Annotated in this window: 38 protein-coding genes; 22 read left to right on the top strand and 16 right to left on the bottom strand. The window is 63.6% G+C overall.

Translation table 11 applies throughout. The features are described from left to right. A partial coding sequence (locus VNZ93_RS02925) for an ABC transporter ATP-binding protein (protein WP_325699831.1) occupies positions 1-427 on the top strand: 427 nt, incomplete at its 5' end. Between the two features lie 90 nt (positions 428-517). Here the strand turns inward: VNZ93_RS02925 and cysG are convergent. The 11 genes from cysG to VNZ93_RS02980 all read right to left on the bottom strand — a co-directional run bounded on the left by cysG (position 518) and on the right by VNZ93_RS02980 (position 15,060). Next, positions 518-1,999, bottom strand: coding sequence for a siroheme synthase CysG (gene cysG / locus VNZ93_RS02930; protein ID WP_325699834.1), 1,482 nt, complete (start codon positions 1,997-1,999; stop codon positions 518-520). Continuing rightward, positions 1,962-4,667, bottom strand: a complete 2,706-nt coding sequence (locus VNZ93_RS02935; RefSeq protein WP_325699837.1) for a molybdopterin-dependent oxidoreductase — start codon at positions 4,665-4,667, stop codon at positions 1,962-1,964. The genes cysG and VNZ93_RS02935 overlap by 38 nt, the downstream gene beginning before the upstream one ends. 123 nt (positions 4,668-4,790) lie before the next feature. Next, on the bottom strand, positions 4,791-6,398 hold the full coding sequence (locus VNZ93_RS02940; protein ID WP_325699840.1) for a sulfite reductase subunit alpha: 1,608 nt from the start codon (positions 6,396-6,398) through the stop codon (positions 4,791-4,793). After that, complete coding sequence (locus VNZ93_RS02945) at positions 6,395-8,167, bottom strand: NirA family protein (RefSeq protein WP_325699843.1); 1,773 nt, start codon at positions 8,165-8,167, stop codon at positions 6,395-6,397. The genes VNZ93_RS02940 and VNZ93_RS02945 overlap by 4 nt, the downstream gene beginning before the upstream one ends. Before the next feature lies 1 nt (position 8,168). After that, positions 8,169-9,377 (bottom strand): NAD(P)/FAD-dependent oxidoreductase, encoded by a 1,209-nt coding sequence (locus tag VNZ93_RS02950; protein ID WP_325699846.1) that lies wholly within the window; start codon positions 9,375-9,377, stop codon positions 8,169-8,171. 2 nt (positions 9,378-9,379) lie between these two features. Further along, positions 9,380-9,805, bottom strand: a complete 426-nt coding sequence (locus tag VNZ93_RS02955) for a globin family protein (protein WP_325699850.1) — start codon at positions 9,803-9,805, stop codon at positions 9,380-9,382. Between the two features lie 44 nt (positions 9,806-9,849). Further along, positions 9,850-10,644: an ABC transporter ATP-binding protein gene (locus VNZ93_RS02960; RefSeq protein WP_325699853.1), complete on the bottom strand. Its 795-nt coding sequence runs from the start codon at positions 10,642-10,644 to the stop codon at positions 9,850-9,852. Positions 10,645-10,657: 13 nt separating this feature from the next. Next, positions 10,658-11,557, bottom strand: a complete 900-nt coding sequence (gene ntrB / locus VNZ93_RS02965) for a nitrate ABC transporter permease (RefSeq protein WP_325699856.1) — start codon at positions 11,555-11,557, stop codon at positions 10,658-10,660. A gap of 65 nt (positions 11,558-11,622) precedes the next feature. Next, complete coding sequence (locus VNZ93_RS02970; RefSeq protein ID WP_325699859.1) at positions 11,623-12,945, bottom strand: CmpA/NrtA family ABC transporter substrate-binding protein; 1,323 nt, start codon at positions 12,943-12,945, stop codon at positions 11,623-11,625. Between the two features lie 343 nt (positions 12,946-13,288). Further along, positions 13,289-14,461 carry a CmpA/NrtA family ABC transporter substrate-binding protein gene (locus tag VNZ93_RS02975; protein ID WP_325699862.1) on the bottom strand — a complete coding sequence of 391 codons (1,173 nt, stop codon included), beginning with the start codon at positions 14,459-14,461 and terminating at the stop codon, positions 13,289-13,291. Then, positions 14,458-15,060, bottom strand: coding sequence for an ANTAR domain-containing response regulator (locus tag VNZ93_RS02980; protein ID WP_325699865.1), 603 nt, complete (start codon positions 15,058-15,060; stop codon positions 14,458-14,460). Before VNZ93_RS02980 ends, VNZ93_RS02975 begins: the two co-directional genes overlap by 4 nt. A gap of 221 nt (positions 15,061-15,281) precedes the next feature. On the opposite strand from VNZ93_RS02980, the gene VNZ93_RS02985 reads away from it, so the two are divergent. From VNZ93_RS02985 to VNZ93_RS02995, 3 genes are all read left to right on the top strand, one after another. After that, the gene (locus VNZ93_RS02985) at positions 15,282-15,821 is read left to right on the top strand and encodes a VOC family protein (RefSeq protein WP_325699868.1); all 540 of its coding nucleotides are present in this window, start codon (positions 15,282-15,284) and stop codon (positions 15,819-15,821) included. Between the two features lie 95 nt (positions 15,822-15,916). Next, entirely contained in the window at positions 15,917-16,834 is a 918-nt protein-coding gene (locus VNZ93_RS02990) for an alpha/beta hydrolase (RefSeq protein ID WP_325699871.1), read from the top strand. Between the two features lie 18 nt (positions 16,835-16,852). Continuing rightward, the gene (locus VNZ93_RS02995) at positions 16,853-18,070 is read left to right on the top strand and encodes a thiolase family protein (RefSeq protein ID WP_325699874.1); all 1,218 of its coding nucleotides are present in this window, start codon (positions 16,853-16,855) and stop codon (positions 18,068-18,070) included. Between the two features lie 4 nt (positions 18,071-18,074). Here VNZ93_RS02995 and VNZ93_RS03000 read toward each other — a convergent pair whose 3' ends face one another. The 3 genes from VNZ93_RS03000 to VNZ93_RS03010 form a co-directional block, all read right to left on the bottom strand. Next, positions 18,075-18,896 (bottom strand): N-acetylmuramoyl-L-alanine amidase, encoded by an 822-nt coding sequence (locus VNZ93_RS03000; protein ID WP_325699877.1) that lies wholly within the window; start codon positions 18,894-18,896, stop codon positions 18,075-18,077. Positions 18,897-19,072: 176 nt separating this feature from the next. Then, complete coding sequence (locus VNZ93_RS03005; RefSeq protein WP_325699880.1) at positions 19,073-19,690, bottom strand: TetR/AcrR family transcriptional regulator; 618 nt, start codon at positions 19,688-19,690, stop codon at positions 19,073-19,075. A gap of 8 nt (positions 19,691-19,698) precedes the next feature. Next, positions 19,699-20,652, bottom strand: coding sequence for a 3-hydroxyacyl-CoA dehydrogenase NAD-binding domain-containing protein (locus VNZ93_RS03010; RefSeq protein ID WP_325699883.1), 954 nt, complete (start codon positions 20,650-20,652; stop codon positions 19,699-19,701). Between the two features lie 116 nt (positions 20,653-20,768). Between VNZ93_RS03010 and VNZ93_RS03015 the strand changes: the two genes are divergently transcribed. From VNZ93_RS03015 to VNZ93_RS03035, 5 genes are all read left to right on the top strand, one after another. Then, complete coding sequence (locus VNZ93_RS03015; protein WP_325699886.1) at positions 20,769-21,914, top strand: ABC transporter substrate-binding protein; 1,146 nt, start codon at positions 20,769-20,771, stop codon at positions 21,912-21,914. A gap of 122 nt (positions 21,915-22,036) precedes the next feature. After that, positions 22,037-23,086, top strand: a complete 1,050-nt coding sequence (locus tag VNZ93_RS03020; protein ID WP_325699888.1) for a branched-chain amino acid ABC transporter permease — start codon at positions 22,037-22,039, stop codon at positions 23,084-23,086. A 2-nt stretch (positions 23,087-23,088) separates the two neighbouring features. Next, on the top strand, positions 23,089-24,864 hold the full coding sequence (locus tag VNZ93_RS03025; protein ID WP_325699891.1) for a branched-chain amino acid ABC transporter ATP-binding protein/permease: 1,776 nt from the start codon (positions 23,089-23,091) through the stop codon (positions 24,862-24,864). Further along, a complete protein-coding gene (locus VNZ93_RS03030) occupies positions 24,861-25,583 on the top strand; it encodes an ABC transporter ATP-binding protein (protein WP_325699894.1) in 723 nt (240 codons plus the stop codon). Before VNZ93_RS03025 ends, VNZ93_RS03030 begins: the two co-directional genes overlap by 4 nt. Positions 25,584-25,692: 109 nt before the next feature. After that, positions 25,693-26,844: an acyl-CoA dehydrogenase family protein gene (locus VNZ93_RS03035; RefSeq protein WP_325699897.1), complete on the top strand. Its 1,152-nt coding sequence runs from the start codon at positions 25,693-25,695 to the stop codon at positions 26,842-26,844. Between the two features lie 87 nt (positions 26,845-26,931). Here the strand turns inward: VNZ93_RS03035 and VNZ93_RS03040 are convergent, their stop codons facing one another. After that, a complete protein-coding gene (locus tag VNZ93_RS03040) occupies positions 26,932-28,077 on the bottom strand; it encodes an FAD-dependent monooxygenase (protein ID WP_325699900.1) in 1,146 nt (381 codons plus the stop codon). A 114-nt stretch (positions 28,078-28,191) separates the two neighbouring features. Between VNZ93_RS03040 and VNZ93_RS03045 the strand changes: the two genes are divergently transcribed. The 3 genes from VNZ93_RS03045 (at position 28,192) to VNZ93_RS03055 (ending at position 31,085) form a co-directional block, all read left to right on the top strand. Next, positions 28,192-29,751 (top strand): class I adenylate-forming enzyme family protein, encoded by a 1,560-nt coding sequence (locus VNZ93_RS03045; protein WP_325699903.1) that lies wholly within the window; start codon positions 28,192-28,194, stop codon positions 29,749-29,751. Between the two features lie 23 nt (positions 29,752-29,774). Next, entirely contained in the window at positions 29,775-30,683 is a 909-nt protein-coding gene (locus tag VNZ93_RS03050) for a 3-keto-5-aminohexanoate cleavage protein (RefSeq protein ID WP_325699906.1), read from the top strand. A 99-nt stretch (positions 30,684-30,782) separates the two neighbouring features. Further along, positions 30,783-31,085 (top strand): GIY-YIG nuclease family protein, encoded by a 303-nt coding sequence (locus VNZ93_RS03055; protein ID WP_325699908.1) that lies wholly within the window; start codon positions 30,783-30,785, stop codon positions 31,083-31,085. Here VNZ93_RS03055 and VNZ93_RS03060 read toward each other — a convergent pair. Then, on the bottom strand, positions 31,027-31,800 hold the full coding sequence (locus tag VNZ93_RS03060) for a FadR/GntR family transcriptional regulator (protein WP_325699911.1): 774 nt from the start codon (positions 31,798-31,800) through the stop codon (positions 31,027-31,029). The genes VNZ93_RS03055 and VNZ93_RS03060 overlap by 59 nt on opposite strands. A 149-nt stretch (positions 31,801-31,949) precedes the next feature. On the opposite strand from VNZ93_RS03060, the gene VNZ93_RS03065 reads away from it, so the two are divergent. The 10 genes from VNZ93_RS03065 to VNZ93_RS03110 all read left to right on the top strand — a co-directional run. Next, positions 31,950-33,104 (top strand): cupin domain-containing protein, encoded by a 1,155-nt coding sequence (locus tag VNZ93_RS03065; protein WP_325699914.1) that lies wholly within the window; start codon positions 31,950-31,952, stop codon positions 33,102-33,104. A gap of 66 nt (positions 33,105-33,170) precedes the next feature. Further along, positions 33,171-34,301, top strand: a complete 1,131-nt coding sequence (locus VNZ93_RS03070; RefSeq protein ID WP_325699917.1) for a hypothetical protein — start codon at positions 33,171-33,173, stop codon at positions 34,299-34,301. A 23-nt stretch (positions 34,302-34,324) separates the two neighbouring features. Further along, positions 34,325-34,729: a RidA family protein gene (locus VNZ93_RS03075; protein ID WP_325699920.1), complete on the top strand. Its 405-nt coding sequence runs from the start codon at positions 34,325-34,327 to the stop codon at positions 34,727-34,729. Positions 34,730-34,769: 40 nt separating this feature from the next. Further along, positions 34,770-35,399, top strand: coding sequence for a glutathione S-transferase family protein (locus VNZ93_RS03080; RefSeq protein ID WP_325699922.1), 630 nt, complete (start codon positions 34,770-34,772; stop codon positions 35,397-35,399). 4 nt (positions 35,400-35,403) lie between these two features. Then, on the top strand, positions 35,404-35,934 hold the full coding sequence (locus tag VNZ93_RS03085; RefSeq protein ID WP_325699925.1) for a TRAP transporter small permease: 531 nt from the start codon (positions 35,404-35,406) through the stop codon (positions 35,932-35,934). After that, positions 35,931-37,202: a TRAP transporter large permease gene (locus VNZ93_RS03090; RefSeq protein ID WP_325699928.1), complete on the top strand. Its 1,272-nt coding sequence runs from the start codon at positions 35,931-35,933 to the stop codon at positions 37,200-37,202. Before VNZ93_RS03085 ends, VNZ93_RS03090 begins: the two co-directional genes overlap by 4 nt. A 15-nt stretch (positions 37,203-37,217) precedes the next feature. Continuing rightward, positions 37,218-38,219, top strand: coding sequence for a TRAP transporter substrate-binding protein (locus VNZ93_RS03095; protein ID WP_325699931.1), 1,002 nt, complete (start codon positions 37,218-37,220; stop codon positions 38,217-38,219). Between the two features lie 91 nt (positions 38,220-38,310). Further along, positions 38,311-39,924, top strand: coding sequence for a GMC family oxidoreductase (locus VNZ93_RS03100; protein ID WP_325699935.1), 1,614 nt, complete (start codon positions 38,311-38,313; stop codon positions 39,922-39,924). Positions 39,925-40,208: 284 nt separating this feature from the next. Next, positions 40,209-41,465, top strand: a complete 1,257-nt coding sequence (locus VNZ93_RS03105; protein WP_325699939.1) for a GTP cyclohydrolase II — start codon at positions 40,209-40,211, stop codon at positions 41,463-41,465. A 147-nt stretch (positions 41,466-41,612) separates the two neighbouring features. Further along, on the top strand, positions 41,613-42,834 hold a 1,222-nt coding region (locus tag VNZ93_RS03110), incomplete at its 3' end, for a URC4/urg3 family protein (RefSeq protein ID WP_325699942.1).

A 42,834-nucleotide genomic window follows, 5' to 3' on the forward strand; every position in this document is an offset into this window, starting at 1 on the left:
GGTGTTCGAGAATCTGGTCGCGACATCGGCCAATCGCCTGAAGCGCAAGAATCCGTGGACGCTGGGCGAAGTGTTCAAGCTGTTTCCGCGGCTGGAAGAGCGTCGCAATCAATATGCGCGCACGCTGTCCGGCGGCGAGCAACAGATGCTCGCGGTCGGCCGCGCGCTGATGACCAACCCGCAGTTGCTGATTCTCGACGAGGCGACCGAAGGTCTTGCGCCGGTGATCCGCGCGGAGATCTGGAGCTGTATCTCGCTGCTCAAGTCGCGCGGCCAATCGATCCTGATTGTGGACAAGAACCTTCAGGTGCTGAAGCGGCTCGCCGACCGGCACTACGTGATCGAGAAGGGCCGCACTGTGTGGCGCGGCACCAGCGCCGATATGGATCGCGATGCGGATATCGTGCATCGTTACGTGACGGTGTAGCCTCGAGGAGCAGCGTTCGCCGCTTGCTCCGCTCATTCCCGCGCAGGCGGAAATCCAGAAGGGCCTGGGAATGGGTCCAAGCCGGAGCTGTCATCGAGCCGCGCCTTGCGCGGACCCGTCGGCGGGGACGAGCGGTTCGACGGTCACCCGGCCAGCCAACGCACACACACTCCCGATCATCACGATCGTCGGCCCGTCGGGCAGAGCCGCATCGGCGAGTTCGCCGATCGTCGCTGCAACTGTCTGCTCATTCGGCCGCGTGGCATTGACAATCGCGAGCGCCGGTGTCGCGGGATCAAGCCCCGCGGCGATGGCATTGTCGGCGAATGCGCGGAGCGTCTTCTTCGGCATGTAGACGACGGTGGTGGCTGCGGGATCGGCGACGCTTCGCCAGTCGATGCCGTCCGGCAATTGGCCGTGCGCGTCATGGCCGGTGAGATATTGCACGCGACGCGCGGTGCTGCGATGCGTCAACGAAACGCCGAGCCTGCCCGCGGCACCCTGTGCCGCGGTGACGCCGGGCACGACATCGATTGCAATGCCGGCTTTGCGGCACGCGTCGATCTCTTCGCCGGCGCGGCCGAAGATCATGGGATCGCCGCCTTTCAACCGCACCACGCGCCGGCCGGATTTTGCGAGGCCGACCATCAGGCTGTTGATCTCGGACTGCTTGCAGGACGGGCCATGGCCGGTCTTGCCGACCAGCATGCGCTTCGCCTCGCGGCGCGCGAAATCCAGAACCTCCTTCGAAACCAGATCGTCGTAGAGGATCACGTCGGCCGATTGCAGCGCACGGACCGCCCGTAGCGTCAGCAATTCCGGATCGCCGGGACCGGCGCCGACCAGAGTCACCGAACCCTGTTCTGCCGCCGCTTCCGTTTCGGTCAGCTCCAGCAGCGCATCGAAATCGGCGCGCGACGGCTCGCCGTTCGGATTTTGCAATGCCGCGCGCGTGAAGACTTGCCAGAACAGTCGGCGTCCGTTGAAGGAGAGGCCGGATTGCTTTACCGCGCCTCGCCAGCTGCGCGCGGCATCCGCCCAGCGCGCGAAGCCTGCGGGCAGCATTGCTTCGATGCGCGAGCGTATCGCCTGTGCGAAAACGGGCGCAGCGCCATCGGTCGAGATCGCGACCACGAGCGGCGAGCGGTTGACGATCGCGCCGAACGAGAAGTCGCAATAGTCCGGCTTGTCGATCACGTTGCAGGGCACGCCCGCGACTTGCGCCGCCGCCTGGAATTGCCGCGCCTCGGTGTTCGTCTCGCACGCGCCGATCGCCAGCACGCAGCCGTGCATGCAGGCCTGCTGCCAGTTCTCCCGATGCAGTGTCATACTGCCGGCCTGCGGCGTCGCAACCGCTGCCAGCAATTCCCCCGACGGGTCTGTCGCGTAGACATCGACATGCGCGCCGGCGGCGGCGAGCAATTCCACCTTCCACGCGGCCGCGGCGCTGCCGCCGGCGACAAGGACCCGCTTGCCATGCAGCGCGAAGAAGACCGGCAACCGGGCCAGCGCTTCCATGCGCGGCGAAGCGACCTCAGTCGGCGAGCGATGGCTGTCGTGCATGCTGGTCATGAGCCGCGATCCTTTTCAGTTCGGGCAGGCAGGAGCCGCAATTCGTTCCGGCGCGCAGCGCCTTGCCAATTTCGGCGACGTCTGTCGCGGCGCCGGAGGCGAGCGCTTCGCGGATGGTGTTGAGGCCGACACCGAAACACGCGCAGACGATCGGCCCCGCATCGGCGAGGCCGTCCGCCGACTGGCCGGAGAGAAGGATGCGGCGCTGACGCTCCTCCAGTGTTTCCGCTGCGAGCAAGGCCTTTGCGACATCCCATTGCGGACGCTGTGTGGCAGGCCCGATGAACAGACAGAAGGCGAGCCGGCCATCGATGAACCCTGCGGCGCGGTAGGTCCCGCGGGGTTCGTCGAGATATTCCGAGAGCGAATCGCCTTTTGGCGCGTGCCGATGAAGCCAGCCGCGCCAGCCTTCGAGCGTGTCATTGCTTGCGAGCAGGACGCCGTCGCCGCCATGCGTGGCCGACTTTGCCCACCATGTCCCGTTCGGCAAACTCATCGGGTCCTTGCTGAGGAGGAATCCGGCGAAGCGATAGTCGGCCAGTTCGATTGCTGCGGGTGTCGCCTTGGCCTCGGGCTGCCCGGAGAAGGGATCGGTTGCCGGGTTTACCAGTTCGCCGATGCGCGCCGAGGATGCATTCGCGTCGCTCCAGTGGATCGGAGCAAACAGCGAGCCGCGCTGCTGACCTTCAGTTACCCGGACCTTCAGCACGCAAGTGCCGAAAGGCGTGGTGACGCGCGCGAAACAGTCATTGGCGAGCGCAGCTCGCGCCGCATCGTCGGGATGCACTTCGACGAACGGCTCCGGCAGGTGCGATGCAAGCCGCGGGCTGAGGCCGGTGCGCGTCATGGTGTGCCACTGGTCGCGGATGCGGCCGGTATTGAGGAGAAGCGGGAAGTTCGCATCGGGCTTCGATTGGAGCGCCGGAAAATCCGGCGCAATGAAGCGACCCTTGCGGTCCGGCGTGAAGAAGCCGCCTTCGGCAAAGAACCGGGTTTCGCCGGCGCCGGCGATCGACGCGCGCGGCCATTGGACCGGGGGCAGCGCGTCGAATGCCGCATCGCTCACCTCTGCGAACGCGCCGATGTCGAAGTCGCGCGTGCCGTCATTCTCGAAGGAGGAGAGGGCGGCATGCTCGCGGAAAATGTCGGCCGCACTCGCATAGGCGAAAGCATCGCCAAAGCCCATGCGCTGCGCGACCTGCGTGACGATCCACCAGTCCGGCTTCGCTTCGCCGGGCAGCGGCAGGAACGATCGTTGTCGCGAGATGCGCCGCTCGGAATTGGTGACGGTGCCGCTCTTCTCGCCCCAGGCCGCTGCGGGCAGAAGGATGTGCGCGCCGCTCGTTACGGTGTCGTTCGAGACAACATTCTCGGACACGACAAGCAGTTCGAGCGTGTTCAGCGCGGCCCGCACCTTGCCTGCATCCGGCAGCGACACGGCGGGATTGGTCGCCATTACCCACAGCGCCTTGATCTCGCCGCGCGCGATCGCATCGAACATCTGCACGGCCTTCAGCCCTTCGCGCTGCGTCATGTTCGATGCACGCCAGAAGCGGCCGACGCGATCGATCTCGTCCGGCGAGAAGCCCATATGCGCTGCAAGCTGGTTCGCGAGTCCGCCGACCTCGCGCCCGCCCATCGCATTCGGCTGTCCGGTCAGCGAGAACGGACCCATGCCAGGCTTCCCGATGCGGCCGGTGGCGAGGTGACAATTGAGGATCGCGTTGACCTTGTCGGTGCCCTGCGCCGATTGGTTCACGCCCTGCGAATAGCATGTGACGACGCGTTCGGTGGTCCGGAACAGGTCGAAGAAATGAGCGATGTCGGCCGCGTCGAGGCCGCTCTTTGTTGCGACCGTATCGAGGCTCGGCGCAATCGTACGGCAGCGTTCCAGCGCGGTCTCGAAACCGGATGTGTGCGCATCGATATAGCCGAAGTCGAGCGCGTTTGTGTCGGCTAGGTGCGCGAGCAGGCCGGCAAACAGCACGCTATCCATGCCGGGAGCACTCGGCAGGAACAGGTCGGCTTCTTCCGCGGTGACAGTGCGGCGCGGATCGATGACGACGATTTTCGCGCCGCGCTCGCGCCTGTTCTGCACCATGCGTTGGAACAGCACCGGATGACACCATGCGGCGTTAGACCCGACCAGCACGATCAGGTCGGCCTGATCGAGATCGGCATAGCTGCCGGGCACGGTATCGGCGCCAAAGGCGCGGCGATGCCCCGCGACGGACGACGCCATGCAGAGCCGCGAATTGGTGTCGACATTGGCCGTGCCGATGAAGCCCTTCATCAGCTTGTTGGCGACGTAATAATCCTCGGTGAGCAACTGGCCGGACAGATAGAAGGCGACGGCGTTCGGGCCGTCACGCTCGACGATGCGGCGGAAGCCATCGGCGACCTGATCGAGCGCGGTGTCCCAGGAGGCGCGGGCATAGGCGCCGTCCGGCTGACGCAGCATCGGATGGAGCAGGCGAGTGTCGAGCGAAAGCGTCTCGCCGAGCGCCGACCCCTTGGAGCAGAGTCGTCCGAAATTCGCCGGATGATCCGGATCGCCGGAGATCATGGCGCCGCCCCGGCCATCCGGCGAGGCGAGCACGCCACAGCCGACGCCGCAATAGGGGCAGGTGGTGCGAACCACGAGCGGCGTGCTGGAGCGGGCGTTCAACTCAGGCCTCCCTGAGCGACGCGCTCGCTTCAACTCCGCTCATTCCCGCGCAAGCGGGAATCCAGTTTTCTTGACTCTGGGTCTCCGCTTTCGCGGGGACGAGCGGATGGGAAGCACCCGTCATCAATACACGTCCTGCTGATAGCGGCCGCGCTTCTTTAGCTCGGCGACAAAGGCAATCGCCTCGTCGGTCGAGCGCGCGCCGTATTCGGCGACGATGTCCACCAGCACGCGCTCCACGTCCTTCGCCATGCGCTTGGCATCGCCGCAGACATAGACATGCGCGCCCTCGGCGAGCCATGACCAGAGATCGCGGCCGACCTCGCGCATGCGGTCCTGTACGTAGAATTTCTGGTCGCCGTCGCGCGACCAGGCGAGCGAGAGGCGCGTGAGCACACCACTCGCCTTCATGCCGTTCAGTTCGTCCTCATAGAAGAAATCGAAGTCGCGACGCTGATGGCCGAAGAACAGCCAGTTGCGGCCCGGCGCCTTTGTCGCCATCCGCTCGTGCAGGAAGGCGCGGAACGGCGCGACACCGGTGCCCGGTCCGATCATGATGACCGGGACGGAGGGATCGGCAGGCAGGCCGAAGGCATGCGCCTTCTGGACATAAACCTTGATCGGTGCGCCGGGGACGATGCGTTCGGCGAGGTAAGTTGACGCGACGCCGAACCTCATGCGGCCGTCGATTGCGTAGCGCACGGCGTCGACGGTCAGCGAAAGCCGGCCGGGTTCGACTTTGGGTGACGAGGAGATGGAATAGAGCCGCGGCTGCAGCGGCTCCAGCGATTCAATGAAGGCTTCCGGATCGGGGCGGATGCCGGCAAATTTCTGCAGCGTTGCGAGCACATCGAGGGTTGCCGCGTCGCCGTCCGGGTCTTCGCCGGATGCGAGAGCTTTTGCCTTGAGACGGCGCTCACCACCGGTGATGTAGGAGAGCAGCTGAAACAGCGAGTCCGGTGCGGGCGAGAGTGCGACCTTGTCGATCAGGATGTCGCGCAGGGTTTCGCCGCCGATGTCATACTCCGGTGCGATGCCGAGAGCCGTGACGATCGCGTCGACGAGCGCCGGATCGTTCTTCGGGAACAGTCCGAAGGCATCGCCCACGACATAGTCGAGCTTCGCCGCGCTGAGATCGAAATCGAGATGGAAGGTTTCCTTCTCGGAGCCGGGCTTGTTGAGCTTGTAGCGCCCGACGAAGGTCGCGATCGCGGGATTGTCGCGCGAGCGGCCGACATCGCCCGCAGGCTGAGGCTGCGTTGCGGGCTTTGCTTCCGCGGGAGCTTTCGCCGCGGCAGGCGCCTTGTCCATCTCCTCGTAGAGAGACTTCAGCATCCGCGCGGTTTCCTTGCCGCCCGGCACGCAGAGGTTCAGCCGCTCCTCGGACTTGTCGAAAATCTTGTCGGCGTAGTCGTTGCAGTTATAGCCGCACTGGCCGCAATCCTGCTGCGCCATGGCCGCCATCATGCGGCGGCGGAGCGGACGGCCTTCCGCGAGCGCCATGCGCTCTGACATGGGCAGGGTCTGGTCGTGCCAGGGCGCTTCGCCATCGTCGCCATCGCCCGCGCCGCCGGCCATCATCGCGGCGTTCTGTTCCGGCGAGAGCGCGGTGACGCCCGCGCCATCGAACGAAACAAGGCCGGCGAAGAAGCCGTTCAGCCAGGCGCGCTGCTCGGGGGAGAACGGCGCGGTCTCGGGAATAAGCGTGGGAATCGGAGGCGTGGCGTTCATTCGACCGCCTCCGCGTTGAACATCGCCTTCAGCGCGTTGACCTCATGCCGTTTCGCGAAGGCGATGAATGTTTCGTCCGCCGAGGCGCGATGCGCGAGATAGCCCTTCAGCATTTTCTCCACGAGCTTCGGCGCGGCGTCCGCCTTCACGTCGCGATAGATCTCGCGGCCGATTGCGGCATCCGGGCCATAGCCGCCGCCGACATGCACATGATAGCCATCGACCGTGTCGCCATCGTCGTTGATCGCGACGCGGGCACCGATCAGGCCGATATCACCGATATAGTGCTGCGCGCAGGAATGATGGCATCCGGTGAGATGGATGTTGACCGGCGTGTCGAGAGAGACACGCGCATCGCACCAATGCGCGATCTCCTCGGCGCTTTCCTTGGTGTGGGCGGCTGCGAAACGGCAGCCGGTCGCGCCTGTGCAGGCGACGAGGCCGGCGCGCACCGACGTGGCCCGCGTGGACAGCTCGAGCGCCGCGATCTCGATTTCGACCTGAGCGACCTTGTCGGTTGGGACGCCGGAAATCAGCAGGTTCTGCCAGACGGTGAGACGGATATCACCGTCGCCGTGTTCGCGCGCGATCTTGGCGATGCCGCGCATCTGCTCTGCGGTCATCTTGCCGACCGGCAGGACAATGCCGATCCAGTTGAGGCCATCCTGCTTCTGCGGGTGCACGCCGATGTGCGCGAGGCGATCGAACACGGGACGCGGCTCCAGCGCCTCGGCCTTAACGCGTGTGAGCGGGCGGCCCATTTTCTCTTCCACGGCGCTCAGGAATTTGCCGAAGCCCCAGGCGTCGAGCACGTATTTCAGGCGCGCCTTGTTGCGGTCGGTGCGGTCGCCGTTCTCGATGAAGACGCGGACGATAGCGTCGGAAACGGCGGTGGCCTCGGAAGGCCGCACGATCACGCCGGTATCGCTCGCGAAATCCCTGTGTCCGGTGATGCCGCCGAGCGTCAGCTTGAACCAGATTCCGGGCTCGGCGCCGTAGCCGTCCTTCACTACAACGGCTTGGAAGCCGATGTCGTTGGTATCCTCCAGCACCGCGATCCGCCCGGCGCCGTCGAACGCGACATTGAATTTGCGCGGCAGGCCGTAGAGCGAGCGATCGTTGAGAATGTGATAGTGCCACTCGCGCGCATAGGGCCGCGTATCGAGCAGTTCCTGCGGATCAATGCCCGCGGTCGGCGTGCCGGTGACGTTGCGAATATTGTCGGCGCCGGAGCCGCGCGAGCAGAGACCCAGATCCTGAATCGTCTCCACCACGTTGGTCGCGTGCTTCGGTTCGATCTCGCGAAGCTGCAAATTCGCGCGCGTGGTCACGTGCGAATAGGGGCCGGCATATTTCTCCGCGACATCGGCGAGTCCGGCCAGTTGCCAGTGCGTCAGGATGCCGTTCGCGATCCTCAGCCGGCACATATACGAGGACTGCGCCGGCGCGACATAGAACAGGCCAAAATAGCGCCAGCGGAAATTGTCGGCCGGCTTCGGCGCCTCGTTCTTTTCGGCCTGTTCGCGCAATTTGGCGTAGGCGTCGAAGGGATGAAGCTCGCGCTTGAATTTTTCCTGGTCGGCCAGCTTGCCGCCCGCGGCGATGGTGCGGTCCTGCGCCTTGATGTGGATGGCGTCGGGACCTGTCGGTTCGCCCAAATTGCCAACTTTGCCGCCAATGTCTCCGGCCCTGGCCACGCGCGCCGCCGACAGGCCGGAGACGAAACCTTCCAGGTAGCGCTTCTGGTCGGGGGTGAAGTCGCCGGACATGTCAGGCGGCCTTCCTTTCCGCGAGCGCGCGCCCGAAGGCGAGTTCGTTGCGGAAGCGGCCGGTAGGCGCGCCGGTCCGGATCAGGTCGAGATACCAGAGCGCGTCAGTGGTATCTCCGAACAGCACGGCACCGACCAGCCGATCGTCCTTGATGACAAGCTTCTTGTAGAGGCCGAGGCCGGGATCGCGGAACAGCACGTGCTCGGTGCTATCGCCGCCGAGGAAGTCACCGGCCGAAAACATGTTGACGCCAGTGACCTTGAGATTGGTGGCGGCAACGCTGCCTTTGTAGCTCGTCGTGCCGCCGGTCAGCCGGTCGGCCAGAACGGCCGCCTGCTCATAGGCGGGTTCGACGAGGCCGACGCAGCGTCCGTTATGTTCGGCGCATTCGCCGATCGCGTAGATGCCGGGGATGCCGGCCTGCATGCCGTCATCGACCACGATGCCGCGATTGATGGGCACGCCCGCCGTGCGCGCGAGCGCGACATTGGGTGAGATGCCGGCTGCCATCACCACGATGTCTGCGGGCATGGTGCGGCCGTCCTTCAGTTCGACCTGCTCGATGCGCTTGTTGCCGGTGAAGCGCGAGGTCTCCGCATTCAGGAGGACGTCGATGCCCTTCATCTCGACCGCGGCCCGCAGCATCCCGGCGGAATCCGGATCGAGCTGGCGCTCCATTAGGCGGTCCATCAGATGCACGACCGTGACCTTGGCACCGGCCTTGGCGAGACCGTAAGCCGCCTCTAGCCCAAGCAGTCCGCCACCGATCACGACCGCGTTGCACCGGCCGGCATTCTTCAGAACATCGACATCGCGCAGGTCGCGAAATGTCATCACGCCTTGGAGCTCGCGGCCCGGTATCGGCAGCACGATCGGGCGCGAGCCGGTGGCGAAGACGAGCTTCGAATAGGGGATGGTCGCGCCGCTTGCGAGCTTGACGCGCCGGATGTCGCGGTCGATGGCGGATGCCGCATGTCCGTACAGCACGGTGACACCGTGGTTGCGCCACCAGCGCTTCGACTTCAACTCGATGTCGGAGCGGGCGACCTCATCGGCGAGCACGGAGGAGAGAAGGACGCGGTTATAGGCGAGCGCGGGCTCCTCGCCGATCACGGCGATGGCATAGCGGCCGAGAGCGCGCGCGGAGAGACGCTCCACGAGCTTCGCGGCGGCCATGCCATTGCCGACGATGACGAGGGACTCGCTCATCGCTACTCCGCCGCCTGCGTCGTCGGATAGGCTTCCGAAATCATGAAGCCGGACAGCGTGGTGTAGGCCTGCACCCAGGCGTCGGCGACATCTTTGCTCCAGCCCTCGCCCAGCCCTTTCTCAAGGGTCCAGAGCAGGGCGGCGCCGACGGGCTGATAGTGCTTGGCCTGCACGCCGTAGGTGACGTGGTTCTTGGCCAGCTTGCTCGCGGCCGGCAGGATGGTGTCGAGCTTGTCCAGGCCGTTGACCACGGTGGCGAGCATCGCGATCAGCTTCTTCTTCTGCTCGGTGAGGTCGCCTTTGAACAGCGGCTTCACCTCCGGTGCGATCTCGAACAGGCGGTCGTAGAACAGGTCGGCGGCGGTGCCTGCGATCGGCACCACCTTGCTGAAACTCTGTTGCACAAGAACGACCTGTTGCGGTGTCACGGTCTTTCTCCTTCTGGAGTGCCCGGCACTGTTGCGTTTCAGGGTTAGGCCGCCTCGACGAAGCGATGACGCTCGTAGAGGAATTCGAGCACGCGCTGGCGGCATTTCAGGTAGGTCTGGTTGCCGGCAAGCTCGAGCCGCTTGCGCGGACGCGCCAGCGGTACATCGAGAATTTCGCCGATGCGCGCAGCCGGACCATTGGTCATCATCACGATCCGGTCGGAGAGCAGCACGGCCTCGTCAACATCGTGGGTGATCATCATCACCGTGTTGCCGAGTTTCTGGTGGATCGCCATCACCGAGTCCTGCAGATGGGCTCTCGTAAGTGCGTCGAGTGCGCCGAACGGCTCGTCGAGCAGCAGGACCTTCGGCTCCATCGCGAGCGCGCGCGCAATGCCGACGCGCTGCTTCATGCCGCCGGAGATCTCGCCCGGCCGCTTGTCCTTGGCGTGGGTCATCTGCACGAGCTCGAGATTGTGCATCACCCAGTCATGCCGCTCGGCGCGGGACTTGGTGCCGGAGAACACCTTGTTCACCGCAAGGCTCACATTGTCGTAGACGGTGAGCCAGGGCAGGAGCGAGTGGTTCTGGAACACGACCGCGCGGTCCGGACCCGGCTCGTTGACCTCGCGTTCTTCAAGCAGCACGCCGCCGGTGGTCGACGTGATCAATCCGGCGACGATGTTGAGCAGCGTGGACTTGCCGCAGCCGGAGTGACCGATGATCGAGACATATTCGCCTTTTTCGATGGTGAGCGTGATGTCGGTCAGCACCTCGGTCGCGTGTGCGCCCTTGTTGAAGGTTTTGCCGACATGATCGACTTTCAGATAGCCCTTCATGATGGAGTCCCCTTCAGTTGGCTGCGGTGCCGCGCGTCACGATGGTGGCGAGCAGCGCGACGATACGATCGAGGATGAAGCCGATGACGCCGACATAGACCAGCGCGAGGATGATTTCGCTGATGCGCGACGAGTTCCAGGCGTCCCAGATGAAGAAGCCGATGCCGACGCCGCCGATCAGCATTTCAGCTGCGACGATGGCGAGCCATGACAGCCCGATACCGATGCGGAGGCCCGTGAAGATGTAAGGCGCCGCCGACGGCACCATGATCTTCCAGAAGAACTCGAGATGGTTGAGCCGCAGCACCGCGGCGACGTTGCGGAAATCCTGCGGGATATTGCGAATGCCGACCGCAGTATTGATGATGATCGGCCAGATTGCGGTGATGAAGATAACGAAGATCGCGGCGGGCTGTCCCTGCCGGAAGGCGGCGAGCGACAGCGGCAGCCAGGCCAGCGGCGGCACGGTGCGTAGCACCTGGAACATCGGATCGAGGCCGCGCATCGCCCAGGTCGACTGACCGACCAGGGTACCGAGTGCGATACCGGCCAGCGCCGCAAGACAATAGCCGACCGCGACGCGCTGCAGGCTTGCCGACAGATGCCAGAACAGGCCCTTGTCGATGCCGCCGCGATCGTAGAACGGATCGACGATCAGCTCCCATGTTTCGGACAGCACCTGACTGGGCGGCGGCAATGTCGCGCCGGGACGGCCGCACAGGATCTCCCAGACAACGAGCGCAATCGTCAGGACAATGATCGGAGGCAGGAGGTGCTCGGCGATCGTGATCGCCCTGGCGATCGCCCGTTCGCGAAACGGAGCGCGCTTGATCTGCAGCGGCAGAACGGTCGCCGCCGGCCGTGCGACGGGAACGGCCGATGCGGTTTCGGTCTTGGCGAGGGGCATGTTCATGTCGTCTCTCTCTGGAAGGCGGTCCGCAGAAAAAGGGGCCGCGGGATGCGCGCCCCCTTGCCGGATCAGCTGATTTCCACCCGCTTGATGGCGAGGCTCTTCAGGTAGGCATTCGGATCGGCGGGATCGAACACCTTGCCGTCGAAGAAGGTTTCCTTGCCGCGCGAGGTCGAGGTCGGGATTTGGTCAGCCGGAACCGACAGGTCCTTCGCCGCCTGACGCCAGAGATCTTCACGATTGACCTTCTTGATCAGGCCCGTCGCATCGACCTCCGGCTCGAATTTGCCCCAGCGGATGTCTTCGGTGATGAACCACAGGTCGTGGCTCTGGAAGGGATAGGAGGCGAAGTCGTTCCAGTAGCGCATCCTCTGCGGATGCTTCTCGACCACCTTTCCCGGAAGGCCGTAATCGAACTTGCCCTTGACGCGATCGGTGATGTCGTTGACCGGGCAATTGATCCAGTTGCGCTTGGAGCAGATCTGCGCGACTTCGAGAGAATTCTCGGGCTTTTCGCACCATTGCTGCGCCTCCATCACAGCCATCAGAATGGCTGACGCAGCCTTGGGGTTTTTATCGACATAGGACGCGCGCATGGCGAACGACTTCTCCGGATGCAGATTCCAGAGCTCGCCGGTGGTAATGGCGGTATAGCCGATCTTCTGATGGACGAGCTGCAGGTTCCACGGCTCGCAGACGCAGAAGCAGTCCATCGTGCCGACCTTCATGTTCGCCACCATCTGCGCCGGCGGCACCGTGATGGTCTCGATGTCCTTGTCGGGATCGATGCCGCCGGCGGCGAGCCAGTAACGGATCCACAGATCGTGGGTGCCGCCGGGGAAGGTGTTGGCGGCCTTCACCGCCTTGCCTGCCGCCTTCTTCTTGTCGAGCGCGTCCTTGAACGCCTTGGTGTCGACGCCGACCTTGAGATCTTCGTATTCCTTGGCGACTGAGATGCACTGGCCGTTCAGGTTCAGCCGCGCGAGGATGTACATCGGCGTCGGCACGTTGTTCTGCGTCACCTTGCCGGCCGAGATCAGATACGGCATCGGCGTCAGGATATGCGCGCCGTCGATGCCGTTGGCTTCGCCGCCGAGCACGAGGTTATCGCGCGTCGCCCCCCACGAGGCCTGCTTCATCACCTCGACATCCGGCACGCCGTATTTGGCGAACAGGCCCTTTTCCTTGGCGACGAAAAGCGGCGCGGCGTCGGTCAGCGCGATGAAGCCGAGAGTTGCCTTCTTGGTTTCGGGACCGGAGGCCTCGGCGACATGGACGCCGAACGGGAATTGAGTTTTCGCGGCGCCGAGCAGGGCAGCTGCGCCGGCCGTACCTTTCAGAAGCGTACGTCGGCTCAACCTTGTCTTCGAAGTTTCGTGGTCCTTTGACATCAACAATCCCTCTGTCTTCTCTGGTTGGCCCGGCGGGGTCCAATGCGTCGCGCAACAAAAAAGCCGCTCATCCGTCAGGGACCTTCCCGGTTCGGGACGGCTCCTTGGGATAGCGGCGTTGCTGTTCGACCCGTCGTTGGATCGGTTTGCGCCCGACAACACGGGCACCTGTCGGTGCTTTCTTTACAAGCTTCGTGCCAAGTTCTGTCCGGACCGATTACAGAGTTGGTTCAAGGGATTAGCCGAGTGCCTCCGAATCGCGCAGTCTTCGCAAAGCCGAAGATTGTCGCAGCGCGATGCGCAAACTGATGCGGGATTGTGCAGCGCACACCAGTGAACAGCGCTACCGACGCCGGATTTTCCAGCCGTCGAGATGCGCGGCGATGTTGTCCGGATCGAAGGCGGGGCCGGTAAAGGCGCCGACCCGGTCCGCTGGCTCGGAGGGCGGGAGGTCCTGCTGCGGTCCAAGGATCTCGTCATAGAGGTCGGGCCGGAACGTCGCCTTTGCTTCCGCCAGGGCTTCGGCCGACATCAGCGCCTGGCCCCATCGCACCATCTGCGCGTAAAGCCAGGCCGCCTGCACCGGATCGGGCCGCGCGGCGCCGTTGCGTCCGATCAGAAGATAGCGGTCGCTGGCACGATAACTGCCGTCCGGTGATACTTTCAGCCGGCCATCGAGGGTGCGGCAAATCACCTCCGGCGCGACCGCGATACGGTCCGGCGCCGAGAGGAGCGACGCGACCTCGTCGCGATTCTCCGGGTTTTCGACGAAATCGGCGGCGCGACCGTGTGCGTGCACAAGCTTGCGGAAGACGTCCGGATTGTCCTCGGCCCAGCGCGCGCGAACGGCGAGCACCTTCTCGGCCGCGCGCTGAAAGATCTCCGACACGAAATGCAGGATGTGCCCGATGCCGAGATCGACCGCGACCGAATTCCACGGCGCGCCGACACAGAAGGCATCGACATGATTGTTGGCGAGACTTTCCACCATGTAGGGCGGGGGCAGCACGATCAGCCGCACGTCCTGATCCGGATCGACACCGCCGGCGGCCATCCAGAAGCGCAGGTGATAATTGTGTGTCGAGTACGGGAAGGTCATGCCGAAGGTCAGCGGCTCCTCGCCGCGGGCGCGCCTCGCCATCACGACGCGGGCCAAGGCGCGCGCCGACACCATGGGGTCGGTGAGGTCGCCCTCGGCCGCGTCCTTCATGGCGGCATGAAGGGCAGGGGATACGGTGATCGCATTGCCGTTCAGGCCAAGACCGAAGGCGGCGATGATCGGCACCTTGACGTGGCCGAGGCCAAGACTCGATGCGATCGCGACGGGCGCGAGCAGGTGCGCCGCGTCGAACAGGCCGATATTGAGTTTGTCGCGCACGTTGGACCACGACACTTCGCGGACCAGCTCGACATCGAGCCCTTCCTGCGCCGTAAAGCCCTTGTCCACCGCGATCATCAGCGCGGTCGCGTCGGCGAGCGGGATGAAGCCGATGCGGAGACGCTTGCCGCCGGTCATTTGAACATCTCCGCGGCGGTAATCACCGATTGAGCGATCTCGGCGATCTTCTTGTTTTCCTTCATCGCGGTACTCCGCAGCAATGCATAGGCTTGGTCTTCGGTCAGCTTCTTCGCCGACATCAGAATTCCCTTGGCCCGGTCGATGACCTTGCGTTCCTCAAGGGCATTTCTTGTGCGGTCGAGTTCCTCCTGCAGCTTCGCGAAGGCATTGAAGCGCGAGATGCATGTATCGAGGATGTATTTGATGCGTTCTTTCTTCAGCCCGTCGACAATGTAGGAGGCGACGCCGGCATCAACGGACGCCTGGATCGAGGCGGTGTCGCTCTGGTCGACGAACATGGCGATCGGCCGCTTCACGATGCGGCTGACCTGGAACATCTGTTCCAGAACGTCGCGGCTGGGATTCTCGAGGTCGATCAGAATGACGTCCGGGTCGATCTGGTAGATCCGCGCCAGCAGGTTCTGCATCTCGGCGATGCGGATGACCTCGGTGAACCCGGCCTCGCGGAGGCCTTCTTCGAGGATGGCCGAGCGCACCGGGCTCTCATCGACGATGACGATCTTCAGCGACAGGTCGATGCCCGGTGTCGTGCTCATGGCGATCGTCAGGGCCGGTTCTCTCAGCGGGACCGCTGGGCATGTCGCTGCCAAGCGAATGGGCAGACCCTGCCATGCGAAATGGCAAGCCGGCTGGCTTTTCGGGCCCCGGTCGATCTACAATTCTCGCGATAAATCCGGCGCATGCGCGGGGCAATGCAGGAACGGGGCCATCCGGGTCCGGCCTCCCGCGGATCGCAGCCAATTAGGGAGAATCTCTGATGTCCGCAGCTTCCGGCTCCGTCGCCCCGATTCACGGTCTTCATCATTTCGCCTGGCGCTGCCGCGACGCAGAGGAGACCCGGCACTTCTACGAGGATCTGCTCGGCCTGCCGCTCGCCCATGTCATCAAGGCCGATCGCGTGCCCTCGACGGGCGAATTCTGCCCCTATGTGCATGTCTTCTTCGAGATGAAGGACGGTTCCTACATCGCTTTCTTCGATCTTGGCGACAACCAGACCGCGGCGCCGTCGGCCAATACGCCGGCCTGGGTCAATCATCTCGCATTGCGTATGGACACGATCGAGGAGGTGCACGACGCCAAAAAGCGGCTGGAGGCAGCCGGCATCGACGTGATCGGCGTGACCGACCACGGTTTCGTCCACTCGATCTATTTCTTCGATCCGAACGGTATCCGCCTCGAACTGACGGCAGAGACCCTCACGGACAAGGAGGCGGCAGAGTTCAAATCCAGCGCCCATCGCGAACTCGCAGCGTGGACGAAGGAAAAGGCCGAGCGCGCCAAGGCATCGGCGGCCTGACGGTCCACAAGGGATTGCTCCGCGCGGGTGGCGCCGATCCGGCATTCCGGACCGGCGCTTGACCGCTCTGCCCGGAGCAACCACAACCTCACCGCATGACTCTCCATCAACCGTTCACGGTTCCGCCGCCGTCGGCGCGCGCCGATCTCACCATGAAGGACGGCGCCGTGATCCGGCTGCGCCGTTACGGCAAGCCGGGCGCGACCCGCATCGTTCTGGGTCACGGCAACGGTCTTGCGATCAACGCCTATGCGCCGTTCTGGCTACCGCTTGCCGAGATCTACGACCTTGTCGTGTTCGACATGCGCAATCATGGCGAGAATCCCCTGCACACGCAGGAAGGGCATGTCTGGGAGAATTTCTTCTCCGATATCGAGGAGGTATTCCAGGGCATCCGCGCGCAATTCGGTGAAGCGCGGACGGTTGCGGCGATGCATTCGCTCTCGTCGATCTCGACACTCGAACATGCGTGGCGCAATCGCGGCCGCTGGGATGCGGTCTGCGTGTTTGATCCGCCGATGTCGCCGCCGGCCGATCATCCGCTGATCGCGACACAGGCTCCGGACTCGCAGAAGCTTTCGACGCGCGCAGCGCGCCGGCAGGCGGTGTTCGACAGCCCGGATCAGCTCGCCGAACAATATCGCCGGCCGGCATTCGGCCTGTGGCGACCGGAGCAGGCCGATCTGCTGGCGCGGCACACGCTGCGCCGCATGCCGGACGGCCGCTGGACCCTGTGCTGCCCGCCGGCTTTCGAGTCCTTCGTGTTCGGAAGCCCAAAGGATCCGACGCTGTTTCATCGGATGACGCAGATCGGCGTGCCGCTGCGCATCATCGCGGGCGATCCGGCGTCGGCGTATGCCAGTCCGGCTGCGGCGGTCGCAAAAGCCGCACACGACTTGCTGGGCGTCGATGTCGTGAAGATCCCCGGCACCACGCACTTCCTGCAATTCGAAGAACCCGAGGCGTGCCGCGACCGGCTCGTCGAATTTATCCGCATGCATGGACTTGATTGAGAAGAAACGAGCAGACGCATGACCTCGCTATCTGACCTTCGCATTCCCTACGGCGCCTACTGGTCGACGCCGTTCACACGCTGGCAGGGCACCCTGTCGGATCTGAACAGCCTGAAACTTGCCGCGGCGACGGGCGCGAAGGTCGCGAAAGAAAAGGGGTGGGCGCTCGAGACGCTCGACCACGCCGTGCTCGGCATCACCGTGCCGCAGGAGAAGAGCTTCTGGGGTGCGCCCTGGGTCATGACCATGATGGGCGCGCCCTATGTCACGGGTCCCACGGTTTCGCAGGCCTGCGCGACGTCAGCGCGCGCTCTCTCCGCTGCTGCGGCCGAAATCGCCGGCGGTGACGCCACGGCGTCGCTGGTCGTGACCTGCGACCGCACATCGAATTCCCCGGTGGTGGTGCACCCCAATCCGAAGGGGCCGAGCGGTGCGCCGATCGTCGAGAACTGGATGCTCGATAACTTCAACGACGAGCCTACCGGCCATTTCGCGATGGTCGATACCGCGGAAAACTGCGCGCGCGACTGGCAGATCTCGACGCAGGAGCAGCACGAGCTGACTGCGCTCCGCTATGACCAGTATCGCGATGCGCTGAAGGACGACAAAGCCTTCCTGCGGCGCTTCATGACCTTGCCGTTCGCGGTTCCGGACGCGCGCTTCAAGAAGGACGTTGCCACGCTCGAGGGCGACGAGGGCATTCACGACACGACGCTCGCCGGCCTGAGCAGGCTCAAGCCGGTCCGCGACGGCGGCACGGTGACCTTCGGCAGCCAGACCCATCCCGCCGACGGCAATGCCGGCATGATTGTGGTCGCGAAGGATCGCGTGTCCGAGTTCACGACCGAGCCGGGGATCGAAGTCCGCATTCTCGGCTTCGGACAGGCGCGCGAGCGCCACGCGTATATGCCGGCGGCGCCGGTCAAGGCGGCGAGGCGTGCGCTCGACGCGGCGGGCATCGCGGTCGACAGGATCGACGCCTTCAAGTCGCACAATCCGTTCGTGGTCAACGACATCGTGTTCTCGCGCGAGACCGGCGTCGATGTCAGCAAGATGAATAATTTCGGCTGCTCGCTAGTGTTCGGCCATCCGCAGGGGCCGACCGGTCTGCGACTCATGATCGAACTGATCGAGGAGCTTGCAATGCGTGGCGGTGGCACGGGCCTTTTCCACGGCTGCGCCGCGGGGGACACTGCGATGGCGGTGGTGTTGTCGGTGACCGATAAAAGAGCGTGAGCAATCAACGCTGCGTGCTGGCTCGCTGGGTCTTTGCCGGCCGCAGCGAGCAGAACGTCTCGACGGCCTCCGTCACAGCGCCGGCGATCTTCAGCTGGTGCTCTTCAGTGCCCATCAGCTCTTCCTCGTCGCGGTGGATGATCGAGCCGGCTTCCAAAAGGACGCTCGGCATTCGCGCAGTGCGCAGAATCAGGAGCTGGTCGTAGCGATAGACACCGGTTTCCGGGTCGACCAGGAGTCGGCGCCGGGAGCCCATGAAGGCTTCCTTGTAATGCTGCGTGTATTCGAGGCCGCGCGCCTTGAGCTTCGCGCCCAGCATTTTGGCGAATGTCACGCTGCCCTGATAGTCGGGGTTGTCGGCCGACACGAAGATCGAATGTCCCCTGAAGCGGTCGCTATAGGGGCGCTGGACGCCGCCGAACTCCCACATCGACTTGAAGGCTTCCGGCACGGAATCGTGGTGGATCGACACCAGCAAATCGGCCGACAGCGCATTCGCCTGCGCGACCCTGCGTACGAGGCTTGGGATCGCTTGTCCGCTCGCGAGCAGGAGATGTGCGCGATTGAATCCGGCATCGCGCAGCTTGGTGTCGATCACCTTCGCGAGTGCGAGGTTGAACGCATATTCGTCGACGCCGCGCGCGCTGACGGCTCCGGGGCTTTCCGGCGTATGCCCGACATCCACGATGACACGGAAGTTGGCCGGATCGCACTGCGGCGCGGCGGCAGGTGGGCGCGACTTTACGCCCTGTGCCGGAGCCGGCACCGCATCGCAGATTGCGAGCAGAATAGTAACGGCGGCGGCCAGGATCGGGCGTCGTTGCATTGAGCCTTCGGAACAAATTGCACAGGTTATGAATGCCCGAATCTAGGTCTCGGACCTCGGACGGCGCAAGCAAAAGCCGCCCGCTGTGTCTTTAGTATGGTGATACAGGGCGGTAATAAGGTGATGTGGTAGCGCCTTAAGGGTGCCGGGGAGAGGGGCCGGGCCTTGCCTGCTTCTCAGGGCTTTTCGCCGATCCGGTCGCGCGGCAGCAGCATCGCAGCGCTGATGCGCCGTCGCCGTTTGATCTCCTCGCGGTTTTCGCAATCCGCGAGTGTCATCCGAATGCCGATCACCATCGCCAAATGCGCGTCGGCATAATCCTGCACGTCGGCTTCGTTTAGTCCCGCTTCGCGATACAATTGCGCCGCAAAAGCAATGCGCTCCGCGTCAACGGCCCGAACAACCTCCGCCACCTTGGGATCGCGTCTTGCCCAGTCGCGCAACGTGATTTCGAACGGGCCGCCGGGCACGTCCGCCCGGCTGGAAATCGCAATGCGCACCAGGCGCTCGAGTCGCTCCCATGGCGTGCCGGACCGGTCGAAGATCAGCGCCTGCACTTCGCTCGTCATCCGCAGCCGCCATTCGTCGAGTACGGCGTACAGCAGATCCTCGCGGCCCTTGAAGTGCCAGTAGAAGCTGCCCTTGGTGACGCCGAGCTTCTCCGCGAGCGTATCCACCCGCAACGCTTCGACATTGTCTTCCGCGAGCATCGCGATGGCCGCCTCGATCCAGTCCTTGCGTCCGAGCGGCGGCTCGGCGGTGGCCTTGGGCCCTTTGGCGACTGTCCGTGCCATGGGAGCTATCAGGATTTCCCGGTGCCTGGACCGACCGCACGCAACAGATCGACAAGACGCTCGTTGCGCCATGCGATCAGGTCGGACAGGGGATGTCCCTTGGTTATCTCCTCGGCGGCCGCGATCAGTTTTGTCTGAACGTCCAGATCCGTTACTTGCGGCCGGCCGCCCGCGTCCATCCATTTCTGCAATTCGGACGCCATCTTCAGCACATGCGGCATGCCACCTTCGCCGCCCGCCAGCGTGAGTGTCGTGAGCGCACCCATCACGGCCCAGCGCGGTCCGAGGCCGTAGCGCATTGCGTCCTCGACGGCCTGCGGGCTTGCGACCCCTTCGGTGACGCAATGAATGGCTTCACGCAACAGCGCAAATTGCAGACGATTGGTGAGGAAGCCCGTGACTTCCTTTTCAACCCGGATCGGCTTCTTGCCGAGCGCGGTGAAGAATCGCAGCGCCCAGTCCACGACCTCGGGCGCGGTCCTTTCGCCGCCGATGATCTCGATCAGCGGGATGAGATGAGGCGGGTTGAACGGATGGCAGACAATGAGGCGTTCCGGATGGCGCATCTTTGCCTGCAATTGCGTCGGCGGAATTCCGCCGGTGCTCGATCCGATCACGAGGGCCGACGGTGCAGCGTCCTCGATCTCGGCATAGACCTTTTGTTTCAGCGCGAGATTTTCCGGCGCGTTTTCCTGCACGAAGTCCGACGATGCAGCGACCTCGCCGGCCTTCGCCGCAAATGAAAGCTTGTCCTCGGGGACGCGGCCTTCAGTTGCGAGGCCGATCCGCTGCAGGGCATTCCAGGTATCCGCGATGAACGCGCGCAGCCGAGTTTCGGCATCGGGAGATGGATCGCATGCGACCACCTCGTATCCGCGCGCAATGTAGATAGCGGCCCATCCTGATCCGACTGACCCGGTACCAACCAGTCCGATCCGCCTTGGCTGTTCCTGCGGCAACATTGGACTTCACCTCGATACACAAAGGGCGCAGTCTGTCGCGGGGCACATCGGCTTTGCGAATTGACACCGCAATACCCGACATCCATACTCGTACGTATTGAGCCAGGGAGGACATCATGTCAATCAAGAAACTGCTGGCTTCGGCGTGTGCCGTAGCCTTCGTTGCGCTTGCTAACCCGGCGCAAGCCGACGTCAAGATCGGCGTTGTGTTGGCACTGACCGGGCCGAACGCATCGCTCGGAATTCCGTATCGCAAGGGCGTCGAAATGATCGCCCGCGAAATCGGCGGCGAGAAGGTTCAGCTGATCTTCCTCGACGACGCATCCGATCCGTCGACCGCCGTCAAGAACGCGCAGAAGCTGATCGCCGACGACAAGATCGATATCCTGATAGGCGGCTCCAATACGCCGGCATCGCAGGCTATGGGCAACGTCACGTCGCAGGCCGGCGTGCAGCAGGTATCGCTCGCGCCCGCGGCTTTTCCTTCGGACAAGAACAAGTGGATGATCGCGATGCCGCAGCCGGCCAATCTCTGGGCGGCGGCGCTGGTCAAGGACATGCAGAAGCGCGGCGTCAAGAATGTTGCCTTCATCGGCTTCAGCGATCCTTGGGGTGACATCTGTTACAACGGGCTGAAGGAAGCCGCCGACAAGGCCGGTATCAAGGTCGTGACCAACGAACGCTACGCACGCGCCGACACCAGCGTCACCGGCCAGGTGCTGAAGATCATCGCGGCGAAACCCGACGCGGTGATGGTCGGCGGCTCCGGTACGCCGGGTGCTCTGCCGCACATCGCGCTCGCGGAACGTGGCTTCAAGGGGCCGGTCTACGCGACGCCCGGCGTGTTCAATCAGGACTATCTGCGCGTCGGCGGCAAGGCGGTGGAAAACGTGGTCGGCGTGACTGGACCGATCGGCGCTCACGACCAGCTCCCGGCCTCGAACCCGATCAAGAAGGTGTCCGAAAACTTCATCAAGAAGTACGAGGACGTCAACGGCAAGGGCAGCTGGAACAGCTTCGCGGCCTTCGCCTATGACGGGATGCTGACACTTGAAGATGCGATCGCACGCGCGCTGAAGAAGGCGAAGCCCGGTACGCCGGAATTCCGCCAGGCCGTGCGCGACGAAGTCCGCAACGTGAAGGAACTGGTCGGCACCAACGGCGTGTACATGTTTCCGGAAGGATCGTCCTACGGGGTCGATGACCGCTCCGTCATCCTGGTCCAGGTCAAGGACGGTCAGTGGAAATATCTTCCGAACTGATCGGGTGAGTTGATCCGGCCGGCTGGCCCGGCCGGATCATGCGTTTCCAAACTGGGCGGCCGGGGGCGCCGCCAAGGACGCGCTGACGATTTCAAGAAAGAAAGTCGAGCGCGGGCGGGATCATGACTTTCGAGATTTTCGTCCTTCTGATTCAGGACGCGATCGGCACCGGGGCGATCTACGTTCTGATGGCGCTGGGGATCGTGCTGATCTTCAACGTCACGCGCGTAATCTTCGTCTCGTATGGCGATCTCGTTGCCTATTCGGCGCTGACGCTCGGCTCGTTCGAACTGCAACGCATGCCGGGCACCGTGTGGTTGGTGCTGACGCTCGCGGCGCTGGCATTCATCGTGGAAGCCGGATCGCTGATCCGCCAGAACCGCATGGCGCTGTTGCCCAAGGCGTTTCTGGTCTGGATCGTACTGCCTGCGATTCCCGTCGCTGCGACATTCCTGATCGGTGCGAAGGACCTGCCGCTGCCGCTCGCCATGCTGCTGACCATCGCGCTGGTGCTGCCGCTTGGGCCGCTGCTCTATCGTGTGGTGTTTCAGCCGATCGCGACCGCGCCGGTGCTGGTGCTGCTGATGGTTGCAGTCGCGCTGCATTTCGCAGTCACCGGCCTCGCGCTTCTGTATTTCGGACCGGAAGGCTTCCGCACGCAGGCCTTTGTCAGCGGCGACGTGACGCTCGGCAGCTTCGCGGTCCCGCAGCAATTGATCCTGATCGTCGGAGCCGCGGCTGTGTTCTCCGCGATCCTGTTCGTTTTCTTCCGCTACACGGTCTCCGGCAAGGCGTTGCGGGCGGTCGCGATCAACCGCGAGGGCGCACGGCTCGTCGGCATCTGGACGACGCGTGCGGGCGCGCTGTCGTTCCTGCTCGCATCGGGAATCGCGGCGATCGCCGGCATCCTGATCTCGCCGACGACGACGATCTATTACGACACCGGACTGATCGTCGGTCTGAAAGGCTTCATCGGCTCGGTGGTCGGCGGCTTCATCAGCTATCCGCTTGCCGCCGTCGGCGCGATCGTGATCGGCCTCGTCGAGTCCTTCGGCTCGTTCTATTACAGCGCACTCAAGGACGCGATCGTGTTCGCGGCCATCATCCCGATCGTGCTGTGGCGCTGGTTCTATGTCTCGGCGCATGACGCCGACGAGCACGAGGAAGAATAGCGATGTCCTCCTCGGTGCGCATCTCTCTCCTGGTGCTGCTCGTGGCGGCGGTCGCGGTGCTGCCGCTTGTCCATGCCGGCTTCGTCGTCACGCTGATGAATTACATCGGCATCTACACGCTGATCACGCTCGGCCTTGTGCTGCTCACCGGTTGCGGCGGCATCACTTCGTTCGGGCAGGCCGCGTTCGTCGGGCTCGGCGCTTACGCCACCGCCTATCTTTCGACCGCGGCAGGATTCTCGCCCTGGATCGGTCTTCTCGCAGGGATCGTCATCACATCGCTGGTCGCGCTGATCCTCGGCTACATCACGCTGCATCTCGGCGGCCATTATCTGCCGCTGACCACCATCGCCTGGGGCATGGCGATCTATTACAGCTTCGGCAATTTCGAGTTTCTCGGCTCGCATGGCGGCATCGGCGACATCCCGCCCATCTCTCTGTTCGGATATCGCTTCGATGAGCCGCAAAAGCTCTATTACATCATCTGGATATTCTGCGGGGCGGCGCTGCTCGGCGCAGCCAATCTCCTGAAGTCGCGCCAAGGCCGCGCCATCCGTGCGCTGCGTGGCGGCAAGGGCATGTCCGAGAGCCTCGGCATCGACGTGTTCTGGGTGCGATTGTGGGTCTTCATTCTTGCCGCTGCGCTCGCCGGAATCGCCGGCTGGCTCTATGCGCACATGACGCGCTTCGTCAGTCCTGCGCCCTTCGGGCTGAATGCCGGCATCGAATATCTGCTGATGGCCGTGCTCGGCGGTGCGGGCACGATCGCCGGTGCGGTGGTCGGCGCGGCCTCGGTCGCGCTCCTGAAGAACTGGCTGCAGGATCTTCTGCCGCATCTGTCGACCAACGCGGCCAATCTCGAAATCGTGGTTTTCGGCTGCCTGTTCATTCTGCTGCTGCACAAGTCGCGCAGCGGGATCGTGCCGCTGGTGCGGCAATATCTCCCGCAACCCGTGCAGGCCGCGCCTGCGTCAGCCGCATCCGCGGCAGAGCTTCCGAAAAAGCAGCGCCCGGAGAGCGGCTCCCCGCTGCTGCGGATCGAGGGACTGACCAAGCGCTTCGGCGGGCTGGTCGCGGTGGACAATGTCTCCTTCGAGGTGAAGGCCGGCACCATTACCGCGCTGATCGGCCCCAACGGCGCGGGCAAGAGCACGACCTTCAACCTGATCACCGGCGCGCTGCCGTCGAGTTCCGGCAAGGTCACCTTTGCGGGCCATGACCTCTCCGGCATCAAGCCGCATGAGGTGGTGTCGCTCGGCATGGCGCGCACCTTCCAGCATGTGAAGCTGCGTCCGACCATGACGCTGCTCGAAAATGTCATGCTCGGCTGCTACCGGCGCACCCATGCCGGCTTCCTTGCCGGTGCGCTGCGGCTCGATCGCGCGGAGGAGGGCTCGGTGTATCGCGAGGCGATGCGCGAACTCGAACGCGTCGGCCTCGCCGACAAGGCGCATGAACTGGCGGGGAATCTCGCGCTCGGACAGCAGCGCGTGCTGGAAGTGGCGCGTGCACTCGCCGCCGGGCCGCTGCTCATTATGCTCGATGAGCCGGCCGCAGGCTTGCGCAGCCTCGAGAAGAAGGCGCTTGCCGGACTGCTGCGTTCGCTGCGCGCCGATGGAATGTCCATCCTGCTGGTCGAGCACGACATGGAATTCGTGATGAGCCTTGCTGATCGGGTCGTGGTGCTCGAATTCGGCAAGAAACTCGCCGAAGGTTTGCCGGCGGAAATCCAGAACAATCCTGCGGTGCAGGAAGCCTATCTCGGGAGCGTCGAATGACCACGATGCTCGAAGCGAAAGACCTGAGTGTCTCGTACGGAAAGCTGATGGCCGTGAAGGGCGTGAGCTTTGCCGTCGAGGAGGGGAAGATCGCGACCATCATCGGTCCGAACGGCGCCGGCAAGACAACGCTGCTGAAGGCGCTGATCGGGCAACTGCCTGCGACCGGCCATATCTCCTATGAGGGGAGCGATATCGGCCGGGCCGAAGTCGAGGCGCGGGTCGAGCGCGGCATCGTGCTGGTGCCGGAAACGCGTGAACTCTTCACCGACATGGTGGTGGCCGACAATCTACTGCTCGGCGCCTATATCCACCGCCGCAACACGGCGCAGGTGAAGGAAGACACGGACCGCGTCTACGACCTCTTTCCGCGGCTGCGCGAGCGACGCCAACAGCTTGCCGGCACATTGTCCGGCGGCGAGCGGCAGATGCTGGCGCTTGGCCGCGCGTTGATGGGGCGGCCGAAGCTGCTGATGCTCGACGAGCCGAGTCTTGGCCTTGCACCGCTGATCGTGCGCGAGATTTTCCGCATCATCGCGCGGCTGGGCGAGCAGGGCGTCACGATGCTGCTGGTCGAACAGAATGCGCGCGCCGCGCTCGAGACCGCGGATTATGGCTATGTGCTCGAATCAGGAGAACTCGTGCATCAGGGCAAGGCGTCCGATCTGATGCGCGATCCGAAGGTGATGGCGACCTATCTCGGCAAGAGCGCGGGCTAGGCGGAGATTCAACTGCAGGTCTCGTCCCGCGCAAGCCGGGACCGTAATCACAGCTCTGGAATATGGGCCCCCGCTTTCGCGGGGGCGACGGAAAGTATGGGAGTGACACGTGGATTTTTCGTTCACCGAGGAACAGATCCTTCTCCGTGACAGCGTGCGCAAGCTGATGGAGCGCGTTGCGACACCCGACTATGTCGCGCGGGTCGATCGGGAAAAGGCGTATCCACACGAATTATTCGACGCCTGGATCGAGGCCGGCCTTTACGGCCTGCCGTTTCCCGAGGATCTCGGCGGCGCCGGCGGCAGCGTGCTGGATCTTGCGCTGGTATCCGAGGAGATCGGACGAACCAGCGCGGACCTCGTGATGGCCTATGCCGGCGCGCTGTTCTGCGGCTTGACGGTCGCGCGCAAGGGTTCCGACGAGCAGAAGAAGAAATGGATTCCCGCGCTGATCGACGGGCGCATCAAGTTCTCCATCGGCATTTCCGAGCCCGACGCCGGTTCGGACGTCGGCGCCATTCGCACGACTGCGCGCAAGGACGGCAACAACTGGATCCTGAACGGACAAAAGGTCTGGCAGTCTGGCGCGGGCGCCAAGGACAACGTGATCTGCCTTTATGCGCGCACCGACACGGAGGCTCACTATCGGCAGGGCATGTCGCTTTTCCTCGTGGACAACAACCGGCAGGGTGTCTCGATGAAGAAGCTCGACATGCTCGGCCGTTATTGCATGGGCACCTACGAAGTCACGCTGGATAACGTCCGGGTGCCGGAGGATCAGTTGATCGGCGGGGTCAACAAGGGCTGGGATTGCCTGTTGTCAGGCCTGCAGACGGAGCGGATCACGGTCGCGGCGTGCGACGTCGGCTCTGCGCAGGGCGTGGTCGATCTGGCGCTCGCCTATGCCAAGGAGCGCAAGCAATTCGGCCGCCCGATCGGCAACTTCCAGTCGATCGCACATATGCTGGCCGACATGCAGACCGAGGTGGAGGCTGCGCGCTCGCTGATGTATCGCGCGGCCTGGATGGTCGATGCCGGCAAGAACGCCATGAATGAGATCAACATGGCGAAGCTGTTCGCATCGGAGGTCTATGTGAAGGTGGCCAATCTCGGCATGCAGATCTATGGCGGCAACGGCTACAGCATGGAATATCCGATGCAGCGGCATTATCGGGACTCGCGGATTGCGACCGTGGTCGCGGGCACGTCGCAGATCATGCGAAACATGATCGCGGGCGGCATGGGTCTGAAGCCGCAATGATGTCTCACCGTAAGGCGAACGGTGCATCGACTCCCTCCCCCTGTAAGGGGGAGGGTTGGGGAGGGGGCTTGCGATATGACCCCTCTCTCAGGGGGAGGCGGGGAGAGTGCGATGCTTCTCCCAGGCCGCGGTGAATTCGGGCGCAATCTTGCGGATGCGCTCGATATCCATCCGCCCGGTGCGCGAGAGATACGACATCGCGAAGTCGTAAGGCGGTAGCGCCATGTGCGTGCCGAAATTCTCGTACCATTCGGCGCTCGCATTCGCCGCGTTGACCAGCTTGTCGAGGATTGGCTTTCGCTGCGCCTGATAGGCCGCGAGCGCCGCCGGGACGTCGGTCGGATGCTCCGCGATCGCGCGCGCCAGCGCGATCGCGTCCTCCATCGCAAGGCGCGTGCCCGAACCGATCGAGAAATGCGCGGTATGCAGGGCGTCGCCGAGGATTACCCGGTTGCCCACCGACCAGCGCTCGTTGTGGATGATCGGAAATTGCCGCCAGATCGACCCCCGGTTCGCGATCAGCGGGTGTCCATCGAGCGTCTGCGCGAAGACGCGCTCCAGCGCTGCGTGGGCTTCGTCCTCGCTCATGCGGTCGAAGCCGGAATTGAAGAACGTCGATTCGCTGCATTCGACCACGAAGGTGCTCATGGTTTTCGAATAGCGGTAGTGATGCGCGTTGATCGGCCCGGCCGGCGTCTGAAGGAAGGTCTGGCTCAGTGTATCGAACACTTTGGTGGTGCCGAACCAGGCAAAGCGGTTGGTGAGGTAGGAGAGAGTGGTGCCGAAACCGGCCTCGTCCGAGCGGCGCACCAGCGAGGAGACGCCATCGGCGCCGACGATCAGGTCGGCGTCAGTGAATTCCGAAAGGTCGGTGACCGGTCGGTTGAAGGTGACGTCGACGCTTTCGTCGCGCGCCTGTTTCTGCAAGAGGTGGATCAGATGCAGCCGGCCGACGGCGGTGAAGCCGATCCCGTCGAGCATGACGCGCTCGCCGCGATGATGGATTGCGATGCCGCTCCAGCGTTCGAGTTCCGGCGTGATTGCGTTGAAGATCGCCGGATCGTCCTTTTTCAGGAACTCCAGCGCATCCTCGGAGAATACCACGCCGAAGCCAAAGGCGGCGTCCGGCGCATTCTGTTCAACCACCTGTAGCGAATGGCCAAGACCGCTGCGCTTCAGCAGCAGCGACAGGTAGAGCCCGGCCGGGCCACCCCCGACGATCACGATGCGCATGTCAAAATCCTCGGCATTTTGAACGCTTGTCCAAATTGACAAATGACGGAGGCGAAGTCCATACTAATCAGTATGGAAACGGGGTGAAACCCGTGCACACGAGGGAGGCGGCGGGTGACAGACCCCGCGTTTGAGGTCATCGGCGATGTATACCGGCGCAATGCCGCGCGCTACGCCGACAAGCCGGCTTTGGTCATGCCGGACGGTCGTACGCGTTCGTTCGCGGATATGTACGAGCGTGCGACCCGGCTCGGCAATGCACTTTTGGCGCGCGGGCTGAAGCCGGGCGACCGCGTCGGCATCCTGTCGCGCAATCGCATCGAGTATGTGGAAGGCTACGGGGTCAGCGCGGCCGGCCTGATTGCCCTGCCGCTGAACTGGCGCCTGTCGCCGCGCGAATTGCAGATCGTCCTCACGAATGCCGAACCGGCTGCGCTGATTGTCGACCCGTCGTTCTTTCCGGTGATCGAGGAACTGCGCGGCGCGTTGCCGTTTGTGAAAGTCTTCCTCGCGCTCGATGGCGACGCCGACGGCTTCGAGAGCTACGATCGTGTAGTCGCATCGGGTTCTTCCGAACCCGCGGGCATTGCCGTCTCGCCGGAGGCAACCGCTTGCCTTCTCTACACCAGCGGAACCACAGGCATCCCGAAGGGCGCTGAGCTGACGCATCGCGGTCTTCTGCTCAACTGCAGGGCCGCGATCGACGAGATGTTCCATTTCACCGATGCCGACGTGACGCTCGCGCCCATGCCTTTCTTTCATGTTGGCGGCATGTGGTATCACCTGTTTCCGAGCTTTGCGGCCGGCTGCACCACCGTCGTCATGCCGCAATTCGATCCGCAGGGTGTACTCGCGCTGCTGGCGAGGCATCGCGTGACCAACACGCATCTGGTGCCGACCATGATCCATGCGCTGCTCGAACAGCCGAATATCGGATCGTTCGATCTGTCGGCGCTGCGCATGATGTTCTACGCCGCGTCCTCGATGCCGATCGAGACATTGAAGCGCGCGACCGCGACCTTCGCCTGCGATTTCGCGCAGGGCTACGGATCGACGGAGGCGGGGACGGTGACCTGTCTCACGCCCGGCGATCATCGGAAGGCGCGCGCCGGCCGCGAGGATCTGCTGCTCGCGTGCGGGCGCGTGCTGACCGGTATCGAAGTGAAGCTTGCGGTGCCCGATAATGTCGAGGACGCGGATATCGGTGAAATCCTCGTCCGCAGCCCCATGACCATGGCGCGCTACTGGCGCAATCCTGAAGCGACGGCCGCCACCATTCGCGACGGCTGGCTGCATACCGGCGACCTCGGCCGCATCGATGACGAGGGCTACCTGTATATCCTCGATCGCAAGAGCGACATGATCGTCACCGGCGGCGAAAACGTCTATCCGCGCGAGGTGGAGGACATTCTCCTGCAGGACGCGGACATTCTGGAAGTGGCGGTGTTCGATCTGCCGGACGATCGCTGGGTGCAGAAGGTCGTGGCGGCGATCGTTCCGCGCAGCGTTCAGCTCGATCCGGAGGCGCTGCTTGTGCGCGCCAGGCAGAGGCTCGCCGGTTACAAATGCCCCAAGGCGATTTTCGTCACCGACAGCCTGCCGAAGAACGCGGCCGGCAAGGTGCTGCGCAAGGTGTTGCGCGAGACGTATCGCGATCGCGGTGCGGAGCGTTGAAGAAACAAACCAAGGAGAGAACCATGAGCACGACTGGCAAGGTGATCGTCACCATTGCGCCGACCGGCGGAATGGCGTCGAAGCAGCAGAATCCGAATCTGCCGACCCAGCCGCAGGAAATCGCCGACGACGTCTATCGCTGCTACAATGCGGGCGCGAGCCTCGTCGCCGTGCATGCGCGCCGCCCGGACGATCTCGCGACCTGCAATCCGGAAATTTACCGCGACATTAACGCGCGCATTCGCGAGAAGTGCGACATCATCATCAACAATTCCACGGGCGGCGGCATCAACGGCGACATGGTCCGGCAGGGCCCGAACGGCTATCCGGAGATCATCTGGGAGGAACGGCTGAAGGGCATGGAAGCGGGCGCGGAGATGTGCACGCTCGATCCCACCACCATCGTCGCGAACTTTGAGGGCCGCGAGATCCTGATGAACACCTCGCCGGAGCGCTGCAAGTTCCTTGCGAAGGAAATGCAGAAGCGCGGCATCAAGCCGGAATGGGAAGTGTTCTCGCCGACGCATCTTCTGCAGGACGTGCAGGCGTGCCTCGATGCCGGGCTCGATACCAAGCCGTATTTCGTCAACTTCGTGCTGAACGCGCATCGCGGCTTCCAGGGCGCCATGCCCTATACGCCGAAAATCCTGCAGCAGATGGTCGAACTGATGCCTGAGGGCGCGATCTTCAATGTCAGCGCCATCGGCATCGCCCAGCTCAATGCCGCGGTGCAGTCGCTTCTGCTCGGCGGCCATGTGCGGGTCGGCCTGGAAGACAATCTCTACTATTCCAAGGGGCGGCTTGCGAACAATGTCGAGTTGGTCGAGCGCATCGTGCGCATCATCCGCGAGTTCGGGCTGGAGCCGGCTACGCCCGCGGAAGCGCGCGAGATCATCGGTCTGCCGCAGCTCAAGGTGAAGAGCGCCGCATAACAGTTCGATCGTCTTCATTCGTCATGGCCGGGCAACCACGGCCATGACGAATCATTTACGCTTTGCGTGCACCCTTGCGGTGACGCACGCATCGAGCCCATGCCCTTCGTCTACATCCTCGGCGCCAGAACCCCGCGCGGCCCGATCTCCTATGTCGGCTGGACGCTCGATCTCGAGCGCAGGCTCGCGCAGCACAATGCGGGGAAGGGCGCCCGCACGACGCGCGGACGTTCCTGGTCGCTGCTGCATTCGGAAAGCTTTGAGACGAAAGAGGCCGCGATGAGCCGCGAATGGCATCTCAAGCGCGACCGCAAATTCCGCAAGCTCGTGCTCGCGGCGTTGATCAATCCGCCGCCGCGTCGGGGAAAGCGTGCTCGATCAGCCGTTTCTGTATCGCCGTAAGGTGCGCGCGCATCGCAGCTTCCGCCTGCGGCGCATTGCGATCGGCGATCGCGATTGCAATCTTGCGATGGTCCGCGGCGTAGACGGCCTGATTGTTGATGCAATGGCCCGTCTCGCGACCATGCCGCCACGTGCTGTCCAGAGCGGTTTCCAGCAACGCATCGAAAATCGCGCTCAGCAACGGATTGCGTGCCGCCGCGGACACGCGTCGGTGAAATGCTGCGTCCGCTTTCTCGTAGGACAACGGATCTCTTGCATCGCGACTGGCATCGGCGGCTTCGAACAACCGGTCGATATCGCCCTGTGTCGCGCGCAATGCAGCGAGCCGAGCCTGCATCGGCTCGAGCGCAAGCCGCGCTTCCAGCGTGTCGCCGGGATTGGTCAGCCGCGACATCTCGTGCACCAGGCTTTCGGTGGCATGACGTGCATCGGTGGCGAACGTGCCGCGTCCGTGTTGTCGGCTGATGCGGCCTTCCGCTTCTAGGATACCGAGCGCCTGTCGCAACACGCGGCGGCTGACGCCAAGCTCCTCCGCGAGTTCGCGTTCGGAGGGAAGCCGCCCGTCACCAAGCCGGCCGGGACCGCGCAAGCGGCCGCCATCGATAATTGCGCGAATGCGTTCGGCCGCCTCGCGATAATGCAACTTGGCGTCAGTGCGTCGCGAGCTTCTGCGCGCAACGGAATGCATGACGCCGCCCTGAGATACGTCGGCCACCCGTGGGCTCCGTGTCATTCACTGGTTCGCTTGAAGTATACCAGTGCGTACCATTTCCGCAAACTGGTGCGATTTCCGTGATTGACGGCTGAACCAGCTTTGTTAGCTTTTTGCCAGATCAATTGAAATCTCGGCGGAGAACTGACCCCATGACCCCTCCCGCAAACGTGCACCGCCTGCCAAATCGCGACACTGCGCTGAAGGCGCTTTATGAAGATGTCGCAGCGAAAAACATGTTCCCCTACTGGGCGCAGAACAAGGACGTCGCGAACGACGAGGACCGCGTCCTGATGGCGCCGCAGAAGGCCGTCCCGTACCTCTGGCGCTGCGCGGAAGACATTGAACCAATTCTGGACCGCGCCGTCGAACTGATCAAGATGGAGGACTCCGAGCGCCGCTCACTGGTCCTGATGAATCCGGGCCTTGCGCCCAAGCGCGCGACCGTTTCGACGATGTACACCGCGTACCGTCTGAACGACGCGAACGAGATCATGCCCCCGCACAAGCACTCGCCGAACGCGATCCGGTTCGGCCTGAAGGGCAAGGGCAACTTCACCGGCGTCGATGGCGAGAACATCGTGTTTGGCCCCGGCGACATGGTGCTGACGCCGAACGACACCTGGCACAATCACGGCACGGTAGGTGACGAGCAGGCGCTGAACCTGTCGGTTCTCGACTTCCCGCTGGTCGAGACGCTGAACGCCGTGCACTTCGACCATAATTACATGGAAGAAGAGAACGGCAAGATGGTCCACAAGAAGCAGCAGAGCGAGCGCTTCACGCCGGACTATTCGCAGCGCATCTATGGCTATGGCGGGCTGATGCCGCGATTTGCCAGCAAGGAGAAGCGCGGCGCGGGCTATTCGTCGCCGATGTTCGTCTATCGCTGGGACATGATGCGCGAGCTGCTCGAGCGTCACAAGGACTGGGACGGCGATCCCTATGAAGCCCTGATGGCCGAGTATATCGACCCGACCTCCGGCAAGCCGGTGTTCAAGACGATGACCTTCTTCGCGCAGATGCTGCGCCCCGGCGAGAAGACGCTGCCGCTGCGGCAGACCGCGAACCTCCTGGTTTCGCCGTTCGAAGGGCGGGGCTATTCGATCGTGGACGGCCAGCGCTTCGACTGGAAGCAGTTCGACACGCTTGCGGTTCCCGGCGGTTCCTGGTGCCAGCACGTCAACACGTCCGACAAGGAGCCGGTCACGATGTTCGTCGCTAGCGACGAGCCGGTGCTCAAGGCGCTTGACCTGTACAAGAAGTGGGGCCGCGACAAGAACGACGCGGTGGTCTCGCTGGCTTAAGGGCCTTTCGTTTTCATGGCCCCGCCGATAAAAGGCGGGGCCATTTCGCGTATTTCGAGGTGAGTTGTGCTGTCGCGTTCCAACACCACGCTGGTTTCGCATTTCGACTGTCCCGGCGGCGGCCAGGTCTGGGTCGAAAACGGAATCATGTATGTCGGACATCAACGTCCGACATCCGGCACGACGATCGTCGACGTCTCCGATCCCGCCAATCCGAAGCATCTCGCGACCATCGATGTCCCGGAGGGCTGGCATTCGCACAAGGTGCGGGTGTCGAACGGGATCATGGTGGTGAACCACGAGAAGTTCGGAAAATCCGGCCCGAACGACATCGGCGGCGGCCTTGGGATCTACGACGTATCGAAGCCGTCGCAGCCGAAGCTGATCACCAGGTGGCTCACCAAGGGCGGTGGCGTACACCGCTTCGATTTCGACGGCCGCTACGCCTATATCTCTCCGACGGTCGAAGGCTATGTCGGCAATATCTGCATGATCCTCGATCTCGCCGATCCGGCGAAGCCGCAGGAAGTGGGGCGCTGGTGGATTCCCGGCCAGTGGACCGCGGGAGGCGAGCAATATCCCTGGGATCAATGGGTTCCGCCGCGTTGCCACCATCCGCTGCGTGTCGGCGACCGGCTTTATGTCAGCTACTGGCACCACGGCTTCTTCATCCTCGACATTTCCGACATGTCGAAGCCGAAGGCGATTTCCGGCGTGAATACTTCGCCGGTCTATCCGCATCCGACGCACACCTGCCTTCGCATTCCGCAGAAGCTGCGTGGCCGCGACATCCTGATCGTTGCCGACGAGGACGTCGCGAAACTCTGGCCGGCGGCGCCGAGCTTTGCCTGGGTGTATGACATCACCAATGAACAGATGCCGGTCTCGATTTCGACCTGGCAGGTGCCTGGGCTTGATGTCGACGGTGCGCCGCAGCCGCCGATGACCGGCTGCCATCAGCCGTCCGAGCGCTTCCACGGCACCATCATTCCGTTCGCATGGTTCGCGCAGGGACTTCGGTTGGTCGATTTCGCCGATCCATTCGCGCCGCGCGAGGTCGGCTATTACATGCCCGACGCGGCGCCCGGCGCGGACCGCCCGTCCTCGAACGATGTGACCGTCGACGACCGCGGGCTCATCTATCTGGTCGATCGTGTGAACGGCGTCGACATAATCGAGACCAGCGCCTTTTCGTAAGACGGCTCAAGAAGGCTAAAGCCATGGACGACGTGACCAAACAGAAGCGCGCCGATGTGTATCCGATCGGCAAGAAGAACCCGAACCTGCCGTTCCATCCGGCGGTGCGCGCCGGCGATTACATCTTCGTGTCGGGGCAGGTGGCGAAAGACGCCGACAACAACATGATCCACGGGTCGATCGAGGAAGAGACTCGCGCGACCATCGAAACCATCGAGCGGATCATCGCACAGGAGGGCGCGACGCTCGCCGATGTGGTGCGCGCCACGACCTATCTGCAGGATACCCGTGACTTCGGGCGCTACAACAAGGTATTCGGCGAGATGTTCAAGGACGCGATTCTGGCCCGCACTACGGTCGAAGCGCGCGCCGTCATCAACACCAAGATCGAAATCGAGTGCATCGTCTACAAGCCGCTGAAGAAGTGAGCCCGCGGCACGCACGCGAACTGAAAAAGGAGACTCAATCGTGATCAGATTGCTCGGCCGTTCAACCTCCGGCAACGTGCAGAAAGTGCTCTTCGTGCTGGAAGAGATCGGCGTGAAATACACCCGTGAGGATTACGGGCGGCAATTCAACAACACGCAGACTCCGGAATACAAGAAGCTCAACCCTAACTCGAAGGTGCCGACGCTGATCGACGGCGAAACCGTGATCTGGGAGAGCCACACCATTCTTCGCTATCTCGCGGCGTTGCATAAGCCGGAGCTCACGGGATCGACGCCCGCCGAGAAGACCTATGTCGAGCGCTGGATGGACTGGCTGCTGGCTTCGCTCAACACGCCGTATGTCGCCGTGTTCAAGGATTCAAAGAACGAGCCGGAGAAGCGCGCTGCGGATTTCGCCGCGCAATGCGCCGACCTCATTGCCCAGCTCAAGATCCTGGAAGGCCATATCGCCGGCAAGTCGTTCTTCGCGCTGGATCGCCTGACGCTCGCCGACATTGCGCTCGCATCCATCGTCAAGCGCTGCCTCGAGTTCCCGATCGAGAAGCCGGAATTCCTGGAACTGACTCGCTGGATCAAGTCGATGGAAGCCCGTCCGGCCTTCGCGGTCGCGATCGGCGCCAAGCCGTCGGCGCTCAACACGGCCGCTTAAGGCTATGACGATCGAGGACAAGGCCGCGTCACCGTCTGAAGCAGGGGCGGGCCTTGCCAGCTTCGCGCTTTCTGCGGTGCGAGCGCTGCTCGGCGTTGTGCTGATCGGCCTTGTTCTGCTCAACGTCATCAATGCCGTGGCTCGCGCCATCGGTGAGGTCGTGATCGGCGTCGACGAGGTGCTGGTCTTCGGCATGATCTGGATGGTGATGATCGGTATGATGCTGGTCACCGCCGATCGTAGCCATATCGCGCTGGAGATCCTCACCGCTCGGGTCGGCCCGCGCGCAGTCAACATTCTCTCGATCATCACGCATGCGGTCATGGCTGCATCGTGCGGCTATGCCGCCGTGCAGTCCTTCGGCTTCGTTCAGCGCATTGTCGCGAGCGGGCAGACGAGCATGGCGCTCGGGATGCCGATGGTGATCCCGCATTCTGCGCTCCTGGTCGGGTTCGCGGGCACGGCGGTCATCGCTGCCATGATCGTGGTCAGCGATGTCCGTCAACTTTCCCATAGCCGCGGCGGTCGCGCATGATCTGGACGCTCGGAGCGATACCCGTCACGCTGCTGGTGATTGGTACGCCGATCTTCGTTTTGCTGCTGACCGGGGCGATCCTCACCTTCGTTTCGTTCATGACGGTGTCGCCGGTCGCGATCCATCAGATCATGTTCGGCGGGCTCGAGAATTACGCGCTGCTTGCGATCCCGTTCTTCATTTTCGCCGGCGAGTTAATGGGGGCGGCCGGCATTGCCGACCGGCTCATCGTCTGGGTGCTGGCGCTGATCGGCCGCATGCCGGGATCGCTCGGGGTTGCGACTGTCGGGGCATCGACCCTGATCGGTGCGATCTCCGGTGCAAGCGTTGCGACCGTCGCCGCCGTCGGCAAGTCGATCTATCCCGGGCTGATCCGCGACGGCTACGGGCAACGCTTCTCGTCGGGTCTCGTCAGTTCGAGCGGGGCGATCGACATCCTGATCCCGCCGAGCATTGCCATGATCCTCTATGGCGCGTCGGCCGAGCAGTCGATCCCTAAGCTGTTCGCCGCAGGTGTGCTGCCGGGTCTTTTGATGGCCTCGATGATGGCAGCGTTCGTGATTGTGCGGGCGTTGCAGATGAACATCCCCCGTTCCGGGAAGTTCGATCTGCGGCTCTTCCTGAGCACGAGCTGGCGTGCCGCGCCGGCCCTGTTCATGCCGGCCTTCGTGCTGGGGATCATCTATTTCGGATATTCGTCGCCCACCGAAGCCGGCGGATTCGCTTGTCTCTACGCCATCATCGTTGGCCGCTACATCTACCGTTCGATGTCCTGGCAGGACGTGCTCGACGCCGCCGCCCGTTCGGCGATGCTGACCGCCCAGATCCTCGTCATTGTCGCGACCGCCGCGCTGTTCTCCTGGATTCTCACCATCAGCGGCATTCCGCGGGCTCTCACGGAATGGCTGCAGGCGCTGCAGCTCTCGCAGTGGGGCTTCCTGATGGCGATCAACATTATCCTTCTGATCGTCGGCTGCTTCCTCGATCCAACATCGGCGATCCTGGTGCTGACGCCGCTTCTGATCCCGCTGGTGAAGACCGTCGGCGTCGATCCGATCCATTTCGGCATCATCATGTGCACTAATGTCGCGATCGGCATGTTCACGCCGCCCTTCGGCCTGAACATTTTCGTTGCGCGCACCGTGCTCGGTGTTCCGCTGGAAACGATCTATCGTGGCGTCCTGCCTTTTGCCGTTGTGCAGATCACGGCGCTGCTCATCATCACCTACTGGCCGGACCTGTCGTTAATTCTCACCCGTGCGATCTGAATCTGGGAGGACTACATGTACGTGACACGACACAGTCTATTCGCCGCGGCGATTGCCGCTGCGTTCGCTGTCTTGCCCGCCTCGGCGCAGGAAATGAAGCTGGCGAGCGCCACCATCAACGACGGCCAGCACGAATGGCAGAAGCTGTTCGTCGAGGGCGTCAAGGCGCGCATCGGCGACAAGCTGAAGATGGGGATCTATCCGGCGAGCCAGCTCGGCGCGATCCCGCGCATGGCGGAAGGCGTGTCGCTCGGCACGATCGAATCCTTCATCACGCCGACGTCGTTCGTGACCAATCTCGACCCGCGCTTCCAGATCTTTGAAGTGCCGGGTCTGTTCCGGTCGCCGCAGCACCAGTATGCGACCATCCAGGATCCGGCCTATCGCGATCACCTGGAGACCATGTTCCTCGACAAGGGTCTGCGCGTGATCGGCGCGATCTACAATTCGCCGACCGTTATCCTGTTGAAGACGCCAGCTCCGAAGATCGCGGATATGAAGGGCAAGAAGGTGCGCACCTTCGCGTCGCCGCTGCAGGTCGAGCCGATGAAGTCGATCGGCGTGATTCCGACGCCGCTCGCGCTGTCGGAAGTGATCCCGCAGCTGCAGTCCGGCGGCCTCGACGGCATGCTGGCCGGCATGCCGATCCTGACCGCGTTCAAGTATTACGATGTCGCGAAATACGTCACCGACCTGGAGTTTTCCTACATCCTGTCGATCGCGCTCGTGAACGAGAACTGGTTCAAGTCGCAGCCGAAGGACGTGCAGGATGCGATCCGCGCCGCGGGCCGCGAAGCCGAGCAGAAGGCCTTCCCGTGGGTGCTCGACAACAACAAGAAGGCGACTGACCTCTGGGTCGCCAACAAGGGCGAGATCCTGAAGCTGCCGGCTGCCGAGCAGGACAAGATGATGAAGGACTTCGTCGCCATCGGGACCAAGGTCGTCGACGCCAATCCGGTCGTGAAGAAAGAATTCGACATCCTGAAGAAGGTCGTCGACGCCAAGGCGCCGAAGTAAACGGCGTGTCATGCGCGGGCTTAGACCCGCGCATCCATCCGTTTTGAATGATGGATGGCCGGGGCAAGCCCGGCCATGACGGACAAGCGACATGACCACCTCTGAATTCGATTACATCATCGTCGGCGCCGGCTCCGCGGGTTGCACGCTCGCAGCCCGGCTGACCGAGGATGCAAATACGCGCGTGCTTTTGCTCGAGGCCGGGCCCTGGGACAGCGGCTTCTGGCTGAAGATCCCGCTCGGCTGGGGCAAGGTCTACAAGGAACGCCTGTTCGACTGGCACTACGACACCGAGCCCGAGCCCTATGCCGGCAAGCGCAAGATGGAAGTCGCGCGCGGCAAGGTGATCGGCGGCTCGTCCTCCACCAATGCGATGGCCTATGTGCGCGGCAATCGCGGCGACTTCGACCGCTGGGCGCGGAACGGCGCGCGGGGCTGGTCGTATGCCGACGCGCTTCCCTATTTCAAGAAGCAGGAGAGCTGGGAAGGCGGCGAGAGCGAATATCGCGGCGGCTCGGGTCCCTTGACCACGCGGCGTTCCCGCTACGCCGATCCGCTGGTCGATGCGTATCTCGAGGCGGCCGCGCAGGCCGGCCATCCGTTCAATCCGGACTATAACGCGGCGGATCAGTATGGCTTCTCGCGCATGCAGGCGACGATCCGCAACGGACGCCGCTGCAGCACATCGGTCGCCTATCTGCGTCCGGCACTGTCGCGCAGCAATCTGACCGTCGAGGTCAATGCGCAGTCGTCGCGCGTCTTGCTCGAAGGATCGCGTGCGACCGGCGTCGAATACCGCCAGGGCGGCGAGACGAAGACGGCGCGCGCCGCGAAGGAAGTGCTGGTCTGTGGCGGCACCATCAATTCACCGCAGCTGCTGATGCTGTCCGGCATCGGTGCGCCGGATGAACTCGCCGCGCACGGCATTCCGGTCAAGATCGCGCTGCCCGGAGTCGGCAAGAACCTTCAGGATCACGTCGCCGCGCTGATCGTCTACGGCCGCAATGGCGGCGGGCCGGTGCAGAAGAATTTGCGGCTTGACCGCATCGCCCTGGCGATGGCGCAGGGTGCGATGTTCGGCACCGGCTTCACAACCGATCTGCCGGGAGGCCTCATCGGCTTCCTCAAGACGCCGCATGCCAAAGACCTGCCGGACACGCAGCTTCTGTTCATCGCCGGTCCGCTGGGCGCCGCGCCCTATATGCCGCCGTTCAAGGCCGCGTTCGAGGACACCTTTGCCTGCCGCATCGTGGTGCTGCGGCCGGAAAGCCGAGGTTCGATCTCTCTCGCATCCGCCGATCCGTTTGCGCATCCGCGCATTCTGCAGAACCTGCTTTCGACCGACGGCGACTGGCAGACGCTGAAAAGCGCGATTTCCATGTTCGACGAGATCGCACGGCAGCCAGCACTGAAGCCGTTCATCGCGCGCCACATCATGCCGGGTGCGAACGTCAAGAGCGACGCCGAATTCGAGACTTTCATCCGCAATACGGTGGTCACGACGCATCATCCCTGCGGCACCTGCAAGATGGGCTCCGACGGCGATGAGACGGCCGTGGTCGATCCCACATTGAAGGTGAGGGGCGCGGAGAACCTGCGCGTGATCGATGCCTCTGTTTTCCCGGACATCATCGGCGCCAACATCAACGCCGCGACGATCATGATCGCCGAGCGGGCGGCCGATCTGATCCGGGGGCGGGCGTAGCCCTCTCTGTCCCGCACCCGCTTGCGGGGAGGGGGCGAGACGCCGATGGCGTCGAGCCGGGAGGGGCAGCTGCGCAATGCGGCGTCGAAACGGCCCCCACCCCGATCTCCTTCGCGTTCGCTCAGTCGATCGACCCTCCCCCGTAAACGGAGGAGGGAGAAAGCGCGTCGCCCTCGCGTTCAGACCCCCTTGCCCAAACCACAACCTGTCGTTATCTTCTCTTTTTGAAGCCACTCACTCCGGCGCTGCCGGAAGAGGGCTTTTTGCTTTTGTGGGGCAAGCTCATGTCCACGAACAGGGACGGTCATATCCGTCTCACATCGCATCCCGGCCATCGGACGCCGGGCCGTTTCCCGATCCGCTGGGGCGCACCGACCGCGCGCGAACGCGGGCCCGTGATCGGCACCGTCAATGCAGGACCGGACCGCAACGCCATCGGCGCGCATGGTGGCTCCTATGCATTGTACCGGGCGCTCGCGGTCTCCTCCGGGGCGCTCAATCCGATCGCGCGTCCGGACTTGTCCGACACCATGCCGGTCGTCGATATCGGACCATTCCCGCAATGGGCCGAGCCGGCGCGGATCGTCTCGCTGGACCCGTGGGGCCATCGCGTCGCCGCGGACTTCAGGGAGGAGATCGCGGAGGGCGTCGATATCCGGCCCAGCATCGCGATCACGAAGGCGCGTCTGACATTGCCGGAGCTCGATCGCTTCTTCGACCAGGGCTTCATCAAGGTCGACGGCGAGATGGTGCACAGCGCGCGTGACGTCGCGGTCACCAAGGCGGCCATCGATCCGGTCTGGTATCTGCCCGGCATCGCCGAACGTTTCGGCACGACCGAGGATAAGCTGCGCCGCACCTTGTTCGAGCAGACCGGCGGCATGTATCCGGAGCTCGTGACGCGCCCGGATCTGTCGGTATTTCTGCCGCCGATCGGGGGGATCACGCTTTACATTTTCGGCGATTCGGCGGCGCTTGCCGATCCGAAGCGGCGGCTTGCCTGCCGTGTACATGACGAGTGCAACGGCTCCGACGTTTTCGGTTCGGATATCTGCACCTGCCGGCCATATCTCATTCACGGTATCGCCGAATGCATTCGCGAAGCGCAGCAGGGCGGCGTCGGCCTCATCGTCTATAACCGCAAGGAAGGCCGTGCGCTCGGCGAGGTGACGAAATTCCTCGTCTACAACGCACGCAAGCGTCAACCCGGCGGCGATCAGGCTGCGACCTATTTCGAGCGCACCGAATGTGTCGCGGGCGTTCAGGATGCGCGCTTCCAGCAGTTGATGCCGGATGTGCTGCAATGGCTCGGTATCACCAAGATCGATCGCTTCGTCTCGATGTCGAACATGAAGTACGACGCGATTGTCGGCTCCGGCATCGACATCGTCGAGCGCATCCCGATCCCGGACGACATGATTCCGGATGACGCCAAGGTCGAGATGGAGGCCAAGAAGGCCGCTGGCTATTTCACGCCGGAAGGCGCACCGACCGAAGATGAGCTGAAGGCGACGGTCGGCCGCAATCTCCGGGATTTCTGAGCATCCCATGTCCGAAACCAACAGCACGTCATGGCCGGGCTTGACCCGGCCATCCACGCGCTTTTTTCCGAAGCAAGACGTGGATGTTCGCGACGAGCGCGGGCATGACAAAGCGGTTAACCCAATGGCCTCCCGGTGAACTGTCGAATGTCAAGCGCCGATGCCATGCTCACCGCCCAAGCCGTCCGCGAACGCGCCCATGGCATGATGGCAGCGGCCGAGCGCGGCGAGCTTGCGAATTTCACGCTGCATCTCGACAAGCTGAATGACACCGCGACCTTCGTCGCGCAGGTGATCCGTGAAAATTATCCGTCGCTGCAGGTGCCGCTGCATGCGCGCTGGCGGCATTTCCGGCTTTCGGGCACTGACCTGTGGCCGCAGCTTAGGGCCGCGCGTCGATGGGCGAACCCGGCAGAGGAAGCCCGTGCGGCCTTCGACCTGGCGATCGTTTCAGTGCTGCTTGACGCCGGTGCAGGACCGGACTGGCGCTATCGCGACGGTGTGACCGGACTGCAGGTCGCCCGATCCGAAGGGCTGGCGATCGCAAGCCTGCGCATGTTCGAGGCCGGATACTTCTCGGCCGATCCGGTCGATCCGTTGAGGGCCGACGCCAGCGAACTGGCGTCGTTCACCGCGGACGATCTCGCGCGCGGTTTTCAGGTCGGCGAAGGCAATCCGCTCACGGGTCTCGAGGGCCGGGCGGCGTTGATCGCACGGCTTGGCAGCGCCGTGCTGGATCAGCCAGCGGCCTTTGCCATGGAGGATCGCGCACGGCCGGGCGGCCTGTTCGATCATCTTGTGTCGCGTGCGAACGGTGCGGCGTTGCCTGCGCCCGAGATCCTGCGTGCCGTGCTGCATCACCTCGGCCCGATCTGGCCGGGCCGCATCTCGCTGGACGGCGTTTCGCTTGGGGACACCTGGCGGCATCCGGCAATCGTCCGCAGCGACGAAACCAACGGCCTGATCCCATTCCACAAGCTGTCGCAATGGCTGACCTATTCTCTGGTCGAGCCGGTGCAGGATGGCGGCGTATCGGTGAACGATCTCGACGGCCTGACCGGACTTGCGGAATACCGCAACGGCGGGCTGTTTATCGACGCCGGCGTGATCGCGCTGCGCGATCCGGACGCGGCCGGGCAGGGCCATGAGGTCTGGTCAGAGTTGGTGGTCGAATGGCGTGCGCTCACGGTCGCGCTGCTCGACAGGATCGCGCCGCTGGTCCGGCATGAGCTTCAGCTTGACGCGGCCAACTTCCCGCTCGGGGCGGTGCTCGAGGGCGGCACCTGGGCGGCCGGACGACGTCTCGCCAATGCCAGGCGTCCGGGCGGGGCACCACCGATTCATGTTATCAGCGACGGCACTGTGTTTT

Origin of the sequence: Pseudorhodoplanes sp. (assembly GCF_035565795.1) — a bacterium.
In the GTDB taxonomy this organism is placed as follows: Bacteria; Pseudomonadota; Alphaproteobacteria; order Rhizobiales; family Xanthobacteraceae; genus Pseudorhodoplanes.

What these genes read in the sequence shown, in the direction of transcription:
- cysG (WP_325699834.1), bottom strand. Translation starts at nt 1,999, where the DNA reads ATGACCAGCATGCACGACAGCCATCGCTCGCCGACTGAGGTCGCTTCG.
- VNZ93_RS02940 (WP_325699840.1), bottom strand. Translation starts at nt 6,398, where the DNA reads ATGAACGCCACGCCTCCGATTCCCACGCTTATTCCCGAGACCGCGCCG.
- VNZ93_RS02945 (WP_325699843.1), bottom strand. Translation starts at nt 8,167, where the DNA reads ATGTCCGGCGACTTCACCCCCGACCAGAAGCGCTACCTGGAAGGTTTC.
- VNZ93_RS02950 (WP_325699846.1), bottom strand. Translation starts at nt 9,377, where the DNA reads ATGAGCGAGTCCCTCGTCATCGTCGGCAATGGCATGGCCGCCGCGAAG.
- VNZ93_RS02960 (WP_325699853.1), bottom strand. Translation starts at nt 10,644, where the DNA reads ATGAAGGGCTATCTGAAAGTCGATCATGTCGGCAAAACCTTCAACAAG.
- ntrB (WP_325699856.1), bottom strand. Translation starts at nt 11,557, where the DNA reads ATGAACATGCCCCTCGCCAAGACCGAAACCGCATCGGCCGTTCCCGTC.
- VNZ93_RS02970 (WP_325699859.1), bottom strand. Translation starts at nt 12,945, where the DNA reads ATGTCAAAGGACCACGAAACTTCGAAGACAAGGTTGAGCCGACGTACG.
- VNZ93_RS02975 (WP_325699862.1), bottom strand. Translation starts at nt 14,461, where the DNA reads ATGACCGGCGGCAAGCGTCTCCGCATCGGCTTCATCCCGCTCGCCGAC.
- VNZ93_RS02980 (WP_325699865.1), bottom strand. Translation starts at nt 15,060, where the DNA reads ATGAGCACGACACCGGGCATCGACCTGTCGCTGAAGATCGTCATCGTC.
- VNZ93_RS02985 (WP_325699868.1), top strand. Translation starts at nt 15,282, where the DNA reads ATGTCCGCAGCTTCCGGCTCCGTCGCCCCGATTCACGGTCTTCATCAT.
- VNZ93_RS02990 (WP_325699871.1), top strand. Translation starts at nt 15,917, where the DNA reads ATGACTCTCCATCAACCGTTCACGGTTCCGCCGCCGTCGGCGCGCGCC.
- VNZ93_RS02995 (WP_325699874.1), top strand. Translation starts at nt 16,853, where the DNA reads ATGACCTCGCTATCTGACCTTCGCATTCCCTACGGCGCCTACTGGTCG.
- VNZ93_RS03000 (WP_325699877.1), bottom strand. Translation starts at nt 18,896, where the DNA reads ATGCAACGACGCCCGATCCTGGCCGCCGCCGTTACTATTCTGCTCGCA.
- VNZ93_RS03005 (WP_325699880.1), bottom strand. Translation starts at nt 19,690, where the DNA reads ATGGCACGGACAGTCGCCAAAGGGCCCAAGGCCACCGCCGAGCCGCCG.
- VNZ93_RS03010 (WP_325699883.1), bottom strand. Translation starts at nt 20,652, where the DNA reads ATGTTGCCGCAGGAACAGCCAAGGCGGATCGGACTGGTTGGTACCGGG.
- VNZ93_RS03015 (WP_325699886.1), top strand. Translation starts at nt 20,769, where the DNA reads ATGTCAATCAAGAAACTGCTGGCTTCGGCGTGTGCCGTAGCCTTCGTT.
- VNZ93_RS03020 (WP_325699888.1), top strand. Translation starts at nt 22,037, where the DNA reads ATGACTTTCGAGATTTTCGTCCTTCTGATTCAGGACGCGATCGGCACC.
- VNZ93_RS03025 (WP_325699891.1), top strand. Translation starts at nt 23,089, where the DNA reads ATGTCCTCCTCGGTGCGCATCTCTCTCCTGGTGCTGCTCGTGGCGGCG.
- VNZ93_RS03030 (WP_325699894.1), top strand. Translation starts at nt 24,861, where the DNA reads ATGACCACGATGCTCGAAGCGAAAGACCTGAGTGTCTCGTACGGAAAG.
- VNZ93_RS03040 (WP_325699900.1), bottom strand. Translation starts at nt 28,077, where the DNA reads ATGCGCATCGTGATCGTCGGGGGTGGCCCGGCCGGGCTCTACCTGTCG.
- VNZ93_RS03050 (WP_325699906.1), top strand. Translation starts at nt 29,775, where the DNA reads ATGAGCACGACTGGCAAGGTGATCGTCACCATTGCGCCGACCGGCGGA.
- VNZ93_RS03055 (WP_325699908.1), top strand. Translation starts at nt 30,783, where the DNA reads ATGCCCTTCGTCTACATCCTCGGCGCCAGAACCCCGCGCGGCCCGATC.
- VNZ93_RS03065 (WP_325699914.1), top strand. Translation starts at nt 31,950, where the DNA reads ATGACCCCTCCCGCAAACGTGCACCGCCTGCCAAATCGCGACACTGCG.
- VNZ93_RS03075 (WP_325699920.1), top strand. Translation starts at nt 34,325, where the DNA reads ATGGACGACGTGACCAAACAGAAGCGCGCCGATGTGTATCCGATCGGC.
- VNZ93_RS03085 (WP_325699925.1), top strand. Translation starts at nt 35,404, where the DNA reads ATGACGATCGAGGACAAGGCCGCGTCACCGTCTGAAGCAGGGGCGGGC.
- VNZ93_RS03090 (WP_325699928.1), top strand. Translation starts at nt 35,931, where the DNA reads ATGATCTGGACGCTCGGAGCGATACCCGTCACGCTGCTGGTGATTGGT.
- VNZ93_RS03095 (WP_325699931.1), top strand. Translation starts at nt 37,218, where the DNA reads ATGTACGTGACACGACACAGTCTATTCGCCGCGGCGATTGCCGCTGCG.
- VNZ93_RS03100 (WP_325699935.1), top strand. Translation starts at nt 38,311, where the DNA reads ATGACCACCTCTGAATTCGATTACATCATCGTCGGCGCCGGCTCCGCG.
- VNZ93_RS03105 (WP_325699939.1), top strand. Translation starts at nt 40,209, where the DNA reads ATGTCCACGAACAGGGACGGTCATATCCGTCTCACATCGCATCCCGGC.